Below are 56,005 nucleotides of genomic sequence, written 5' to 3' on the forward strand. Positions count from 1 at the left end.
CCTCGGCGATCTGGCTGTCGTGATGTTTCGGCCTGATCGGTTTACCGCCGCCGCTGTAGTCGCGTGGGGACGGTTGTGGTGGGTCAACCGACATCTCAGCACGCAAGTCCTGGACGCCGCTGCCGACGTCCGAAGCATCGGCTACATGGTCTTCGCCGGAAGCGCTCTCCGGCGGCGCCAGATCGCGCTCTCCTGTCCGCGGCTGCGGGCCGAGGCGACGGGCCGGCCACGCCACATCGGGCGACTGCGCCGTCCGATGCGGGCGCCGCCCGGCGGGGCCAGCCTTCCCGGGGTCTCCGTTATCCTGTTTCTGTGGCATGCTGCCTCCATGATCGGCGCCCACGAAAGGCGCCGATCCGATTCGAGGAGTGGTCAGTGCCGCTCGCTCTGATTGTGCTCACCACCGGGCATGGTCACACCCTTCAGGCCCGTGCCCGCTGCTGCGGGCTGTTCGCGAGCGGCATCCGCCAGCGACACGATGCCGACGAGGCGCTTGTCGCGATTGACGACGGGCAGGCGCCGCACCTGGATATCACCCATGTTGCGCGCCACATCGTCCACTTCCTCGTCCTCGAAACAGTATTTGACGTCGGTCGTCATCACGTCTCGCACTTTCGCTTGCGGATCGAGCCCGTCGGCCACGCCACGGACGACGATGTCGCGGTCCGTAACCATGCCTACCAACCGGTCATGGTCCTCGACCGGCAAGAAGCCGATGTCGTTCTCCGCCATCTGCCGCGCCACATCTCGGATCGTGTCGTTTGGGGTCACCAGATGAACGTCTCTGGTCATAATCTCCGATACATGCATTGTCCTGCTCCTTTTCTTGGAAGGCGTTGCCTGCTCCGACCAAGCCGTTCACGGCTGCGCCGAAGCAGGTATGTGGGAAGCGGCGTCTCAGTGCGCTCGCGCTCCGTTCCTGGCGGATCTTCCGCGGGCAGCAGGCGGCTTCGGGGTCGACACGGCATTGGTCGCTCCCTCGGTTTCAAGGTTCTCACCTCCATCGGGATTCGATGCGCCCTGCCCCTGCATTTCCCGCGCTGCCTGCTCCCAGTGGCGCAGTTCCTGGCCGGCCGGACGGCCTTCCTGCTCCCAGATCGCGTAAGCCCTGCGCCTGATGAGTTCTTCCCTGTCGTTTTCCATGTCCCTTACCTCGCTGTTGGAACGCCTGTCGGCGAAATTCAAACGGGAGGCCCCGCCCATTTGTTCCATGGGTAAAAAGCTATTCTAACTTCAGCCGTCCAGGCTGCCGCCATATTGCGGCGGCTGCGGATTCTCGTCGGGATTTGGTATCGGCGCCTCGTCCGGCAGACGATCGGGCTCAGGCTCACCGATCGGCGGTTCCGGATCGCAGGGCGGCGGTTGTGGCGGGATTGGTTCCGGCTGGCGCGGATTTTGCACTGCTGCCTCCATTCGTCGGATACATCGATGATCCCATGCTTTCCTTTGGACAATGCCGCTCGCTCCCGAATGCTTCGCCCGCGAACGCAGAGCGGACGGCTGCTGCGAGCCTCTCACCCGCCAGCTTCATGGGGGACAAAAACGGCGACGCTCTGCTGAGGGATCATTTCACGATCCTTGGCGCCCCGGGCGACGAACGCATCGTCCTCGGCGGTATTCAGCGCCCATTGCCATGTTTCCGAGCCGTGTACTGGGGGTAGCGCGACTTCACAGTCGCCGCCGGCGTTGAAGACGAGGAATATCTCCCCTGCCGGGGCCTCGGCGGGCGCGAGGTGGCAGAGATAGACGCCGAGGACGCGCAATTCGCCGTCGCCCCATGCGTCCTCGTCCATGCGGCTGCCATCGGGCTTGTACCAGGCGACCTCGATGCGTCCATGCTCGTCGGTAGCTCCCTCCAGAAAGTTCTCCTGGCGCAGCACTGGGTGCTCTCGCCGGAAAGCGATCATCTTGCGGCAGAAGGCGAGGAAGGCGTCGTCCGGCTTGCTCCAATCGATCCAGCCGATCTCGTTGTCCTGGCAATAGGCGTTGTTGTTTCCGCTCTGGCTGTTGCCGAACTCGTCGCCACCGAGGACCATCGGAACGCCCTGGCTCACCATCAGGGTGGCCAGCATGGCAAAGCGTCGCCGCCGGCGCGCCTCGTCGATCCCCGGGTCATCGGTCGGCCCCTCGGCGCCCATATTGTCGGAGTGATTGTCCGAGTGGCCGTCGCGATTGTCCTCGCCATTGGCCTCGTTATGCTTCTCCGCGTAAGAAACGGTATCCATCAGCGTGAAGCCGTCATGCGCGCTCAAGAGATTGACGGAGGTGGTGGCGCCGCGACCCGAATGGTTGAACTGGACCGGCGAGCCGGAGAGCCGTTCGGCCAGCACCGGCACAACGCCACCGTCTCTCTTCCAGAAGCGGCGGACATCGTCGCGGAAGCGATCGTTCCACTCGCGGAAGGGTGGCGGAAAGCCGCCGAGCTGGTAGCCGCCATCCCCGATGTCCCAGGGTTCGGCGATGAGCTTGACGCCGGCCAGGATCGGATCCTGCCTGATCGCGTCGAAGAAGCCGCCCTCGCGGTCGAACTCCATGTCTTCGCGCCCAAGGGCGCTCGCCAGATCGAAGCGGAAACCGTCGATGTGCATGACGCCGACCCAATAACGGAGGCTGTCGAGCACCATGCGCAGCACCATCGGATGCGCAACGTTCAGCGTATTGCCGGTGCCTGTCATGTCGTAGGTATGCCGGAGCTGCTCCGGCGACTGGCGGTAATAGCTGAGATTGTCGAGACCCCGGAAGCTGAGCGTCGGCCCGTGCTCCGAACCCTCGGCGGTATGGTTATAGACGACGTCGATCAGAACCTCGATGCCGGCGGCATGGAAGCGCTTCACCATCGTCTTGAACTCGGTGATCCGGGTGCCCTTCATGTAGCGCGCCTGCGGTGCGAAATAGCCGAGCGGCTGGTAACCCCAATAATTCCTGAGGCTTCGCTCGATGAGGTAGCGGTCGTCGAGGAAATACTGCACCGGCAGAAGCTCGATGGCGGAGACGCCGAGTTTCACCAGATGATCGATGATCGGGTCGCTTGCCATACCGAGGAAGGTGCCGCGCAACTCGTCCGGCACGTCCGGATGCGTCATGGTCATGCCGCGAACATGGGTCTCGTAGATGATCGTCTCGGTCCAGGGGCGGCGGATCGCCTCTTCGCCGTCCCAGTCGAAGTTCGGATCCTGAACGACGCCCTTCACCATGATCGGGGCGCTGTCGCGCTCGTCGAAGGAAAGATCGCCTTCCGGACTGCCGATCGTGTAGCCGAACAGCGCGTCGTCCCAGACGAATTCCCCTGCCACTAGCTTGGCATAGGGATCGAGGAGCAGCTTGTTCGGGTTGAAGCGATGCCCGTTATGCGGGTCGTAGGGTCCGTAGGCTCGATAGCCGTAGAGGGTGCCTGGCCCCACCCCTTCGATATACCCGGACCAGATGTCGCCTTCGCGCTTCGGCAGCGGCAGGCGGGCCGTTTCCCTGCTGCCGTCTTCGGAAAAGAGACAAAGCTCGATCTTTTCGGCATGCGCGGAGAAGACCGCGAAATGGGTGCCGTCGCCGGTGTATTCGGCGCCGAGTTCCGGCTTCAGGAAATCGAGTTCGGAGAAAGCCACATTCATTCGTGTCGTCGTGCCCCCCTGCAGCGTCCTAGAACTGAGGGGGCAACGCCGACCGCGGTATTTTGTTCCTGACGGGACCTCGCAGGCACCCGGTCGCGGCGGAACTTTCGCCCATCCCGGCAGTTTTCGTCTCTTGCCGATCTCGCTAGCAGCAAGGGGAATGCGAATGCTCGACCGTGTCCGGAAGACCTGGGGCGCCCACCTCGCCGCAGGCGGCATCGCGCAGTTTCGCTTGTGGGCACCCGACGAGCCTGTCGTTCGTCTTGTTGTCGACGGCACTTCGCACGCGATGCGCTCGCTCGATGGCGGCTGGTTCGAAGTCTCCGCCCGGGCGGGAGCGGGAGACCGCTACTGGTTCGAGCTTTCCGACGGGTCCTGCGTTGCCGATCCCGCCGCCTGCGCCCAGGCGGAGGGCGCTTTTGGCCCATCAGTACTCGTCGATCACTCGGCCTATGGGTGGAAATCCGCTTCGTGGCGCGGCCGGCCGTGGGAGGAAGCGATCATCTCGGAACTGCATGTCGGCTGCTTTACACCGGAGGGCACCTTTCAGGCGGCTGCCAAGCGGCTGCCGCACCTCGCGGAGGCGGGGATCACCGCCATCGAGATCATGCCGGTCGCCGAGTTTCAAGGCGAACGCGGCTGGGGTTACGACGGCGTGCTGCCCTATGCGCCGCACCATGCCTATGGGACGCCCGACGATCTCAAGGCGCTGATCGATGCGGCGCACGGGCTCGACATGATGGTCCTGCTCGACGTCGTCTATAACCACTTCGGACCCGAGGGCAACGATCTGACCCGCTACGCCAGCCGCTTCTTCAACAGCGACCGGCCGACCCCGTGGGGCGCCTCGATCGCCTTCGAGGAGCCCGCAGTGCGGCGCTACTTCATCGAGAACGCCCTCTATTGGCTGGGGGACTTCCGCTTCGACGGGCTGCGCCTCGATGCGACGGACCAGATACGAGATACGAGCGAGCCGCATTTTCTTGCCGCGCTGGCGCGCGAGGCAAGCGAAACGTTTGCCGATCGCAACGTCCATCTGCTCGTCGAGGACGCGACCCGTCGCCGCAATCTGGTGCGGCGCAACGACGACGGGACGGTCGCGCTCTACACTGCCGGGTGGAACGACGATTTTCACCACGCGTTTCATGTCGTCGCGACTGGCGAAGACAGGGGCTTCTACCAACCGTTCGCCAAGCATCCGTGGCAGGCGATGCGCGAAGCCATGAGCGACGGCTTCGTCTCGCCGAAAACGGCGAAGGGGATTGCGCTTGATCCGACGGATGGGCTCCACCGGACGGATGGTCGTGTGCCGCCCCAGGCGAGGGTGAGCTTCCTGCAGAACCACGATCAGATCGGAAATCGGGCTTTTGGCGAGCGCCTCGCTTCGCTAGGCGATAGTGTTCAACTGCGCGTGATGACGGCGTTGCTGATGCTGTCCCCACAGATTCCGCTGCTCTTCATGGGCGAGGAATATGGGGAAAGCCAGCCGTTTTTCTTCTTCGCCGATTATCAGGACGAACTCGGCGCGGCCGTTCGTCGGGGGCGGCTGGAAGAAGCCCGGAGCTTCGGCGGCATGCCGCACGGCAAGACGGCCGATGATCTTCCCGATCCCCTCGATCCTCGGACCTTTGCCGCTTCCAAGCTTCACTGGGAACGCGCAGAGAGCGCGGCCGGCAGGACACATCTCGCCTTCATGGGCCAACTCGCCGACGTCCGGCGGCGGCACATTGTACCTCTGCTGTCGGATTGCAGTCTGCCGAGTTTTGAGGTCCATGCCGCCCGGGACGGCATTGTCGCCATCGACTGGTCGTTCGGCGGCCCGGTGCTCGAGTTGCGCGCCAATCTGTTGGCGGAAACTAGGCCCGTTCCGCCGATCCATGGCGATCCAATCTTCGGCGGAGAGACCCTGGAAGGCGCGGACCTGTCGGGGCCGGGCGTCGTTGTTGCCGTCAGGCGTGATTAGACCGGCGAATGGAACATGCCCACAGCCTCGCGGTTTGATCCTGCGTTTGAATGGTCCTGGATCGAGGCTCCGCCTTGAAGCGCATGTCGACTGAACCTGTCAAAATGGGACCGGCGCTCTCCGGCGAGCATGCCGAGGCACGCTCCATGGCGGCACTGCGCAAGCAGGCCGAGGGTTGCGAGCGCTGCGATCTCTACAAGAATGCGACGCAACTCGTGTTCGGCGAGGGACCGGCGAAAGCTCGCGTCGTGCTGATCGGCGAACAGCCCGGCGATCGCGAGGATTTGGCGGGCCGGCCATTCGTCGGGCCGGCCGGGCGGATCCTCGACGAGTGCCTGCATGAGGCGGGCATCGATCGATCCAGCTGCTATCTCACCAACGCCGTCAAGCACTTCAAGTTCGAGCAGCGAGGCAAGCGCCGGCTGCATTCGCGGCCCAATGCGGGCGAGATCGAGCGCTGTTCCTGGTGGCTCGGCGCAGAACTCGAGACGCTTCACCCGAAGGTCGTCGTCGCGCTCGGCGCAACGGCGCTTTCATCGCTGCTCGGGCGTAGAGCCGGGGTCATGAAAATCCGCGGCGACCTGATCGCCACGCCCGCCGGCTACCCGGTTCTCGTAACGATCCACCCGTCCTATCTTTTGCGGATCCGGAACAAGGAAGATGCCGCGGCGGAACGCGGCCGCTTCGTCAAGGACCTCGCCAAGATCGCGGCGCACGCCGGTTAGCGGCTCAGGATGGACGCTCGAGTTCCGGATAGTGGCGGAAAATGCAGGATTCGTTGAAGGACAATCGCCGGTCAGAGCTTAGATACCTTCGAATGCGTGGCCGCGCCGCGACGGCGTCATGCAGCGCGATCAGCGCCGGCGCATTCTCTTCATTGGCACGCATCGCATGCGGGAACGCGTAGCGGAGCCCCTCAACCAGCTGGAACAGCGAAAGATCGACATAGCTCAACTGCCCGCCGACACTCTGCGCCGGGCCCTTGGGATTTTGCTTCAGAACACGTTCGAAATAGCCGAGGTATTTCGGCAGTCGCTCCGACAGAAAATTCGTGGTGCGCTTCGATGCTTCGGGCTTCTGCTCTTCGTAATAGAGCGACACGCCAATCGGGTGGTGCGTGTCGTGAACTTCTGCAACGCAGTCGGTGATCGTCAGTTGCAGGCCGTTGGCGACGTAGCGAAGCCCCTCTTCTTCGGGCGCCAATTCCAGCCTCGGGCCGAGGTAGAACAGGATATTGGCGACGTGCGAGACGACTCGTTCACCGTCGATCAGAAAGGGTGGCGCGAAGGGGGCGGTAGCGTCTCCAGCGTCCTTCATGAGCTTCAGCATCGCACCTGTTCCGCCCGGTTGGCGCGCCACATCGACATAGTCGGCGCCAGCCTCCTCCAGTGCGAGGCGGACGAATTCACCGCGGCCGGGAATTCCGTCCCAGTAATAGAGCTTGAATGTCATGGAGGCCCCTCGCTAGCAGTTCAGCCTTTGGGCTCCCGCCCAAAATCCTTTCGGAGTTCGTCCTTCGCCCTTTCGAGGACGCGCCGCTGTTCGTCGCCCAACCCCCGATCCGGCCCTGTTGATATAGAAGGTCAACATGGACATGGCGGATCGGAATGCACTCGTTTTTCGTCGGTCGCTCGCTTCAGCCGACCGTTTCAGCGAATGCGCAATCTTCCGCAGATCGTCCGAGGCAAAAACACCAGGCTCGATGTCCAGCGCGTTGCTATGCGCCGTCACCTCTTGCGACCATTTCGTCGTCTTTTTACTACGCATGCCCATCGAGCCCAACGGGCTGCTCAGCGCAGCCACACCGGCAACTCGGAAGCCTGCCGAAATTCACGCGCCCGGTCCTTCCAGCCGAGCTTTTCCCAGGCGAATTGCTGCGCGGCGATCCTTGCCGTTTCCTTCGTGGGATAAAAATCAGGCAACACATAATCCTTGTCGCCGCAGCAGAGCAGCGCTCTGCCGCTCTTCAGATCGAAATGAAGCTCAAGGCATTCCTCTGCATGCATCGCATCCCTCCCAAACATGATTCATGGTAACGGCCCTTGCGAGAGGAAGTTCCAATCCGTCGTGAAAAGAAGTGCAACCAAATCCGCATCGCCCGCCCTTTCGCAGCACACCATGGGAACAACGGAGGGTGCTCGGAGTTTAGGGCGCTTATGGGAGACCAGCCATGAGCAAGCAGGGAAAAGTGCGATCATCGACCGTGGCACCGCCTGATGTCGACGAGCCGACCGATGCATTGGGACGCCACACGCGGAAGACTGAAAGCCCTGTGCGGCAGCAGATCAACGCCATGCGAGAACGCATCGCCGAGCTCGAGGCCGAGATCGATGCCATTGCGACCGAGGCGCATACCGCGATCGGCACACTGCCCGGCGCCGACCGCATCGAAACGGCAAAGGATGTGGTGGCCGAGAAGCGGGAGAAAATTCAAAGGCTGAGGACGCACTTGGAGGAGATCGAAAAGCTGGCTTCGACCGGCTAGCCCCAATCGCGCCGAGGGCGTTAGAAGACGATCATCCAGACTCCACGCCAGAAGAGCGAATTCGGATCGTCGAGGTCTTCGCGCTCATCAGCCCTATTGGGCGATTGGTCTCTTGCGCGCCGCGGCCGAGCCTCTGACTGCAGCATGCGCCGTTCTTCGACTTCCTCCTCAGTGACCGGCTTTCTGATGATCAGCATCATGAAAACCTTCCTGTAGGCCAAGGGGGACCGTGGCCGAAAAAGGTTCCATCGAGGGGTCGCGGGATCAGTCGCGGTCGATCAACTTGAAAAAGCGGCTGACTTTTCCCTCGGCCGTTTTGTCCTGGTAGAGGAAGGCCAGCTTGCTGTCATCGAATATCTTGAAGAAATCCCCCCAGGAGATTTCCTCCAGCCTTTGCTCTGGCTTGCCGAAATCGATGCGCAGCAAACCTCCGTCGGCGGCGCCCTTGACGCGCGCCGGGTGGCCATCGCGGGCCTCAGCCCATTTGCGGATCGTGTCGTGATCGGTCGTGGTCTTCGAAGCGCTCACCGGGACCTCCTTCAGCTTTTGTCGTCTTCGCCCGCGAAGGCTGGAACAAAACACGTCTTCGCCCGGCGCTTGCCGACTCTAATCAGCCGCTTGAAGGATTGTTCCGCTGTATCAGTATCCGGTGCGGACGTTCGCGGCCCTCTGGTCTTCCTGGTGCTCCGCCTCCCAGCCGAACACGCTGCGCCCGCCAAGGCGGGCCGAATCCCTGAATTCGTCTGCAACGATTTCCTTGAGGTCCGGACCGGTGACGTAGCGCTCCAGACGACGCGACTGCTCGTCGAGCCGCCTCAAGGCAGCCAGTTCTTCCTCTCGCCCGAGCCGCCCTTTCTGCACCGCCGATTTCATCACATTGATCGTCTCGTCATAGACCTTGAGCGGCACCGGAAAGGGGTGGCGGTCCTTGCCGCCATGGGCCAGCGAAAAGCGCGCCGGATCGGAAAAGCGGCAAGGGGTGCCGTGCACCACCTCGGCGACCATGGCGAGCGCCTTGACGGTGCGCGCCCCGACGCCCGGGACGAGCAGCAGTTCCTCGAAATCCTTCGGCCCCCGATCGGCGGCGGCGGCAAAATTGCCGTGCAGCCGCCGCATGTTCACGTCGCTTTCGCGCACATCGTGATGGGCCGGCATGACGAGGTGCGGCAGCATCGGTTGGACCGGAGCCGCCGGGGCGCCCCCAGTTTCGATCACCGCCAACTCGCGCACCAGCCCATCGGGACCCAATGCGCTCAGAAGATCGAGCTGGCTTGCCCGCGAGCGAGCCGCGCGCCGGTCGGCAAGATTGATGATCTCGCCCTGACCCCGCCCCTCGATCGCCGCATGCGGCGAATTGACGAAGCTTTCCAGACCCTCGGAAAGCCAATGATAACGTCTCGCCTGCCGCCGGTCGCCGTTCATGCCCTGCTGGACGACGACCCACTTCGCATCGCCGGAGACGATGAAGCCGTGGAGATAAAGGTCGAAGCCGTCCTGAACGGCGGCACTGTCGACTTTGGCGACGAGGCGGCTCGCTTCGGCAAGCCTCGCGCCGTCGAAACCGATGCGGTCGCCGATCGACACAAGTTCGCCCGGCGTCTTGCGGGAGTGCTGGCCACGGCCGCCGCAGACGTGAATGCCGAGTTCGCCCGAAAGCGGCGTGAGGCCGCGCTTCAAGGCGCCGATCACGCTGGTGGTGATCCCCGACGAATGCCAGTCCATGCCCATGACCGCGCCGAAGGACTGGAACCAGAACGGGTGGGCAAGCCGCCTCAGGAATTCGTCGCGTCCGTAATGGTGGACGATAGCCTCGGTGATCAGCGTGCCGAGGCGTGTCATGCGGTCGCCGAGCCATCTCGGAACCCGTCCGCCATGCAGCGGTAGATCCGCATTGCCTGCTCGTTGCGCCATTGTCTTCGGTCCTTCTTCTACAGTCTCGACGGCAGACTACATGCTTCAGATGTTCGCGGAAAGTTCTCAGTGGCTGCGCAAGGAATCCCGGGTACAACACTGGCGAGCGTAAGGTATGAGCCTATATCACCGACCGAGGAGTTCCGCCGATTGAATTGGGATGACAGCTTCTTTGCTCGTGACGCCGTCGCGGTCGCGGCGGACCTGATCGGTGCCGAATTCGCCGTTTCCGGCGTCGGCGGCATCATCATTGAGACGGAAGCCTATCTTCCCGACGATGCGGCCTCCCACAGTTTCGCCGGTGCGACCAACCGCAATCGCTCGATGTTCGGCCCGCCGGGCCATGCCTATGTCTATCTGTCCTACGGCCTTCACTGGTGCCTGAATTTCGTCTGCCTGCCCGGCAGCGCCGTGCTCATCCGCGCGATCGAGCCGAGATGGGGGCTGGAGACGATGCAGGAGCGGCGCGGCGTTTCGCAGGACCGACTGCTTTGTTCCGGCCCGGGCCGGGTCGGTCAGGCCTTGGCGATCGGCAAAGCAGAAGACGGCCTGCCCCTCGGTCGTGAACCCTTTCGACTGAGCCCGCCGGCCAAACGGCTGCCGCTTTCCTCCGGCTTCCGCGTCGGGATTTCCAAGGCTGTCGAGCACCCATGGCGCTTCGGGCTGAAGAATTCGCCCTTCCTCAGCCGCAAGTTCTAGCGTCAGGATCAACTGCTTCGCCGCGGCTCGATCTGCTCATAGGTACATTGGCGTGGATCCTTGTCCGGACGCCAGCGCATCAGTTTCGTGCCATGGCGAAAGCGACGGCTGCTGACCTGATCAAACCTCACCTCGACCACCAGCTCCGGACGGACCGGTTCCCATTTGGCGCTGCGCTCCGTGCTCCAGCGGCTCGGACCGCCGGGTGCCTTGCCGGTGAAGCCGGGCGGCTCCCGCAATGCCTCAAGCCGACGCGTCAACGTGGGCCGTTCCTTGTCGGAAATTGTGGCGGTGAAGCCCACATGATTGAGCGTCCCGTCCGTGCCGTAAAGGCCAAGCAGGAGGGAGCCGACCTCGACGCTGCCGCTCTCGTAACGGAAGCCACCTACGACACAATCAGCCGTCTTCAGACGTTTGACCTTCACCATCGCGCGCTCGCCGCATTCGTAGGGCCTATCGCGCCGCTTGGCGACAACCCCATCGGTGGCGCCCGCTTCCCAAGAGGTGAGCCAGTGCTCGGCCTCCTGCCGGTCGAGCGTGAAGGACGAAAGCTCGAGCCTAAACTCAATGGCATTCTCGGCGGCAAAGGCTTCGAGTGACGCTCGCCGGATAGGAAGAGGCTTATCGGTCAGGATAACTCCCTTTGCGTCGACCAGCATGTCGAACAGGATGAGACGAGCCGGCGCTTGTTGCGAAAGCTTCTGAACGCGGCTTGCCGCCGGATGCAGGCGCATCTGCAGGGCGTCGAAGGAAAGACGCCCGTCGACTTCGATCACCAGCTCGCCATCGACGACGAATTGTGAGGCGCCTAGTTGCCGCAGCAGCGCGATAACCTCCGGGAAGAAGCGCCCGAGCGGCTTGCCGGATTTGGCCCTGAGATCGACCTCCTTCCCGGATTTGAAGGCAAGGCAGCGGAAGCCGTCCCATTTCGGTTCATACTGCCATGCGCCGTCGCTCGGGATTTCGGTAGCGGAGCGTGCCTCCATCGGCGCCGTGCTGACCGGCAAGGCGAAGCTACCGGCGGTTCCCCCTCCGTTGGTCGCCTTCGCCTTTGCGGTCAGGCGCGACGTCCCGGCCCCCTTGGTCGGTTTTCGGTGCGCGGGTGACGGCATCGTCCACTCCCTTACGGCCTTGACCTACTTCAGCTTCACAGCAGGTTCTCTGGCCCAGACACGCAGCTTGCCGAGTTCCTTGAGGAAGGCGGCGACACTCGCGGCATTGGTGAGTTCGATCGTTCCCTCGTCGAGGGACTCGGCAATGCCTGCTCTCTGCATGAGAGGCAGCGCCGCTCCGGCGTAGCCGATGAATTTGCAGTGGGCGAAGGCGTCGGCCACGAAATCGCGGGCGGTCGCGACGTCCACCAGATCGGCAACGGCCTCTGCAGACGGGAGAAGAACCACTGCGTCGTAGAGCACGGATGGGCCGCCATCGAGCATCTGGTGGGCTGCGACCCACTTGCCGTCCGAGGCGGTGAAGCCGCCGACCTTCGGGGCGATCAGCTCGAACACGGCCTTCTCGTTAGTGACTGCCGCCGTGACTGCGTCAAGCAGCGTGGCATCGGCGCCCTCCGTTGCCAAGATGCCAAGTTTGCGGCCTTCGAAGCGCTTCGGACCGCGCTCGACAATACTGAGCGCCGGCGACGGATCGAGATCCTGTCGGGTCGCAACGGCGGCTTCAGCCGGCTTCGGCATTGTTTTCAAGCCGAGTGCATGACCAACCTTCTTACCGAGAGTCTCGTCGATGTTGAGGAGATGGGCAACCATGCGTTCGCGGATCACCGGCGTCTGCACCTTGCTCAACTCGAAGGTCAGGGCGTCGGCGATATGTCGCTGTTCGGGCGGCGTCTGGCTGATGAAGAACTGTCGGGCCTGGCTGTAGTGATCGGCGAAGCTCTCGGCTCGGATGCGAAGCTTCGGTCCTTGCTCTTCCGACGCGAAATGGCGGAAGCCCTTTGCAGGCGACTCGCGCGGCCCCTCGCCCCAGGAATTCGGCTGGTAGTTCACTCGTCCGACCGGATTGCGCATGGCCATATGGCCGTCCTGCTGGAAGTGCTGGAAGGGACATTTGGGCGCATTGATCGGCAGATGCGAGAAATTCGTACTGCCGAGCCGCTTCAACTGCGTGTCGAGATAGGAGAAGTTGCGTCCCTGCAGCAAAGGGTCGTCGCTGAAATCGATGCCCGGTGGCACGTTCTGCGTCATGAAGGCGACCTGTTCGGTTTCGGCGAAAAAATTGTCCGGCATCCGATCGAGAACCAGCCGGCCGACCGGCTTCGGCGGCAGGACCTCCTCCGGAATGATCTTGGTCGGATCGAGAATGTCGAAGTCGAACTTGTCGGCGAACTTCTGGTCGAAGAGCTGTACCTGGAGCTCCCATTCCGGAAAGCTGCCCGACTGGATGGCTTCCCAAAGATCGCGGCGGTGGAAGTCGGGATCCGCACCGTTGATCTTGACGGCCTCGTTCCAGGCGACGGACTGGAGCCCGAGCTTCGGTTTCCAATGGAACTTGACGAAGGTCGACTCGTCCTTGGCATTGACGAAGCGGAAGGTGTGAACGCCGAAGCCCTCCATGAAACGGAAGGAACGGGGGATAGCCCGGTCCGACATGACCCACATGACCATATGCATGCTTTCAGGCGTCAGGCTGATGAAGTCCCAGAAATTGTCATGCGCCGATTGCGCCTGGGGGAACTCCCGATCGGGCTCCGGCTTCACCGAATGAATGACATCGGGAAACTTGATCGCGTCCTGGATGAAGAAGACCGGGATGTTGTTGCCGACGAGGTCCCAATTGCCCTCCTGGGTGTAGATCTTCACCGCGAAACCGCGCACGTCGCGCGCAAGATCGGCGGAGCCCTTGCTGCCGGCGACCGTCGAGAAGCGCACGAAGGCAGGGGTCTTTTCGCCTGGCCGCTGGAACACGTCCGCCCGCGTATACGCGGCAAGCGATTCATAGGTCTCGAAGAAGCCGTGCGCGCCATAGCCGCGTGCGTGCACGACGCGCTCCGGGATACGCTCGTGGTCGAAGTGGAAGAGCTTTTCACGGAAATGGAAATCCTCGATCAGTGTTGGGCCGCGCGCGCCGGCGCGCAGACTGTTCTGGTCGTCGGCCACCGGTCCGCCCTGCGCCGTCGTCAAGATGGGGGTGTCGCCTTCGGCAATCTGATGAAGTTCCCCACCGTTGCCGCGTGTTGCCTTCTGGTCATGGATGGTGGCCGGCTTTGAATTGTTCGGCACTGAGGGTTTCTTGGCCATCGGGACGCTCCTTGATCGAGGAAGGGAATGCCACGAAACCTTGGTCGCCGAGGTTGGTTCCCCGGCGAGCCGAATTTTAGGGCGCTTGAGGGGTCGACTGCCTTCCCGCGCATCAACCTTGATAGGTCCCGATCAGAGCTGCCTCTGCGATCCGGTGCTTGCGCGCCTCGGTCCAGGCCTGAACTGCCCCGACATCGTCCGAGATCGAGATATTGCGGGTGTTCAGTGCGGCAAGCTTGAAGTGATAGTGATGAACGCCCGTTCCCGCCGGCGGTTGCGGCCCGTCATAGCGGGCGTTGCCAAAGTCGTTCCTGATGAACTTGATGGCATGTTCCGGACCGGTATCGACGGCTTCAGGAAGCTCCGTCCAGTTGCCGGGAATGTTGACGATGGCGCAGTGCCGAAACACCCCCCGCACGGCGTCCGGATCCTCGACGATCAACGCAAAGCTCTGCGTTCCCTCGGGTGTACCCGTCCATTTCAGGGGCGGGAAGATGTTATCGCCGAAGCGCGTGTATTTCTTCGGGATCGGCTGGCCTTCCGCGAAGGCGGGGCTCATCAAGCTGAATGTCATCACCTGTCTCCTTCATGTTGGGCACATTGAACGAGCACGCGACCGGCTTGGATTGTACTCTCAAAGCGGATCGGTGTTGAGGTCGTTGGCAACGTCAGGTCCCAGAAAATGTCCCCGCAGCGTCCGTCATAAAAATTTCGTTTCCGGGACGGAACTTTGCGCGCGGGGTTTGTGTTGAAGGAAGTGCAAAGTGGGGCGGCGCTTGACCGGTATCGGTCAGCATGAAATTTCCGGAAACGATCGATGAACGTTCTCTCCGTAACGGCTGAGATATTCCCCTTGGTGAAAACCGGCGGGCTCGCGGATGTGGCCGGCTCGCTTCCCAAGGCATTGAAATCGCATGGAATTCGTATGCGCACGCTGGTGCCTGGCTATCGGTCCGTCATCGAATCCCTGGACGACGCTCAACCCGTTGCGCGCTATGATAGTCTCTTTGGAGAAACCGCCACTCTCCTTGCCGGACGAGCCGCGGGGCTCGAGCTTTTCGTGCTCGATGCGCCGGGGTTCTTCTACAGGTCGGGCGGCCCCTACACCGATGAGCATGGGGTGGACTATCCGGACAACTGGAAGCGCTTCGCCTCTTTTTCCTTCGTTGCCTCGCAAATAGCAGGCGGCCTCGTTCAGCACTGGCGACCGGATATCATTCACGCCCACGACTGGCATGCGGCCTTGAGCCTCGTCTATGTCAAATACGCATGCGAGGTGCAGGTCCCGCGCGTCCTGACCGTCCACAACATGGCTTTCCAGGGACAGTTCCCGGCCCATCTCTTCTCCGAACTCGGCTTGCCGAATGAGGCCTATTCCATCGAAGGGCTCGAATATTATGGCGATCTTGGATACCTCAAGGGCGGCCTGCAGGCCGCGGATGCCATCACCGTGGTCAGCCCTACCTATGCACGCGAGACCATGTCGCCGACCTTCGGGATGGGTCTCGAGGGCGTCATGAATGCACGTCATGACGACGTGTTGGGCATCGTCAACGGAATAGACGTCGACGTTTGGGATCCTTCGGCGGATCCCTATATCGAGCATCGCTATTCAGCGAAAACACCTCTCCGGCGGCTGCCGAATCGCGAGGCGGTGCTCGATCTCTTCGGGTTGCCGCCGACGCCCGGCCCGGTCTTCGCCAGCATCAACAGGCTGACTTGGCAGAAGGGCATGGATCTTCTGGCAGCCGTCGTCGACGAGATCGTCGCCATGGAGGGCCGGCTGATCCTGCATGGAAACGGTGATGCCGAAATCGAACACGCCTTCCTGGACGCCGCCCGGCGCTTCCCACGGCACATAGCCGTGAGGCTCGGCTATGAAGAACCGGTAGCCCATAAAATCCATGCCGGGGCAGACGCCATGCTGGTGCCCTCGCGCTTCGAACCCTGCGGGCTGACGCAGCTCTATGCGCTCAGATACGGCTGCGTGCCGATCGTGGCGCGGACGGGCGGCCTCTCCGAAACGATCATCGACGCCAATGTCGCCGCCCTGCAGGCGCAGGCCGCCACGGGAATCCAATTCTCGCCGGTCGACGCGGCCGGATTGCGCCTGGCGCTGCGCCGCGCCCTGAAGCTCTACCGGCACCGGCGCATCTGGGAGGGGCTGCAGCGGCAGGGGATGAAGACGGACAGCTCCTGGCACCGCAGTGCGGCGAAGTATGCGGAGCTCTACGGCGATCTGACCGCGACCGACATGCGCTTGGCCGGTTAGCACGGGCTGGGATTCTCCAACCGCTCGACTGACGCGATCCGCGCGATCTGACGCCTCATTCGCACGCTGATGAATTGATCAAGAGAGAGGCATGGATTGCGGCGCCGGAATGTGCCAATGGCAGCGCACTCCACGAGGACTCCGCCATGGCCGTCGAGATAGCACCCGCCGTATCCACCGCATCAAACGCCGCCCGCACGGGCGTACTGGTCATGCTCTTGGGCATGCTCATGTTTTCGCTCAACGACGTCATGGGCAAGTGGCTGGTGGCGACCTACTCGGTCGGCCAGGTGGTGCTGATCCGCAGCCTTGCCGCGGCGATCCTGCTTGTCCCCTTTCTCTGGGTCAACGGCCCGAAGAAGCTTCTCGCCCTGGAGCGGCCCGGGCTCCAGCTTGTCCGCGTCGTCGCTTCTACGGCGGAGGTTTTCGCCTTCTATTTCGCGGTCGTCTACCTGCCGCTTGCCGATGTCATGACCTATTGGCTGGCAGCTCCGATCTATGTGGCGGCCGCTTCTCCGCTCCTGTTGAAAGAGCATGTCGGCTGGCGGCGCTGGACGGCGATCGCCATCGGTTTCGTCGGCGTCATCGTCGCGCTCGAACCTTCGTCTGAGGCCTTTACCCTGCCGGCGCTGATTTCGATCCTCGGCAGCTTCTGCTTCGCCGTCATGATGGTGTCGGGGCGCTCGCTGCGCGGCACGCCGGATACGACGCTCGCCTTCTGGCAGCTCGTCGGGGCGGCACTTGTCGGGCTCCTCTGGGCACCGTTTGACTGGACGCCGCCGAAGCCTCTCGATACGGCGCTTCTCTGCCTGCTCGGCGTCGTCGCCATGATCGCCCATGTTCTCGTCAACCGGGCACTAAAGCTTGCCGATGCCGCGACGGTCGCGCCGCTTCAATACACCCTACTCTTTTGGGCGATCATCTTCGGCTGGCTGATCTTCGGCGACACGCCGCGCCTGTCGATGGTGCTCGGCGCCGGGCTTATCGTCGCCTCCGGCCTCTTCATCTTTTTCCGCGAGCAGCAGCTCAAGCGGCAGGGGCGACTGAAGGCCTAGCAGGAGCCTCACGTCCCCTCGATCGGCTACCGCGACCTCTCCCCGTTGTGGCGGGGAGAAGGGGGCATGCTGGGGCCGCAATCCCCGGTCCGCCAGATCAGTCGTCGGCAAGCACGGTCTGTTTCTGCGTGCCGAGTCCCTCGATGCCGAGTTCGATGACGTCGCCGGGCTTCAAATATTGCGGCGGCTTGAAGCCCATGCCGACGCCGGGCGGCGTACCGGTCGAAATGATGTCGCCCGGATGCAGCGTCATGAACTGCGAAAGATAGCTGACCAGATAGGCGACGCCATAGACCATCGTCTCGGTCGAGCCATTCTGCCTGGTGTCACCATTGACCTTCAGCCACATCGCGAGGTTTTGCGGATCGGCGATCTCGTCGCGGGTGACGAGCCACGGACCGGTCGGACCGAAGGAGTCGCAGGACTTGCCCTTGGTCCACTGGCCCGAACGCTTCGTCTGGAAGTCGCGCTCCGAGACGTCGTTGATGACGCAATAGCCGGCGACATGGTCCATCGCTTCGGCTTGCGACACGTATTTGGCTTTCTTACCGATCACCACGCCGAGTTCGACTTCCCAGTCGGTTGCGACCGAGCCGCGCGGGATGATGACATTGTCGTTCGGACCGACGATTGCCGAAGTCGCCTTCATGAAGACGACCGGCTCCGGCGGTACCTCGAGGCCGGATTCCGCCGCATGGTCCGCGTAGTTAAGGCCGATGCAGATAAACTTGCCACTACCGGCGACGCAGGCGCCGAGCCGAAGCGCGCCCTCGACTATCGGGAGGCTCTCGATGTCGAGGCTGCGCGCCCAGCCGAAATCGGCGATCGTCGGACCGGCAATGTCGGCGATCACCGCCGAGAGATCGCGAATTCGGCCGGCACTATCCAGAACACCCGGCTTTTCTGCCCCTTCAGGCCCGTAACGCAACAACTTCATTCTGCTCCTCCAAGCGGTCGAGACGAAAGACTGTGCCTGACAAACCAAAGGATGCGGTGGATGTAAAGTTGTTTCGCAAGTTGGCGGAAGAAAAGCGGTCGCAGGTCTAATCCGCAAATCAGGGATCACTTACAGCCCTGGTGCCGATACTGCCGGCCAGTTGGGCGGTACGCCCACATGCGCGCCGCGGCTACTGTCGTGCCGGCTGCCCGTCGCGCTCGCCATCATGTGTGTGAGTGCCAAAAAGAATACGCCAGCGCCTTGCACGACGGCGCATCGCCCCATCGACGAGACATCACGCCCAGTAAGGCGGAATTCCATAGTAGTCGTAGACGCGACGGCCGCTCTCAGGACTCCAGTCGACCTCCCGTCCGCCGGATATCTGGGAGCTCCTTCAACTTGTTCCTTTGTGATGTTCACCTGAAAGCCGCCAAAGCCGGTGTTGTAGTCCAGCATCTGTCAGGGAAGCGGGTAATGATCGTGTCCTATTCCCAAGAACACGCCGAAGCTCATCACCGCATAGGCAACGCGGCCACCTCGTTTTTCGAGAATGATTCTCTCGATTGATCCGATGTGATGCCGTTCATGTCGTAGACGTTGGTCGCACCACCAGGTCGCTGGCAATAAGGTCATGAGACTGATGCAGATCAGGATTGGCCATCATCCCTTTCGGTCGGCCAACGCTCCTCCTTGCAATTGTTCCCTGAGAGCAATCTGAAACGGAAACCCGGCGGCGACGGATATTGCCGCCCATTCCTGATACCGGCGTTCCTCGGCTTCAGGGATAAAGTCGGTCACTGCAAGGTCAAGCATGGGGCGCGCGCGCCTCCCCGCTCCGGAGGCGAGCAAGAAGCCAGGTACCTCCCCAGACCACGAAAAAGTAGCCACCCGGCCATGGCCGAACTAAACAGTGATATACCAATCGGGCCAGTCCATATTGTTCGGAGATAGCCCGGCGACATCGGAATCATGATATTCGCTCCCGGCATCCCCGCCACCCTTTCCCTCCTCATTGGCAACGTTGTTACCATTGGCGACGGAGACGATCGCCGTTATCGTTGCTGCCTTCTTCTACTCAATTAGCGACACCGTCTTGCCGACGATGATCTCGTCCGTGGGCGAGGCGCAGGTTTCCATCTTGGAATTGCCAGTGAAGGTGATCTCATTCGCGACGATCTGGGTGCAGCCGCCCGAGACCGTAGAGTTGCCCGTAAACTCGATGCGGCCTGTTGGGATGTACAAATTCCCTTCTAGCGTGGATTCCAGGTTGCCCGTCACCTGATGAACCACACCCGCATCGTGGCGGCTTCCGAACAAGAGCAGGCCGGCATGGGGCCCACTTGTCGGCGCAGTTAGATCGATCTCGCCATTGCCGAGCAGCTTTGCTGCCGCTCCATTCGTGAAGTAGAAGGTCACGCCCTCACCCGACAGTTTCGCATTCGCGGACACGGTGAAATCGCCGCCGTCGATGATGTAGAGGCCAGGCTTGAGAGTGATTGTACCCTTAATGTCCAGCCCGCCGCAGAACCGGATCGCGGGAAGACCACTCACGAGGCGGTCGAGCATGTAGGTCATGGAGGAGACATAGTCCAGCGTCCGACAGGGAAGCAACTGGACCTGCAGGCTGTCCGGCTCAGCGACGCTCGTGAAAGGGTCCGGGGTCGGCGGTACGCGTTCGACGGGCTCGCTGCAGCCGGTCATTGTCAGGCCTGTCGTCGTCACCGCTTCACCGACCGTGTAGACGCAATCCGTCGACATGACCGCGCTGCCGTTCTTCATCAGAAAGGCGTCGGCGGCGCTCGAATTGGAGACCACGCTGCAGCCTGACAATTGCACCTGCGTGGAGCCCGTTACGGTCACCGCGCCCGACGCCGAGCCCGACAGAGCCAGCACGCAAGCCTTCGAGCCGCCCTTGACTTCCGCAACCGCACGAGCCGAGATCGTGACAGGCTCGCCGACGAAGACAGAGGAAAACAGGCGGGGACGCGTCTCCGTCAGTTCGACCGTTATCTTGTTCGATCCTGCGCTCAGTCCGGGCTTCGTGCTGACGGTCAGGGTGCCAGGCGCATAGCCAGACGCGCTCGCGATCCTCAGCGCCGTGCTCTCGAGCGCCGGTTGCTGGTCGCCCGCCCGATGGCGGATGGCTGCGGCATGGGCCGACACGTCGGCCGCATGCTGCAGTTGACGCTGCTCCATATACCAATAACCAGTTTCCGCCCCGAGCCCCATCGCGCCGACGAGCACGGGGAAGACGATCGCCGCGATAACGGCGACCGCGCCGACATCATTCTTCACGAACGCGCGCGAGAGGCGCCGTAGGCGCGGCGACGATCTTTCGGCTTCGATGACGTTGTTTCCTTTGCGCATCCGAATGTCCTGGCGTGCTTATGTTCCGGCCGGAGGATATATCCCGGCCCAGGGCCAGTTGCGATTCAGCCGGTTGGCCTAGACCTGTCCATGTGTTTTGCAGCGCCCGCTTAGACCATCAGGCCGAATGGTGATCAGGTGCTGCAGCCGGCATATTTCGCGGCACTTGAAACGGCCTTCCAGGCCTTGGTGAAAGGCGCCCGTGAGATGATCGCCACATTCGCCGCTTGGCTCGCATTGCTTCTCTTTGCCGGAACGATGACCTACGCCGGCATCAAGGACGTGGCGACGATGACGATATCGAACCGCCTCGTCGGCTTTCTGTTGGTCGCCTTCGCGGTGCTTGCGCCACTTGCCGGCGTCGATTTTTCGACGATCTGGTTGAGCATCCTCGTTGCCTCCGCCGTGCTCGCCTGCACCTTCACGTTTTTCGCGTTCGGCTGGATCGGCGGCGGCGACGCAAAGCTGCTTCCGGTCGCGGTGCTTTGGCTCGGTGCCAACCTCGCCCTTCACTTTGCCGTCTACGCTTCGGTGCTTGGCGCGGTTCTGACGCTTTCGCTGCTGCAGTTCCGCAAGGTGCCGCTGCCGGTCGTCCTACAGAAACGAGCTTGGTCGAGCCGCTTGCACGCCCCGCAATCGGGCATTCCGTACGGTGCAGCGATGGCGCCCGCAGCACTTCTGCTGCTGCCGGAAAGCCACTGGTTCTCCGTCCTTCTCTGAAGACATCAAAGTCCCGTTACAAACAGGTGCTGCCATGATCCGCTTGGTCATTCTCCTCTTTGCACTCGCCTCCGGCGGTGTCGCCTCCTGGTTGGCGCTCGGATTCACCGATCCGCCCACCGTCGAGGCGGCCGAAGTTCAACAGGCCCCCACCCAGGAGGTGCTCGTCGCCGCTGCAGAGCTGGCACGCGGCACGACGCTTCAGGAATCACACCTGCGCTGGCAGGCGTGGGAGGGCGAGATTCCGCCGGTGTTCATCAGCCGCAGTGCGCGGCCGGACGCGGCGGCGACGCTCAAGGGGCTACTCGCCCAGAGCAGTTTTGTCGCCGGAGAGCCTATCCGCGAGGACAAGCTTGCCCAGCGCGGCGCCGGTTTCCTGTCCAGCATGCTGCCTTCAGGGAAACGGGCGATTGCCGTTCGCGTGACGGCGGAGAGCACGGCCGGCGGCTTCATCCTGCCCAACGACCATGTCGACGTGATCCACACCGTCGCACGTCCGGATTCCTCGGGAAAGGACGGCAAGGTCGTCAGCCGCGCGATCCTCTCCAACATACGGGTGCTCGCGGTCGATCAGACCATTTCCGAGGGCGCCGATGGTACCTCCGTCGTCGGCAAGACCGCGACGCTTGAAGCAGACCCCGGGCAGATCGGCATCATTGCCGCGGCGGAAGCCTCCGGCACCGTGTCGCTTGCGCTGCGGGCTGTCGCCGACAACCTCGAAGCGCCAGTTGTCGAGACGGAAGGAAACCGACCAGGGGTCGTGCGCATTGTTAGTGGTGGACGACTTTCGATGATCGAGGTCCCGTCCCGCTCCGGTGGCAGCTGATTGATTTTCACGGATTGTGGGAAAGATGAAACAACTCGGCAGCAATATCCAAGAGACCCCGCGGGCACCGGTTGCGCCGCTCTTGTCCATTCCGAAGGTAGACGTCGCCGTCTTCTGCCGCTCCGAGGCGTTGATGGAGACGGTCCGCGCGGCGGCCAACGACCGCCGGATGGCGCGCGCCACCGTGACGATCAAGGGAGGCGGGATAAAGGAGGCGACGGCGCTTTACGGCGGCGTCACTTCGCCGAGCCTCGTCGTCGTCGAGGACTCCGACGAGGAGGATCGTCTTATGACGGCGCTCGAAGCTCTCGCCATGGAGTGCGTCACCGGCACTAAGGTCATCGTCGTCGGCGGCTCTAACGATGTCGGCCTCTACAAGAGGCTCCTGGATGCAGGTGTCAGCGACTACCTGGTGATGCCGCTCGACCCGATTGACTTCGTCGCCGCGGTGCATCGCAGTTTTCGCGGTTCCGTCGAAGAGAAGCTCGGGCGCATCGTCGCCTTTATCGGCGCCAAGGGCGGAACCGGTTCCTCGACGCTCGCCCACAACGTCGCCTTTGCGATGTCGAAGCGCGTCGATGCCGATGTGCTGGTGGCCGACCTCGACCTTCAATTCGGCACGCTCGGCCTCGATTTCGATGTCGAGGCAGTTCAAGGCATGACGGAGGTCCTGAGCAGTCCCGACCGTCTGGACGATGTGCTGCTGCGACGTTTGGCGGTGCCCTACACGGAGCACCTGCACCTGCTTCCTGCTACAACGGACCTCGACAGGTTCCTCTATCTCAAGGAGGAGCATGTCGACCATCTTCTCGATGTCGCCCGGTCCAGCTCCTGGCAAATCGTGATCGATCTGCCGCACATCTGGATGCAGTGGACGCGAAAGATTCTGCTTGAGGCCGACGAGATCGTTATCACCGCAGCGCCCGATCTGGCCTCGATGCGCAATGTGAAGAATCTGGTCGACTTACTGAAGAAGGCGCGCCCCAACGATCCGCCGCCGAGACTCGTGCTGAACAGGACGGACACGCCGAAGCTTGCAGAGATCAAGCCCAAGGACTTCATTGCCGCAGTCGGACTGCAGGAAAGCGTGTGCGTTCCCTTCGATCCGCAGCTGTTCGGCAAGGCGGCCAATAATGGCCAATTGGTCATCGAGTCGGCGCCCGAGTCAAAGGCGGGGCAGGCCATCGTCTCGCTTGCGTGGCGGGTCGGCGGCACGAGGGAGAGGCGGACGCGGAAGAAAGGACTCCCGGGACTGGTGCAGAGATACATGCAGCGTCGAAAGCAGAAGGCAGCAGCCGGGCTCCGCAAGAAGGCACAGGAACTGAAGAAGTCCGAGAGTGGAGTCTCGGCTGTAGAGTTTGCGCTGTTTGCGCCCGTATTGGCGCTCGGTCTTGTCGCCATGGCCGATGTTGCACTGGCGCTGCACGAGCGGATGACGATCGATCACGTGCTTCGCGCCGGGGCACAAGCGGCCATGGCCGATCCCGGGGCGACTCAGGTCGACAAGGTGCTGCAGTCGACGCTGGCGCAAAGCGCCGTGCCGGCCAATGTCACCCTGGCGCCGGTGAAGCGTTACTGCGCCTGCCCGGAAAACGCTGATGTCAAGCCAGAGGCCGCGCCGCAATGCGGGACGACACCCTGCGCGAACGCGGCGCAGCAGCTCGTATTCTATCGTCTCGAAGCGGCGAAGAATTACCGGCCTATGTCCCTGCCGGAGGCGCTTCCGCCCTTCCAGCTCAATTCCTTGATGCAGGTACAGGTCCGATGACCTTGTCGTTCCGCATCTTTCGTCGCGCCTGGCGCAACCAATCCGGCGCGACGGCGGTCGAGTTCGCAATAGTCTGTTTGCCCCTGCTTCTGCTGATCCTTGGCGTCATCGATTTCGGCCGCGCTTTTTACGTGCGCAACGAACTGTCCTATGCAGCCGACTTTGCCGCCCGGCAGGTGCTCATAGGTCAGATCGCGCGCGACGCGCCCGACAGCGAGGCGCAGACGAAGCTGGCGAGCGCCATACGGGACAATTTCGGCAGCGGCGATCCCGATCTGCTGCAAATTGCCGTCAGCAAGCATACGGTCGACGGGATCGATTTTCGTGTCTTGTCGATCCGCTATCCGTTCAGGTTTTTCCTCCCCGGGCTGGCGGAGGCTCCTTTAAGCCTCGCACTTTCGCGGCGTATTCCGATCGGCTGAACGATCGGAAGAGTCCGGTCATGGTCCTTCGTCGATCGGCGGAGCGGGGCTGTTCGGCGGCGGAGGAGGCGCCGCCGTTTCGCCGCTCGGCTGAACCGGGTCGCAGCGCTCTGTGCAGCTGTAGGTCGACCGGCCGCTGCCACCGTCAACCGTAATCAGGCGACCTCCCGCTGCAACCACGTCGAGGATGATGTTGGCTACTTCGGTCCCATCTGCATCCATGACGATGAGGTTCGTCGATCCTGGCGTCTTGCCGGTCAGAATGACGGTCTTGTCGTCGCTGAGTGTCGCCTGGGCGATGGCAGGATTGCCGATAATGAGCGTGCTTGCCTGCCGGGCGAGTAACAGGGGCCTTGCAAAATCGACAATGACCCTGACGACGCCCTCGGTCTGGCGGGTCGGCTCCAGCGCCGTGGTCGGCGGACGATCTTCCGCCGCCTGCGCCGCGCCAATGGCGGTACAGGCAATCGAAGCGAGAACAAGCCATCCGGCCCTCTTATGCCTCGGAACCACGCGCATTTTTCGCTCCCGGTCTCTGTGAACGGACGACGAGCCATCCGGTCGAAATAAGGCTGGTAAAAGCAAGAGGATAGGGCGGCGGGACGATTGGACTAGGCCAACAGGCCGATCCCTACCCCGGATGAGGTATCGGCCATCAGGCTGAATGGATCAAAAGGGTTAATAAAGTCTATATCAAGGCCACACAGAAAGCGGGAAACGAACGAAACCCCGGCCCGGCCTGTGATGCCGAACTTGGCGTCGGCGCAACCCCAACCCAGTGAAGGATCGTCTCATGAAAAATCTTCTCGTCCGCTTCGTCCGCAACGAATCCGGTGCCACGGCCATCGAGTATGGCCTTATCGCTGGTCTCATCGCCGTCGCCATCATCAGCGCGGTGCAGCTCGTCGGCACCGACATCGGCGCCAAATTCACCGCCATCTCGACGGCGCTCTGACTCCTTCCAGGATCAGCGCCGATCGCCAAGCGAAGCGGAAGGAATGATCGCCTTCCGCTGTCGCGTGAAGAACAGAACACCTCTAGCGAAGCGACAACGATGTTCGGCAGAAAATCCATCCCGGAACATAAGGTTACCGAAGCGGAAGTCCATCAGGCGGCGCGTGAAGCGCCCGTCGCCATGCCGCGGGAAGTGCCGAAGCCTGCCGAAGTTCCGGCCGCTGCGAAGGCGGAAAATACCGACCAATATTACAGCCTCAAAAAGGGAATTTTCAGCGCGCTCATCGCCACCATCGACGTGGCGGCGCTGTCGGGCATGGACGGCGATCAGGCGCGCGAGGAAATCGGCGCGATCGTCAACGACATCGTCGCGGCAAAGAAGGCCGGCATCTCCATGGCCGAGCAGAATGAGCTGCTCCGCGACATCTGCAACGATATTCTAGGCTATGGCCCTCTCGAACCGCTGCTCGCACGCGATGACATCGCCGACATCATGGTGAATGGCGCCGACCAGGTGTTCATCGAGGTTGGTGGCAGGGTGCAGCAGACGGGTGTCCGTTTCCGCGACAACGAACAGCTTCTCAACATCTGCCAGCGCATCGTCAGCCAGGTTGGTCGGCGCGTCGATGAATCAAGCCCTATCTGCGACGCACGTCTCGCCGATGGGTCGCGCGTCAACGTCATCGCGCCGCCGCTCGCGATCGATGGACCAAGCCTTACGATTCGTAAGTTCAAGAAAGAGAAGCTGAACCTCGACCAGCTGGTGCGGTTCGGGTCGATCTCGCCCGAGGGCGCCGAGATCCTCAAGATCGTCGGCCGCGTCCGCTGCAACGTGCTGATTTCGGGAGGGACGGGCTCCGGCAAGACGACGCTCCTGAATTGCCTGACCGGTTATATCGACGACGGCGAGCGCATCATCACCTGCGAGGATGCGGCCGAGCTGCAATTGCAGCAGCCGCATGTCGTGCGGCTCGAAACCCGCCCGCCGAACATCGAAGGACAGGGTGAGATCACCATGCGCAGCCTCGTCAAGAACTGCCTGCGCATGCGGCCGGAGCGGATCATCGTCGGGGAGGTGCGCGGCCCCGAGGCCTTCGACCTCCTGCAGGCCATGAACACCGGCCACGACGGTTCGATGGGGACGCTCCACGCCAACTCTCCGCGCGAGGCGATCTCGCGCGTCGAGGCGATGATCACCATGGGTGGGCATTCGCTGCCGGGCAAGGCAATCCGGGAAATGCTGGTTTCATCGGTGGACGTGATCGTCCAGGCGGCGCGCCTGCGCGACGGTTCCCGCCGCATCACCCATATCACCGAAGTGCTCGGCATGGAGGGTGACGTGGTCACGACGCAAGATCTCTTCGTCTACGACATTCTCGGCGAGGATGGAAAGGGTAACATCATCGGTCGGCACCGTTCCACCGGCATCGGCCGGCCGGCCTTCTGGGATCGTGCCCGCTACTATGGCGAAGAAGCGCGTCTGGCCGCCGCGCTCGACGCCGCCGAGACCAAGGCGGCCGCCTGACGGCCGTTTTACCGCGACGCCCCGAGCATCTCAAAAAGGCTGAATGGACATGCTGAGTGCTTCGCTGTTTCCCGTGCTCATCTTCTTTCTGGCGTCGACCTCCGTCGGCGGCCTGATGCTCGCCGCGTTTTATCCGCGGGCCGCTAAGGCCAGCGCCTATCGACAAAGATTCGAGCGCGTCGCCGGCCGCACGGAAATCAAAGCGACAGAAATGGCCGACGAGGAGCGCCGCGACCGTCGCCGCTCGGTGGAAAAGACGCTGCGCGACATAGACGAGCAGCAGAAGGCGCGTGCGCGCAAGGGCGGCAAGCCGAAGCTTGACGTCAGGCTCCGCCAGGCCGGTCTAGGCTGGTCGACGAGAACCTATTGGCTCGTTTGCGCGGCCGCTAGCCTCGCCACCTATGTATTGATAGCGCTCCTTGGACTGGGCGCCCTTACCACACTGGGCTTTGCCGTCGCGGCCGGCCTGTTCCTGCCGCACGGCTATGTGAACACGAAGCGCAACATGCGGCTCAAGCGGTTCACTGCCGAGTTTCCGAACGCGGTCGATGTGATCGTGCGCGGCCTCAAGGCAGGGCTGCCTATGACCGATTGCCTGAGGGTGATTGCCGCGGAAGCGCAGGAGCCGGTCAAGGGCGAATTTCTTACCATCGCACAGGACCAGACGCTGGGGCTGCCGGTCGACGAAGCCGTCGAGCGCCTGTGCGATCGCATACCCCTGCCCGAGGCCAAATTCTTCGCGATCGTCATCACAATTCAAAGCCGCACCGGTGGCAGCCTCTCCGAGGCGCTTGGAAACCTTTCCAAGGTGCTGCGCGAGCGCAAGAAGATGAAGGCCAAGATCAAGGCTATGAGCGCGGAGGCGAAATCCTCCGCCGGTATCATCGGCGCGTTGCCGTTCCTCGTCGCCGGCGCCGTGTACATGTCCAGCCCCGACTACATGTCGCTCCTGTTCACGACGCTCGTCGGAAAGATGGTGCTTGTCGGCTCCGCCCTCTGGATGAGCATAGGCACTTTCCTCATGCGCAAAATGATCAACTTCGATTTCTGAGACACCACATGAACCTGTTCGCCCACATCCCCGACCCCGACCAGCTTTCCGCGATGTTGGCTGGCCTTGCCGCCTTTTCTGCCGTCGTGGCAGTTTCATGGCCCTATGTTTTCCGCGATACGCTCGCAGAGCGGATGCGCAAGGTGGAGAGCGAGCGAGAAAGCATCAGGCAGCGAGAGCGCACGCGGCTGAATGTCGAAAAGAGCAAGGTGTCCCTGCGCGCAGAGCCCAAGCGATTCTTCCAGGCGATTGTCGATCGCTTCAACCTTGCCAAGCAGGCGGAGGATGGCGAAATCTTCCGCAAGCTGAGCATGGCCGGCTATCGCGGCCGCGCTCCGGTTACGACCTTTCTTGCCTTCAGGCTGATAGCGCCACTCGTGCTCTTTGCCGCTTGCCTCACATACATGCTGCTCATCCTTCGACCGGAGGCGCCGCTGATTGCGGTCATTGCGATGGCCAGCGCCATCGGCTCGCTCGGATATTTCGCTCCGGCGATATTCATCCAAAATAGGATCACGAAGCGCCAGCAGGTAATCCGCCGATCGTGGCCGGAGGCGCTGGACCTCCTGTTGATCACCGTCGAATCCGGCATGGGCATCGAAAGCGCCTTCCGCAAAGTGGGCGAGGAAATCGGCGCACAATCGCCCGAGGTGGCCGAGGAGATCCTGCTCACAACGGCGGAGCTTTCCTATCTGCAGGACCGACGGCAGGCCTTCGAGAACCTTGGGCGGAGGACCGGCGTAGAGGGCGTCCGCGCCGTCGTGACCAGCCTGATCCAGGCGGAGAAATATGGGACGCCGCTTGGCCAGGCGCTGCGGGTGATGGCGCAGGAGAACCGCGACATGCGGATGAGCGAGGCGGAGAAGAAAGCGGCCGGGCTTCCCCCGAAACTGACCGTGCCGATGATCGTGTTCTTCCTGCCGGTTCTCTTTGCGGTCATCATCACCCCCGCGGCCATTCAAATCACCGGTCTGTAGGGCGGGATCGGGAGCGGTCTGTTCACGACGGAGCTCGGGCGCCCGAGAGTTGGCATGGGGCAAGGGCGGCGCTACGCGTCAATTTCGACGAGGCGCCGCACCTTCTCTTTCAGGGTTGGCGTCTTCGGCTCGCCAGCGCGGTGATCTTCCCGGCTATATCGTCCAGCGGCAGAACGAAATCGACGAGACCGGCAGAGATTGCCGATTTCGGCATTCCGAAGACGACGGAGCTTTCTTCATCCTGCGCGATCACCTTCCCGCCCGCCACGTGCAGCGCCCGAAGGCCCTCGGTGCCGTCATCGCCCATCCCAGTCAGGATGACCGCAAGAGACTCCTCCTTGAAAGCGCGAGCGATCGAGCCGAACAGATAGGATCCGGACGGCTTGAAGCCCTGTATGGGATCGTCGTCCACGACACGCAGGCGCGACTTGCCCGAGACGCCGAGCTGGTGGCCGTCAGGGGCGAGGTAAACAGTGCCAGGCCTCAGGCGTTCGCCATTCGCACCGACTTTAACCTTGAGGGCAATTGTGGCGTCGAGAGATGCGGCAACGCCTTCGATGAAGCCGTTCGACATGTGCTGCACGATGAGGATGGGCGCAGGAAAATTTGCGGAGAGGTCCTTCAATATCGAACGGATCGCGGACGGTCCTCCTGTGGAGGCGGCAATGCCCACGATCGCGATCTGGGTGTCGTCCGCCGACTGCGGTGCCTCTTTGACCTGGTGATCGCCGCGTGTCTTCTTGCGCCACTGGCGAACGACCTTGACCTGTGCCATGGCCTTGATCGTCGACAGGAACTTTTCGATAGCCGCTTTTTCGAGAGACGTGCCGGATGCGGTCGGCGCCGGGATGACCGCGAGCGCGCCCGAGTCGAGCGCCCGCGCGGAGATGGCCCCCAGTTGCGAACCATCCTGGTAGGCCACCATGACCACAGGCGTCGGTGCGATGATCATGATCTCTCTGACGGTTTCGGCGGTGTCGTTGTCGCGGAGTTCCACTGCGACTATGTCCGGCAAAAGTTTACCGGTCATCCTAACCGCGTCCTTGCCGCTTCTTGCGACGCCCACGAGCTCTATGGCGGCGTCGGCGCCTGCCGCCCTTCTGACGCGTTCTTCAAGATCTCGCGTCGATGTCGCAAGGAGAATACGTGTCATCCTCGTCCTCACACGACCCGGCGCATCGTCTCCAGGAAGTGCTGCGCATCGAACTGGTCCTTCCTCAGATAGGCATTGGCGCCAGCACGCAGCCCCCGCACCTTGTCTTCAAGCGTTTCCCGGCCGGTGACAAGGACGACGGGCGTGTCGGTGAAACGCTCCGACCGACGAATGGCCTCGGTGAGTTCGAAGCCGTTCATGGACGGCATGTCGACGTCCGCGACGACCATATCGGCACCGTCTTCAAGAAGCTCCTCCAAGGCCTCCATGCCATTGCTTGCTATCGCGACATCGTACCCTGCGCCCTCGAGGATGAGCTTCACCAACGTTCGTACGTATTTGGAATCGTCCACGACGAGCACCTTGCGACGCACGGCCAGAACTGGCTCGGGCACGGCTGCGCCGTCCGGTGGTCGCGCCTCGGCGGCAGCCTCGGCGAGCGCTGCAATGTTCAGGAGGAGGGCAATGCGCCCGTTGGCCAGTACCATGCCAGCGCTATAGCGACGAACTTTCGCAAACCGCGGACCGAGCGGGCGTGCGAGGAGTTCCTGCTCACCGGCAACAGCGTCGACGAGCACCGCCACCGGCCCGCCCGGAGCGTCAACCACGACCGCCGGCACGGCCAGCCCGGTATCGCCGCGGCCCGGCGGCAGCCCGAGCCAACTGGCAAGATCCAGGAAGGGTATCGGGCCGGTAGGGGTGGTGACGATGCCCCTGTCCTCAGAGATTGCGAAGTCCTGCGGATGAATGCGTGTCACCCGCTGGATCGACGCCGTATCGATCGTGAACACATGCTCCCCTGCGATGACCTCCAGTGCACGCACTGTCGCCAGCGTCAGGGGGAGCGTGAGGGTGAAGGCGGCGCCTCCCGTCGGAACTTGCGAAACTTCTGCCGTGCCACGCAGCGTTTCGATATTGCGTTTGACGATGTCGAGGCCTATCCCACGCCCCGACAGGCTGGTGACCGTCGCCGCCGTCGATACACCAGGCTCGAAAACACGCCGCAGGAGCTCCGCTTCGTCTTTCACCTCTTTCACATGTTCGGCCCCTGCCTTGCTGAGTCGGGCTACATCCAGGCCGCGGCCGTCATCCTCGACACGCACCTGCATCCGGTCCCCAGAGATGGCGGCTGCAATGAGAACTCTCCCTCTCTCCGGTTTCGCCGCCTTTCGGCGTTCTGCGGGCGACTGGATGCCATGCGCGACTGCATTGCGCACGAGATGGCGAAGCGAATCCTGCAGACTCGAAAGAATGGAGCGATCGATCTCGATCTCTCCGCCCTTGATCTCCAGTTCTGCCAATTTCCCCGATGCTGCCGCCATGTCCCGCACGACGCGGTCGAGCCCCTTACATGCCTCCGCAAAAGATTGCGTGCGTGCGTGCCGTACCTCGTGATCAAGTGCGGTCGCGGCACTGTGCATCAGCCTCATGTCCCCGCGCAGCGATGTCGCGAGCTGGCGCAGTCCGCTTTCGATACTTGCCGCCTGTGCGGCGAACTCGGGGCCTGTCCCCCGCAGTCTCCTGGTCTGCTCCCGGAGCAAGGCCGCCTCCTTGGCACGACGCCGCATGATCGCATTAAAGGACAGCAATTCGCCACTCCTGTAGAGAAGCGTATCCAGACGATCGGCGGACACGCGCATGGAGCCGTCGGTATCACCGGTTCGAACGTGTACCTGTTCCGCCTGAGATGGACCCAGCTTCGGCTTGCCGCTGCCGTGGTCCGCCCCTGTCGCCATGGCAGCCTTCAGGGCATCGACCACGCTCTCACCGTGCGCCGGCGAAGGCATCTCCCCTATTTCCAAGAGGCGAGACACATCCTGGATGGCGTCTGCGGCCGACAGAAGAAGATCGAGCTTGGGTTTTTCGAGCACACGCTGTTCTTTCACGGTGAGGGAAAGTATCTCTTCCATCCAGTGACAAATCGCTTCCACTCCCCGCACTTGAAGCAGACCGGCGGCGCCTTTGAGGCTATGCGCCGTCCTTAGAAGCTGCTCCTGCAGACGGAGTTTCTCGACGGCCCCGCCGGTGTCCTCGATGGCGAGCAATGCCTGCTCCATGTCGGATGCACGTTCCCCCACTTCCTGGGTGAACATCTGCAGCAATTCACGGTCGAATTCCTCGGGTTTTGTCATCTCAGTTGCCATGGTCAGCGAGCATTTCCTTCAACCTGGAGCCCAGTTCGTTGAGATCTTTCGCGGCCTCCTCAGCTTGCCGGATCGCCGAGAGATTCTGGCTGCTCGCTTGCTCGATGTAATGCATCGCGTCGTGGATCTGCTTCATGCCCGCTCTTTGCTGGCCCGCCGAAGCGGCGATCTGGGTGACCGACCGCGCGGAATCGGCAACGATCGCCTCGAGCTGCCGGATCGTTTCGCCCGCTTCGTTCACCGTCTCGAGGGCACGGCTGACACTCTTCGTGCCATCCTCGGCTCCGATGACCGCCGCATTAGTCGCTTTCTGGATCTCCATCAGAATTCGACGAACTCGGGTGGTCGCGGACTTCGACTGATCAGCAAGTGTCCTGATCTCGCTGGCAACGACACTGAAACCCCTACCGTGCTCGCCGGCACGCGACGCCTCGATTGCCGCATTCAGCGCCAAGAGATTCGTTTGGTCCGCGATCTCGCCAACGACCGTGACGATCTCACCGATTTCCAGGCTATTTTCCGCCAATGAAAGTATGTCTCCGGCAATCCCTTCGGTGCGGGCGCTCACGGCGTTCATCACGTGGACGGTATCGTCTAGCGCTCTGCGGCCGTCATTGCTGATCTTGACGGCCTGATCGTACGACGCAGCAACCTGCTGCGCGCGCTGCGCCGCCTGTTCCGACGTCTGCAGCACCTCATCGACGCTCGTCACCGTCTGGGCGACCGCCGACGATTGCTCACGCATGCCTTCGACTTGTTGCGTGGTACCGGCGAGGATTTCGGCGGCGGACGACGAAAGATGGTGAGCCGTTTCCGAGATCGTGGCGAGCAGCTCTTCGAGCCTCTCCCTGCTGCTGCGTTCATTGTCGATCATGCTGGCAAGCCTTGCCGTCATTGCATTGAAGGAAAGGCCGAGGACCGCGAGTTCGTCGCTGCCGTCCACTGAGGCTTTCTGCGTCAGGTCACCGGCGCTGACCATTTCCGCCACGCCGGCGAGCTTGCGCGTGCGGACGACGAGGCGGCGCGCGACCCGCAACACGTGGAGCAGCATCAGAACGGCGAGAACCGTAAAGCCCAGTTGCAGTAATTGAGAGCGCTGGAGCCGGGCTACTCCTGCCTGCTCGATTCGGTTGATCAATTCGTCCATGCGCGCTGCAAAGTCTCTGATCCTTGGGTCGAGTTCATCCAGCGCCTCGGGTCCGAGCGGCGCGCTGGCAATAGCGCTTTCCAGAGCGGGTCTCACCTGTTCCCGCCATTGTTGACGGGCTTGTTCGAGCTGCGTAAGGGCAGCAGGATCCGTCGTTGCCTCCAGCCCGAACCTTTCGTCGCCATTAACCAGACTCGCAAGCAGCCGCTCGTTGCGGTCCATCAGGCCGCGCAGCTCATCGGCAGCAGCAATCCGGGCGGGGCCCTCCGCTCTTTCCAAGCGCCCGGCTACGTAGATCAGCTGGTAGGCAAGGCGTTGCGTCCCAAGCGACGATGTCGCCGCAAGATCGGCTCGCACCTGCTGCAGGGCAATAAAGCTGGAGCCGACGAGCAGCGCCGAAGCGGCCACGAACAGCAGCATGGCCAAGCCCAACGCGCCATAGAGGCTATTCGTTAGTCGGGGACTCATGGATTTTGGTCCTTTCCGTCTCGCCGCTGGCGACGATCTGCTCGTCCTCAAGAAAGAATTGGCGATCGTTCAAGAGAAGGTGGCCGTCCAGAATGACCGTGCCGGTTTCCGTCGTTGCGCAATGCCAGGCTTTGTCGCCTGTACCGGGCTCCGCCGCACCGATTTCCTCCAGGGGGAGCATCACTATTTCTGGGGCGGCCATAGACAGGATCAAGAATTCGGGATGCGCTTGCCCGCATACAATCGCCCAGTCGCTGGCGTTTGCGGCCGGTCGCGGGAGATCGAAGAGTTCGCACAAGTCGAAAACGGGCAGCAACTGGCCGCGCAGATCATAGACGCCACAGGCGTGGGAGGGCATTCCCGGAAGCGGACTGACGCGTGCCTTCGAAACGATTTCGCAAACATAGTGGATCTCCAAGGCAAACTGGCGATCCGATAGCATGAAGGTCACAAGGCCGATCGCCTGCTCTCCTCCTGCGAACGCATCACCGGCCGATCGCGGTGATTGCTCGTATCGCATGGCGGCATCTGGCTGTGCCGCTTCCAAAAGCACTTCGGTCTGCTCTATCGCTGCCTCCATCCGTCTTCTGACTGCGGTCCAGTCGACCGGTCGGGAGGCGGGGCGGGAAGGTGTCGTCATAGGCGTTTGCTCCCCCGCCCTCGCTGAATTTTGCCGATCTCGCGCCGTGCGCGCTCCGCCAGATCTCCAGCCGTCGCCTCTGACATCAGGGCGACGCGTTCGCGCGGTGGGCGAGAGAGACAGAACTGCAGCACGTTTTCGAAGGCCCGCTGGGACGCTTGCGGGTCGCTGTGCGTAAGACAGACACCGAGGAAGAACTGCGCGGCTGCCAGTCTGGCGTCCAGATAGACCACCCGTCGCAGCGCCGCCGCAGCCGCGTCGGTCTGCCCATCGGCCATCTGGGAGAGTCCCTGGAGGAAATGCAGTTCTGCTGAGAGCGGATGACTTTGAACTGCTTGCGCAGCGAGGCGCTGAGCTTCCCGGGTCTCACCCAGTTCGTAACGCCAGCGGATTTGCCGGGCAATGGCTTTGAAGGCTTTGTCGTCGGGCGTTTTTCGCTCATCCATCCCGCAAGCTCGGGGGGGCGACACGTGCGCGACAGGTTTTTTGTGGCCTAGAATGGAGGCGACGCCTGCGGTAGAGCCCCTGGGAGCGTCTCCATGAGCTATCATGCGCCGGTAGACAACGCCCGCCGACGTGATGGAAGTTTCGAACGGGGCGTACTTCCACAAGGGCGGATCGGTCGGCGCCGTCAACAGCCAGCCACCATCGGCAAGGCAGGCGAATAGCTGACGCGCAATCCGCCGCACCGTACTCGCGTCAAGATAGACGAGCACGTTGCGGCAAAGGATCAAGTCGAAGTCAGCCAATCCCCTTTCCGGCGCCGGTAGTTCGACTGCGCCAAGGTTCAGGTGAGCGAAACCGACCTGCCGGCGCAATCGTTCGTTCAGTCGAAACCGTCCCTCACCTGAGGTGAAGTATCGGTCCTTCAGCTTGCGATCCGTATTCCTCAACGACCATTCGCCATACTCTGCGGCTTTGGCCGTGGCGAGCGCCCTTCTGGAGACGTCGGCTGCACTTATACGAACATCTTGGAGGAGACCTTCCTCGTCGCAGAGAATGGCAAGGGAGTAGGGTTCCTCACCCGTTGCACAGCCGACGCTCCAGATCCGGACGAGAGATCCGTCGGGCCGCCGCAGCCTTAGTTCCGGAAGGATCGCTTGCGATATCAGCTGGAATTGATCGGGATCGCGAAAGAAATGCGTTTCTCCGACCGTGATCGCTGCAATAACATCGTCGGTCAGGTCCTGGTCCAGCCCCAGCCGGTGAAGAAATAGGCTGCTGTCGTCGATGCCGCGCCGCGCCATGACCCGGCCTATCGCCGAGGCAACGACGTCTTTTCGCGATGCCGGAAGGCCGATGCCGACCCTGCAGGCGACCTCGTCAGCGAGCTTGGACGGAAGCGCGTGACCTGTCACCGAACACCTCCTGCCTCATTCGCCGCGCAGGCGCGAAGAGGGCGTCCGGGTAAGCTGGCTGTCGAAACAGGCTGGCGCATGTTCTTCCTAAATTCGTGGCTCTGCCGTCGTCAGTACGTCCTCGGATGCCTGTCGGCTATTCGGCCGGATGGCTTAGAAGGCGGCCTATCCGACCGGCCTACTGCTGGCTCTCGGTCATGGGTAACAGACGCGCTCCTGCGGCAGCGGCCTCCTGGCGGTTCCTTACCCGCAGACTGCGGAAGAGTGCTGCCATGTGGATCTTCACCGTACCCTCGCCGAGTTTCAGCTTGCGGGCGATTTCCTTGTTCGAGAACCCCTGTACAAGGAGCAGGAGAACCTCGCGCTGCCTCGGCGTGAGGAATTCGATTGTGCGATGGCCCCGTTCGTCCTGGGCTCCCCGGATGACCTGAGAGACCCCTGCTTCCTCGGAAGAAGAAGGCCGACCTGCTATGGACGGGGGTACGTAAATAGTGCCGTTGAGAATCGCGCCAAGTGCTTCGGCCAGTTCGCTCGCACCGAGGCCCTTTGGCACATAGCCATTTATGCCCGCAGTGAGGGCAGACAGAATGTCCGACCGGCGCGACGATGCCGAGACGACGACGACCTTTAGATCCGGGTGGATGTCGCGCACGGCGGCAAGGCTGGCAGCACTTTGCATGCCCGGCATTGCCAAATCGAACAAAGCCAGCGATATGTCCTCGCGCTCGCTGAGCCTTTCAATAGCTTCATCGAGCGACCCACTTTCGAGAATCTCCGTGAAACGCAATTTGCTCTTCAGGATGAAGCCAAGCGCGATCCGGAAGAATTCATCATCATCGGCTATCAGTGCGATGCGTGAGGTATTCATTACGCTTTCCTCGCCGGTTGTCTGGCGCTTGCGGGCCATCAATTCGGCCCGCTGGCGGGTCTGCAACTAACGATCGTCTCAGCGAATGCGTTCCCGTCATTACCAATCAATGCGCGGTAGTATCAAGATTGTGCCACACACGCTTGGAGACGTGTAGGGCTAAATGCAGCAGCTAGCTCTGGGGGCGGTTCGCAAGGTAAACGCATGGTGCACCGCCGGTTTCCAGAGGGCCGTCGATCAATTTGGAGATTTCTGACGGAGGGAGGGGACGCGAGAAGATGTAACCCTGAACCTCGTGAAATCCCTCCGCGTTCACGGCGGCCAACTGATCCTCCGTCTCAACCCCCTCGATTGTCGTCGTCATGCCCAGGCTATGACCGAGACCCGCGACGGCTTTTACGATCGCGAGCGACTCTTTGCCGTGCGGAAGATCGCGAACGAAGGCTTGATCCACCTTGATTTTGTCGAAAGGGAAACTTCTCAGGTAGCCGAGCGACGAATAGCCCGTCCCGAAGTCGTCCATCGCTATTTTCACACCGAGGCCGCGCAGCTCCTGGAGCAGTTGAATATTGTGTTCGCTCTCGTCCAGCAGGACCGATTCCGTGATCTCCAATTGCAGGCGCGCGGGAGTAAGGCGAGAAACCGAGAGGGCATCGGCCACTGTCTTGACGAGGTTGCGGTGCTTGAACTGGACCGGTGAGAGGTTGATGGCAATGCTGACATGCTCCGGCCATTGTGCCGCCTGGCGACAGGCCTGATCGAGAATCCACTCGCCGATCGGTACGATCAGGCCGGTTTCTTCAGCAATGGGGATGAACTCCGAGGGCGCAACCATCCCTCTTTCGGGATTGCGCCACCGCAAGAGCGCTTCGCATCCTGTTACGCGGCGCGATCTCAAGCTTATCAGCGGCTGATAATGCAGCTCAAATTCGTTCCTTTCCAGCGCGCCTCTGAGCGCAATCTTTACCTGCTGGTGGGCCTGCAGCTGCGCATACATGGCTACATCGAAGCGCTTGTAAGTGCCGCGCCCGCTGGACTTGGCATTGTAGAGGGCGATGTCCGCGGCCTTGATTAATTCATCCGCGGAAGTCCCGTCGTCCGGCGCAAAAGCAATGCCGACGCTCGCTCCGATTGTGGCACTGACGCCCTCTACTGTGAACGGCCCGCAAAGCGTGTCAATAATCCGCTGAGCGAGACGAATGGCGTCGTCGTAAGTTCCCGCCAAGGGATGTATGATGGCAAATTCATCACCCCCGAGGCGCGCGACGACGTCGGTGGGACTTGCGGACTGGACGAGCCGCGCAGAAACCTGGCGCAACAAAGCGTCGCCGGCGGGATGTCCAAGCGTATCGTTAATCGCCTTGAAGCCGTCTAGATCCAGGCATAGCACAGCCATGCTGCTGGCGGCATCCTTCTCACTCAGGGCCCGATCGAAGCATTCGCGGAAGAACATCCGATTTGCTAAGCCGGTTAGCATATCGTGCCTTGCCAAATGGGCCATCTGCTTCTGGGCGAGTAACTTGTCCTCCTCTGCCCGGCGATGCTCCGTTATGTCTCTGCAGAAAATGGAAATACCGTCCTGCGTGGGAGAAGCATTTGCTTCAATCCAACGATCAAGGGAGGACAAGTAATCCTCGAAGAAGGAACGAACACGGCGGTTCATGACCTCTTGGCAATGCTTGACAAAGTTCCCGTTTCTTTCTTTTGGAAACAGTTTCCAGAAGACCTTCCCCAGCGCCTCGTCCCCGATCCGCAAGAGCCTCTTGGCGTTCTCGTTCAAATAGCGGATACGCCACCGGGGATCGAGGAGCATGACGCTATCCATGGTGCTCTCGAGAACGGAGGAAAGCTGATTAGCCGCCGCTTCGGCCGTCCTTTGCGAGCGGCTGATTTCCTCGCTGGCGCGCTTTGCAGCAGTAATGTCGCGCCAGATCGAAAGCATTCTGACCGGCTTTCCTTCGCGCCCGATGATGGGAGCCGCGATCACGTCCATGCATCTTTCTTCGTCCTTGGCGTCCCGTACAGTAATCTCGAATCGAGCAGTCTCGCCGGCCCTGACTTTTGCCCAGCCCTCTAGAACCTTTTGTGCATCGGCGTCCTTGCCGATAACGTCCCATGTGGTTTTTGTGAGCGGCGCCCCTTCCGCCAGGCCGAAGATTCGCCGGCCAGCCTTGTTCATGAGCAACGGTCGCCCTTCGAGATCGAGCACGCGTACACAGTCGGGACTGCTGTCGAAGATGCTTCTGATAAAGGCTTGCGATTCCTGTTGGGCGAGCTCGGCGGCACGGCGTTCCGTGATGTCGAGCACCGAGCCGACATATCCCAGGAACGCTCCGTCGGAAAAGCGGGGCTGACCGACATCTATCACCCACGCCCAGCTTCCATCGGCCCGCCGCAATCGGTATTCGCTTCGCACGGGTGCCTTGCCCGCCGTCGCGTTGAAAAACGCTTCCTGCACTTTCTCTCGGTCATCGGGGTGGATTACATCCACCCAACCGAAACCGAGTGCCTCGGCTTCCGATTGTCCCGTAGTCTCCAGCCACAAACGGCTGAAAAAGCTCGTGTCGCCCGATGGATCGGCTACCCAGATCATCACCGGTGCGTCATCGGCTATTGCCCGGAAGCGCGCTTCGCTTTCACGCAACGCTTCGGTAGCGCGGCGCCTTTCATCGACATCCTCCAAGACACCGTACCAACGCACGATTTCTCCAGCGGCATCACGCTTGGCAATTGCCCGAGCACGGAACCAGAGGTAATGACCGGTTGCGGTCAAGAGGCGATACTCGATGTTAAGCGGATCGCCACCCAAAAGAGAGCGTTGCCATTGCTGGTGGACCATAGCGGCGTCTTGCGGGTGCACGGCTTTTGCCCACCCACTTCCGAGTGTTTCTTCTTCGCTCAATCCGGTGAACTCGGACCATCGCGGTCCGACGTCCAATACCGCTCCCATCGGGTCTGCGGTCCAGGGAACTTGCGGATGAAGGTCGATGAGCGAGCGGTAATGGTCTTCCCTGGCCCGAAGCGTTTCTTCGGCCCTACGCAGTTCCGTGATGTCTTCAATCACCGAGAGCAGGAACTTACCCTCGCTCCGGCCGGCCGGTATGCACACGCAGCGCTTCTTGATCAGGAGCGTCCGCGTGGCGCCGTCCGCGGTGGTGGTCTCCTCTTCGACACGGTGCTCCTCGCCTGTCGAAAGCACGGCGCCGTCAATTGAGACGATCCTGTCGGCCTCCGCCGTGGGCAGAAAGTCGTGATCGGTACGCCCGAGAAGCTCATCGCAGCGTCGGCCGAGGAGCTCGCACCCTGCGCTGTTCACGAAAACAAACCGCAGACGATCGTCCTTGACGATCACCGGTTCGGTGATGCCGTCCATCAGACACTGGAAGAAGTCATGAGACCTCTCGGATGAACGTTCTGGAAGCGGAGCGTTCATGTCACCGACTCTTCGACTGATTGCGACAGGCCATCCCGCTGTAGTGGAGTCCCCGCCTGGTTGTGCAACCTTCGTTAACTATTGTCGACCGCAAGTGGTTCCCAGAAGGCTGTCGTTATAGTTAACGAATTATGTATTTCGGTCTGGGCGTTCGCGACGACCCCGGGGCGTTCGACGGGCGGGCCGGAAGAAGTGCGATTATCTCACGCGGCTATTTTTCTCCCGGCAACTATAAGTCGATCCAGTCCTCATTGCATCGGGTCGACTCAATGGTTCCCTCAATTGGTGCGGTATACTTGCCTGTCGGGCATGCTCCGCTACATGGGTAGGCATGGACATTGAGGAGAGCGCAGTCTCAGCGAATGGGGTTGGCCCATTCACACCGATGCAGCTTCAGGCACAGGATCCCTCTATCATGGCTGAAGTTGCGCGCCTTCTCGCGGGTCGCACGCGTGACATCCGGCTCAAAGGTGAGCTTCGCCGCCTATTCCAAGAGCGCTCCTGGCCGCGAACGGCCAAGGTCATTCGTGCCTGGATGACATGGGTGGCCTTGTTGGATGTGCTCACGTTGGGCCTCAATGCTATCCTGCTTCCAAAGGTGATCGTCCTGTCGATGCTTGCACCCGCCTGCATCCTCCCCCCCGCCGCTCTCGCCACCGCCTTCGTCTGGCGAAAGCCGCGAGCGATCGGGCTCCAGAGGGCCTCGATCATCGCGGGCCTGTTTTTCATCCTCTTGTCGGTTGCTCTGGTAGGCGTGAGCGCGGGTGGCGAGTTCCACGAAAGGCACTTGAACATCATGCTGTTCGTGGCCATTACGGCCATCATCATCTTCAGCATTCCGCTGACCTGGACCGTAACGGTCGCCGCCATGGCGCTCGGTCTCTACCTTTTCTTTCAGTTGCTGAACCCAAGCTTGGAGACGGGAAGCGCCGTAGCTGCGGCGTTATTTTTTGCCAGCGGCATCATCGCTACTGTCGTTGCGCGACGCACCATGACGATTTTAGCGCAAAAGGGTTTTCTTCTTGAGCTGCGAGACCGCAGCCGTGTCGCAGAACTTGCCGACGCCAATGCTCGGCTGGAGCGCCTCGCGAGAACCGATCCCCTCACTGGAATCGCCAACCGACGCTGGATGATGGAAACGCTCAATCATCTCTGGAGCGCCGGTATGGATAGTCGCGGCTGCGCCATGCTGATGTGTGATATCGACGAGTTCAAGAAGCTGAATGATCACCTCGGGCATGCGGAGGGCGACCGCTGCCTCGTGAAGGTTGCCGGCATAATTCAAAGCAGCGTGAAACGAGATCGCGATCATGTGGCCCGTTACGGCGGTGAGGAGTTCCTCATCGTGCTTCCGGGTGTCGACGAGGGAGAGGCCATCTGTATGGCCGAACGGATTCGCAGGAGCGTCGAAGCCGCCTCTCTTCCGAACCCGGCGTCCCGCATCTCGCCCTACGTCACCCTCAGCATCGGTGTGGCGACTCAGTCGTCAGAGGAGAAGATCATTTCGCCAGAGCAGCTTCAGAACCAGGCTGATGCGGCACTTTATCTTGCCAAGCAAGCCGGTCGAAATCGCGTGGTCCTACACCATCCAGATCGGATTCGTCAGTGACCCAACGTGGAAGGCTCGACCGATCGGACTCCCGCGTCAGTGACGAATCCGCGACTTTGTACCGGGCTTGGCCTGCTCGATGAGGGAATCGGTCAGGCGCTGATAGATGCCCTTGAGCTTGATAGCCGTATCCCCGTTGCTTGACGGCTAGAGACAATAGACGCTGGAGCTGATGCACGCGAAGGGCCGGAAAGGCGATGAAGTAGCGGAGAGGCTCTGCTTCGACGCGCGCAAACGCCTAGACCGCCGAAGGGACGGCCAACCGCGCCCTACTTGCCACCGGAAAGGGCAAAAACTTCGATCGGCTCGTCCAGTCCCCTCAAGGCATAGGAACCGAGATCCTCCAACTGTGCCGCGCATCCTGCCCTTTCGACGAAGGCTCTCGAAAGAAGAACCGGGCGCTTGAGTTCCTTGGTCAGACTTTCGAGGCGTGAGGCGATGTTGACGGCGGGGCCGATGACGGTGAAATCGAGGCGCTTGCGCGAGCCGATATTGCCGTACATCACGTCGCCGACATGGACGCCGATGCCGTAGCCGAGCGGATCGTGACCTTTGAGCAGATTAGCCTCGTTGAGCCTGGAAAGGGCGGCCTGCGCTTCGTCGATGGCTGCGAGAAGTTGACCGCAGGCGCAGGGATCGGTGAGCGGGAAGATCGCCAGCAATCCGTCGCCCATGAATTTCAGGATCTCCCCGCCATGCCGCTCGATCGGCTCGGACATCGCGTCGAAATAATCGTTTAAGAGCTCGATGACGTCGTCGCGCGGCCAGAGGTCCGACAATTTCGTGAAGTCGCGCAAATCGCAGATCAGGATCGCCGCGCCCACCGTTACGCCGCTGCCGCGGGTCGTCGCCCCCGCCAGAATCTGTTCGCTCGCATGCGGTCCGACATAGGTTTCGAGGAGGGTGCGCGCGAGACGGTTCTTCAGCCTGATCTCGCTGACGAGCGCCAGTGCCGGCAGAATATCCGAAAAGAAAGCGATGTCGTCGGCGTCGAAGCCGCCCGGCCTGTCGCTTGCAAAGGTAATCGCGTGGCGTTTGCCCAGCGTATGGTGGAGCGGCCAGATGATGTAGTCGGTGAGACCTTCAGCCCGCAGTTCGTCGTAGAGCGGGTAATCCGGACCGTCTGCTGCCGGGTCGTCCAGGTGCCGGCGCACCTCGTCCGCTCCGTTGTTGAATTCGTGCAACGGGCTGTTCAAGTATTGCGAGCTGTCTTCGACGCCATATTCATAGGTGTCAATCTCCGCCTCCGACAGTCCCTTCCGCCACAAGATCCGCGCGCCGATCCATTGCGGGTGATGAATTCTGAAATGGAGGGTCGCGCGGGCAACGGGCACACCCGCATCTGACAATCTCCGGCACAGATCCACGAAGATGTTGTCGATGAAGCGTTCCTCTCGCGTTTCCCTGACCAGCCAGTCGAGGACTTTCCGCCGTTCGGCAGGCCATAGCCCGCTGTCGGGAGGAGCCAGCCGCGCCTCAGATAGGGTCTGCATTGCTACCTCCTCCGACCGGGGTTTCATGACGGCCATGTTCAAAATCCCAGGGATTGTTGCGCCTGCTCCGGCGGTCCGACGTGAACGCCTTCCAGTTCGAGCATGCGCAGCTTCGTCGAGGCGCCGCCCGGTGCGGAAAAACCGCCGACCTTGCCGCCGGCCGCCAACACGCGGTGGCACGGGATAATCAGCGCCACCGGGTTCTTCGCCATCGCCTGGCCGACGTCGCGCGCGACCTCTGGTCCGGCACCAAGCGCCTTGGCCAGTGCGCCATAGGTCGTCGTTTGTCCCCAGGCGATCTTTCGCGTCGCCGCATAGATCTCTTTGAAGAAAGCGTCCTGTTCCTCGAGATCGAGCTCGAAACCGGAAAAATCCGTTTCGTTGCCCTCGAAATAGCGCTTTACCTCGCGCACAGCTTCCGCAACCGCCGGCGGCGGCTGCGTTGGTTCCGCACCGGGCTGACGCCTGAGGAGAAGGCGCTCGGTCGCGTCCGCGCTTTTCGTCGGCAATTGGAAGCGTGTGATACCGCGCTCGCTCCAGGCGATACCGCAGAAGCCGGCCGCAGTTTCGAAGATCAGATATTGGTGCGCTGTCTGGCCCATCGCCACAGCCTCCCGAGTTTCACGTTTCCATGAAAATCGTGCGGCCGGGCTGCGAATTCAACCCGTTTCTTGGGCGCGCCGCATGTGTTGTCGATGTCTATCCCAGCGCCTGCGTGGCCAGGCCATAGATAATAGGCGTTTCGCTGCCCGTTTTCTCAACCAACCAAGGTCGCCTTAGCGACATGCTGGTGACCGTGTCAAAGACGGGAAGACCCGACTGCGCGAGGAATTCCGCGAATGCGCCGCTCTTCTGGCGAGTATCGAGACGGAGGAACGATCCCGCATGGTCGGCGACGTGGGGTCTCGTCACTGCGATCGCGTCAGCGTCGTTTGCCGCGACGACCGGACCGATCAAATGGCCGCGCCCGAAGCGCCGGCATAGCGAATAGGCCGCCATCCGATCGCCGCGGACAAGCGCCACGCCTTTCGACACACCAAGGAGGCGCGCCAGCACATGAGTGCGGTCGGCGTTATAGGCAGCGAGATCGAGCGCGATGATTTCGTCAAGATCGTCCCGCGTCAGAGTGCGCAGTCTAGTTCCCGGAGGAAGTGAACCCTCCGGCGGTGCGACCGCCTCGCCGTTACACTGGTAAACGGTTCGCTCGGCGACGAAACCGAGCGACCCATAGAGCCGCCGCGCCGAGCGGGTCGCATTGAGGCCGATCGCCCGCGAGCCGGTCCGCGCCAGCACGTGGTTCATCATCCATAGTCCGGCACCGAGCATCTGCAGGCGCGGCGAGGTGATGACCATGCCTATATTGGTAAAATCCGGGGCGTAGTTGAACCACATCGCAGAGGCGAGGACCCGGTCGATCGCGTCGCGCGCGACGATACCTTTGCCAAGCTCGCGGACCATCTGCCAATCCTCCGCCCTATGCGGCCAGCCAACGGACATGGACAAGGCATGGAGCGCGTCGAGATCTGCTTCGGCAATATCGGCAATGGTCAGTTCGAAGGAATCCAACCGTTTCGAATTGGTTCTTTCCATGTTTGTCCTGCCCTTCGGAGGCACCGGCTCGACATCCTGCGTTACGGGCACTCGGGCCGTGAGGCGAGTGACCCGCTTCAGTTGTAGCCGTTTACGCGCAACACAAAACACTTCAGATGTTTCGCAATTCGGAACTTTCCACCGAAGGCTCGGGCCATTCGGCAAGCAGTTCACTGCCCCGGACCTATCCTAATGCGACGAAGCGGCGGCTCATCGCCGTTTTCTCCTGTTCGCTCTAGAGGTATCCGATGTCTCCTCCCGTCCGCCGCGTCGTCAGCAGCCAGGACGTTCCGAAATCGGCGGATGTCGTCATTCTCGGCGGCGGCATGGCCGGCGTGGCGGCCGCCTACGAACTCGCAAAGCGCGGAACCTCGGTCGTGCTCATAGAAAAGGGCGTGATCGCCGGCGAACAGTCGAGCCGTAACTGGGGCTGGTGCCGCCAACAGAACCGCGATCCCCGCGAACTGCCGCTGGCCCAGCTGGCGCTCAGCATCTGGGAAGACCTGAACGCTGAAATCGGCGAGGAAACCGGCTTCCGGCGCACCGGTCTCGTCTATGCCACCACCCGCAAGGCCGATCTCGACACGTGGGAGCGCTGGGGCCGGGTCGCCAAGGATTTCGGCGTCGACACCCGCATGCTCGGCGGCAGCGAGTGCGCGACCATGCTGCCGGGCAACAGCCGCAGCTGGATTGGCGGGGTCCATTCGCCGACCGACGGCCGCGCCGAGCCCGAGCTTGCGGTGCCGGCGCTGGCTCGCGCGGCACAGCGCCGCGGCGCGGTTATCGTCCAGAGCTGCGCCGCACGCGAGCTAGAAACCGAAGCCGGGCGCATCTCAGGCGTCGTCACCGAAAAAGGCCCGATCCGAGCCTCGGCCGTTCTCGTCGCCGGCGGTGCCTGGAGCGGGATGTTCCTGCGCCACCACGGCATTCGCTTCCTGCAGGCCTGCGTCAAGTCGAGCTCCTTCTATACGGTCCCGGCACCGGCGGTGACGGAAGGCGGCGTGGCGATGGAGCATCTGACGATCCGGCGGCGGCTCGACGGCGGCTATACGGTGGGCTTGAGCGGGCTCGGGCAATTGCAGGTGACCCCGTGGGGCATCCTGCAGGCGCGCGCCTTCTGGACGACCTTCCAGGTCCGCCGCAAGGGCCTGACCTACGCGATCGGGCGGCAATTCTTCCAGGGGCCCGAGGCGATCCTGCGCTGGCGGGCCGACGGCATTTCGCCCTTCGAACGGATCCGCACGCTCGACCCGCGGCCAGACCAGCACCTGATCGAGCGCGGCATCGCCCGGCTGGTCGCCACCTATCCTTCACTCGCCGGCATCCGCCCGGCCCAAAGTTGGGGCGGCATGGTGGATTCCACCCCCGACGCCATACCGGTGATCTCCTCCGTCACGTCGCATCCGGGGCTTTTCATCTCCTCCGGCTTCAGCGGCCACGGCTTCGGGATCGGCCCGGCGGCCGGCAGGCTCGCAGCGGATCTCATCCGCGCAGACAGACCCTGCGTCGATCCGGCACCATACCGCTACGAACGGATGATCGACGGAACCGATCTCGGCAAACCCGGCATGCTGTGAGGGGCAAATGAACACACCCGAAGACATCCTTGCCCACCTCGTATCCTTTCCCTCCGTAGTCGGAACGGCAAACCACGAGATCGTCGAGTGGATTCGAGCCTACCTCACGGAACTGGGAGCCAAGGTGAGCGTGCTGCCCGGCCCGGAAGGCGATCGCGCAAATCTCTTCGCCACCATCGGCCCAGCCGAACGGCCGGGCATCATCCTGTCGGGACATATGGACGTGGTGCCGGCCGCCGAGCCCACGTGGTCGAGCGATCCCTTCGTTCTCAGGCGTGAGGGAGAGCGGCTCTATGGCCGCGGCACGAGCGACATGAAAGGCTTCCTGGCTTGCGCTCTCGCAGCCCTGCCGGCCATCGCTGCTTCACCGCTTTCCCGACCTCTTCACCTCGCCTTCTCCTATGACGAGGAAGCCGGCTGCCGCGGCGTTCCGCACCTCATTTCGCGGCTGCCGCATCTCTGTGCGAAGCCGGAGGGCTGCATCGTCGGCGAGCCGAGCGGCCTGCGCGCCATTCGTGCCCATAAGGGTAAAGCCGCTGCCCGCATCGAGCTCATCGGCCGCGCCGGCCACTCCTCGCGGCCCGATCTCGGGCTGAATGCCATCCACGCCATGGCGGAGATCGTTACCGAGGCGGTCCGTTCGGCAGAGGCTTTGACTGAGGGGCCGTTCGACGACAATTTCGAGCCGCCCTACTCCTCGCTGCAGGTCGGCACCATTGACGGTGGACAGGCGGTGAACATCATTCCCGACCGCTGCACGGTCGAACTCGAGGCGCGTGCCGTGGCTGGCGTCGATCCTTCGCGGCTCCTCTCAGGCATCGAGGCCAAACTCGAAGGCCTGACCGAACGTGGCTTCGAGGCACGCTGGGAAGTCTTGAGCGCCTATCCGGCGCTGTCTCTCAAGGACGATGCGCCGCTTGCCGTTCTGCTGGAGATTCTGACCGGGCAGAAACCGCTTCCGGCCGTCAGCTACGGGACGGAAGCGGGTCTCTATCAAGCAGCTGGCATCGACGCGATCATCTGCGGCCCGGGGGACATCGCGCGTGCCCACAAGGCGGACGAGTATATCGAGACCGGCGAACTCGCGGCCTGCCGGAGCATGATCGAGGCGCTCGGGCAAAGACTGCGCGCCTAGCCACCGCTTATCCGGCAAAGCGCAGGCCGCCGATAAATCAGTACCATATGCCGTGGCGCAGGCATGCTTCGGAGCATTCTACCGGCGCTTCGGGGCAACGATGGCCTCGAAACCAATGGGGAAGATTATGGCCTTTCTGTTCAAATCCGATGCCGAACGGGCAAAGATCTTTTCGGCAGAATTCGCCCGCGAACTTCCCTCCCTTCCTTTCGTGGTGGACGCCGGCAGTGTCGATCCCGCCGCCGTCCGCTATCTGCTGACATGGACCGCACCACCGGACCTCGAGCGCTACGTCAATCTCGAGGTTTTGTTTTCGATCGGCGCCGGCGTCGACCAGTTTGCCATCGACCGCCTGCCGAAGAACGTCAAGCTTGTCCGGATGATCGAGGACGGCATCACCCGCATGATGCAGGAATATGTGACGCTCGCCGTCCTCGCACTGCATCGCGACCTTCCCGGCTATCTCGGCCAGCAGAGCGCCGGCGAATGGCGCATGCGGCCGGTCCGGCAGGCATCGGAGCGGCGGGTCGGCGTGCTCGGGCTCGGAAATCTTGGTCAGGCGGTATTGGACTGCCTCCGTCCCTTCGGCTTTCCGCTCTCCGGCTGGAGCCGGTCGCCGCGCGACATCCCGGGGGTCGCCTGCCACCATGGCGATGCCGCTCTCGCCGACTTTCTTGCCACCCAGGACATCCTGATCTGCCTCTTGCCGCTCACCGCAGAGACGCGCGGCATTCTCAATGCTTGGCTCTTCTCGAAACTTCCGAGAGGCGCCGGCCTCGTGCATGTCGGGCGCGGACCGCAACTTGATACGGACGCGCTTGTCGCTGCACTGGACAACAGCCAACTCGCCGGGGCCGTACTCGACGTCACCGATCCCGAACCGCTGCCGGCGGACCATCCTTTGTGGCGTCACCCGAAAGTGATCATCACCCCGCATATCGCCAGCGTCACCCAGCCGGAGACCGCGGCAAGAACCGTCATCGCCAATATTAGGCGCCATGAAGCCGGCCTCGGCCTCATCGGCCTCGTCGACCGCGACCGAGGTTATTGAACCCATCACAACCCGAAAGGAAAACCATGTCACTTCTGAAGACCATCGACACTGACCCGCAGTTCGAGCCGAAGCGGTCGAACCCGACGCCCGAGCGGCTGATTTCCGGCAATCCGTCGTTCAAGACCTGGGCCCAGGACGTCGCGCGCGACGGCATGATCAACACCGGAGTGTGGGAAGCGACACCGGGCGAGACCCGGTCGATCAAGGGCGAGACCTTCGAGTTTTGCCATATCCTCGAAGGTGTGGTCGAACTGACCGAAGAGGGCGGCGTCACACCCGTCACCTATCGCGCCGGCGACAGCTTCGTGATGAAGCCCGGCTTCAAGGGCGTCTGGCGGACGATCGAGACCGTCCGCAAGATCTACCTGACCGTCGGCTGATGGTGATACTTCGGGATCTCCCGGCCTACGAGATCGAGCGGGACGGCTATAGGCTCAGCACCGACCGAACCAAGCTCGACCTCGATCTCGTTCACAGCTATTTGGCGGGAGACTCCTATTGGGCGCGCGGCCTCGATCGCGCCCTGTTCGAGCGTGCGCTCGAAGGCTCGGTCCGGTCGCCATCTACGCCCCTGACGGCAGCCTCGCCACCTTCGCACGGGTGGTGACCGACCTTGCGATCTTCGCCTATCTCAGGGACGTCTTCACTCTGCCCGCCCATCGCGGGCGGGGGCTTGCCGCTTGGCTTGCCGAGGCCATTCGTCAGCACCCCGAACTCGCCTCAGTGAGCACCTGGATGCTGGCGACCCGGGATGCCCATGCCGTCTATGCCAAGGCCGGCTTCCTGCCGGTTCCGCACCCGGAATACTACATGAGCGTTCCGAAGCCCGACGAGACTCCATAACCGGAGGTTATGGAGTGCCTCCATGTTTTTCTTGGTCCTCGGCCCGTTTTTCGCAGAATGCTGATCGCCGGAAGAACAAGGAAGACAGGACATGAGCTATCGCATCGGCGTCGATGTCGGGGGATCCTTCACGGACTTTGCCCTCTTCGACGAAACCAATGGGCGCCTTGACACCCTCAAGGTGTTTTCCCGGCCGGACGAGCCCGGTGCCGAAATAACCGCCGGACTGACGACATTAAAGGCGCGAGACGGCCTCGATCCGGCCGAGGTCGACTATTTCACCCACGGCACCACCGTTGGCGTCAACACGGTGATCCAGCGCAACGGCCACGACCTGGCGCTGTTCACGACCTGCAACTTCGAGGACGTACTGCAGATCGCACGGCTCAAGATTCCTGAAATCCACAACCTCTATTCGGTACGTCCCGAGCCGCTTATTCCCCGCGACCGCGTCTTCGGCATCTCGGAACGGACCCTTGCGACCGGCGAAGTTCTCGTCACGCCGGAACTCGATGACGTGGCGGCCGCTGTCGATGCCGCACGGCTCACCGGCTCCAAGGGGATCGTGCTTGCCTTCCTAAACGCCTATCGCAATCCGGAGAACGAAACAGCCGTGAAGGCGATGATCGGCGAGCTCGCGCCCGAATTGCCGGTCTTTTCTTCGGCCGAGACCTGGCCGATCATTCGCGAATATGAGCGCACCACCACCGCCGTCATCAGCGGCTATGTCCAGCCGCGGGTCTCGCGCTACCTCGATCGCTTCGAGACGGTGCTGCGTCAGGAAGGGCTTGCCTGCCCGCTGCTGATCACCAAGAGCAATGGCGGCGTCATGGGTATCGACCAGGCGCGCAATGATTGTGTGCAGATGATCCTTTCAGGCACCGCTTCCGGCGTCATCGGTGCCGGCTATCTCGCCAGGGCGAGCGGCTTCGACCGGATTCTCAGCCTCGACATCGGCGGCACCAGTGCCGATGTGGCCGTGATCATCGGCGGCGAGCCGCAATATGGCGTCGGCGAGTTGATCGGCGATTTCCAGATCCATATCCCGTCGGTTTCGGTGAGTTCGGTCGGACAGGGCGGCGGCTCGATGGCCTGGGTCGACCCGCTCGGCATGCTCCAGGTCGGTCCCGACAGCGCCGGCTCGACCCCGGGCCCGGCCTGCTACGGACGCGGCGGCACTCGACCAACAGTGACGGACGCAGTCGCCGCGTGCAACCTGGTCGGCCATATGCCGCTCGGCTACGGCGCCGTCGAGGTCGATCACGCGGCGGCGCGCGCAGCGATCGCACCGCTGGCGGAAGCCCTCGGCAGCAGCGTCGAGACCGTCGCCGGCGACATCATCAATATCTCCGTTTCCGGCATGTATGCCGAGGTGAGCGGTCTCATTTCCCGCTTCGGCATCGACCCGCGCGACTTCCACCTTTTCGCCTTCGGCGGCGCGGGTGCAATGCTCGCTTGCTTCCTGGCACGCGAACTCGACATGAACGGCGTGGTGGTGCCGCCGACACCCGGCGTCGTGTCGGCGCTGGGCGGACTGATCGCCGATCTCAAAAACGATTTCATCCGTACGGTCTATTGCGACGTGTCCGCCGAGGGCCTCGCCGCCGTGGCCACTCCCTATGACGCGCTCGGCGCGCAAGCCGAAGACTGGCTGCGCAACAAGCAGGGCTTCGAGGGAGAAGCGGTGGTCAAGGTCCTCGCGGATATGCGCTATCAGGGACAATCCTACGAAATCGAGGTGCCCCTTGAAGGCGCGTGGCTTGAAGCTCGCAATGCGGCCGCAGTGGCGGACGCCTTCCATGCCGAGCATGCCCGGCTGTTCGGGCATTCGTCGCCCGCGGCGCCGGTGCAGATGGTCAATTTGCGCCTGACGATTTCGGGCGCAACGCCGAAGCCGGCCCTCCTCCCGCTCGCCCCAGCCGTGGCCCCGATTGCGCCGCGGCTGGCGGTCGATGCCTGGTTCGATGGCAAGGCCGTTCAGACCTCCGTCTACCACCGCACCGATCTTAGGGCCGGCCATCGCTTCGAGGGTCCCGCCATCATTGCGCAGGACGATACCACGACTGTCGTTCCGCCGGACTTCGTCGTCGATGTCGATGAGTTCGGCAACCTCGTCATCACCCGCAGGGAGGCCTGACATGACGATCGACCGTAGAAACCTGAAAGTGCTTGCCAATTTCTGCGCCGCAGCCGCCGACGCCATGGCCTTCACGCTGATGCGCACCGCCCATTCGGCCTTCGTCAAGGAAACGGAGGATTTCTCCTGCCAGGTGGTGACCCGCGAGGGGCTCGCTTTCGCAAGCCCTCGCCAGTTCGGCGCGCCCTGGTATAGCGGCATCGACTATGCGCCGCTCATTGAGATGTTCGACGACTATGCCGAGGGCGACATCTGCATCACCAACGACCCCTATAGCGGCTTCGTCGCGACCCATTCTCCGGACATCCATATCTGGAAGCCGGTCTTTCATGAGGGGAAGCTTGCCTGCTTCGTCGTCGGCCATATCCACAACACCGACGTCGGCGGCGCCGTGCCCGCCTCGCTTTCCCGGTCGTTGACGGAGATCGAGCAGGAGGGCTTGCGCATCCCGCCGGTCAAGCTCGTCCAACAGGGTAAGTTGAACCAGTTCGTGCTCAGCACGATGGCGGCCAATGTGCGGCTACCGGAGCAGAATATCGGCGATCTCCACGCCCAGATCGCCTCCGTCAATATCGGCGAGCGCAAGTTGAAGGAGATCATCGCCCGCTTCGGCTACGACGATTTCATCGACGGCGTCGGGCAGATTCTCGACTATGCCGAACAACAGACCCGGGCGATCCTCGCCGGGGTGCCGGATGGGGACTATTTCTTCGCCGACTATGCCGACGAGGACTCGGTCGGCGGCAAGCCCTGTCGGGTGGCGCTCACCCTGCGCGTAAAAGGCGACGAGGTCGAGCTCGACTATACCGGCAGCGACCCGCAGCTCGGCTCCTCGCTCAACATGCCGACCGGCGGCCGCGAGCGCCATCCGCTCGTCATGGTCGGCCTCACCTACGTACTCTATACGCTCGACAACAGCCTGCTCCTCAACGCCGGCACTTTGCGCCCGGCCCGCGCCGTGCTGCCCAAGGGCACGATCGTCAACTGCGATCCGCCGGCGGCGGTCGGCATGCGATCGCTCACCTGCGCGATGACCCAGATCGTCACCGTCGGGGCCTTTGCCCAGGCGCTGCCGGAGCTCATGCCCGCCGCCTCCCCGGGCGGCAACGCGATCATGAACGTCAAGACGAGCGCCAGAAACGGCCGTCCGGTCATGGCGTCGATCGGTCCGGTCGGCGGCGGCGGTGGCGGAACGCCGATCCGCGACGGCAGCGATGGCGCCGGCGGCGCCACCGGCTTCCTGCGCAACACGCCGATCGAGATCAGCGAGGCGGAGGTGCCGATCCGCTTCCTGCGTTACGGGCTTCAGCCGGATACCGGCGCACCGGGACGTTATCGCGGCGGCCTCTCGGCGATCATGGAATTCGAGGTATCGGCGCCGGAGACTGTCGTGACCGCCCGCAACCGCAATCGCTCGATCATGCCCTCCTGGGGGCTGAACGGTGGCCATGCGGGTGTCATCTCCCGTTTCATCCGCAATCCCGGCAGGAGCGACGAAACCGATCTCGGCAATACCGACGTGGTGCGCTTAAATCCCGGCGACGTGATCCGCGTGATCGGACCGGGTGCCGGTGGCTACGGCGAACCCTTCGAGCGCCCGGCAAACGCCGTGCTCCGCGACGTCCGCCGAGGCGCCGTCTCGCTCGACAGCGCCCGCCGCGACTATGGCGTGGCGATCGTCGCCGACGAGGTCGATGCGGACGCGACGGCCGCATTGCGTACCAAGGCACGGCCGATTCCCGGCACCTTCGCCTATGGCGCCGAGCGCATCGCCTTCGAGACGGTGTGGACCCCTGAACGCTACGAGCTGCTTACCCGGTTCCTCGCGGACGTTCCGGTCGGCTGGCGCTTCTTCCTGAAGCATCGCATCTTCGAGGCCGCCGCCTCTCTTCCCGCGGAAGACGAAATCCCCATCGACCGGCAGATGGGCGCGATCTTCGGCGAGGTGCGCGAGAGATATGGGCTTTGATGGGTTCCCCACGTCGGCTAAGACATCGGCGTGCGAGGACGGGGAACGATGAACGCGCGCCAACTTGAAATCTTCCGGGCGATCATGCGCGACGGTTCGATCACCGCCGCTGCCAACTCGCTCGGAATTTCACAGCCGGCCGTGAGCAAGCTCCTGCACCATATGGAAAGCCAGCTCGGCTATGCGCTCTTCGACCGGATCGGCGGGCGGCTGGTGCCGACGATGGAAGCGAACCTTCTCTTCGCCGACGCCGATCGCGTCTTCCGTGAGATGGAGGCCTTGAAGTCGCTGGCGCGGGACATCGGCGCGCAAAAGATCGGTCTCCTGCGCCTCGGCGCGAGCCTGCCGGTGACCTATTCCGTGCTTCCCAAGGCGCTGTCGGCCTTCCGCGAACGGCAACCGGAAGTGAAGGTCCATTTGCATGCGCTGCCGAAACGGGAGATCGCCGAGGCGTTGCTCCTCGGCGACATCGATCTCGCCGTCACCCTCTCGCTCATCCAGGCGCCGACCGTGCGAAGTGAAGTGCTTTGCGAGGTGCCGATCGTCGCGGTGATGCGTACCGACGAACCGCTCGCCGAGCGTGCCGAAATTACGCCCGCCGATCTCGACGGCAAAACGCTGATCTCCTATGGCGCGCACGCAGAGATCGGCGCGTCGATGGACGGCGCGTTCGCTGCGGCCGGACGGCAGCGCGACGTCGCCATTCAAATCGCTTCCTCCGTGGGAGCGGTTCCGCTGGTCCGCGAGGGCCTCGGAATCGCGCTCGTCGATGGGCTCGTCGCCTGGGAGGATTTCGAGGGGCTGGTCGCTCGCCGTTTCCTGCCGCGCATCTCGATGCAAGCGGTCGCGGCCACCAACGAAGCGCGCCCGGCCTCGCGCTTCGTCCAGCCCTTCCTGACCTGCCTCAAGACCGTGCTGAACGGCCAAAGATTGCGCTGAAACGCTCCCCTCAAACAGCTTATTCCATCATCACCCTCAGCGCAGTCGAGCGAAACTGCCGGAGATCCGCCGCTATTCTTGCCCAAACGGCAAGGAGCAGCAATGACCCTCAGTTTCAATCCCGATACGGTCGAACTCCCCAACGGTCATTTCATCGGCGGCCGCTACGTGCCCGCCGCCGGCCGGCTCGCCATGCACCGTCCTTCCGATGGCGCCGGCTTCGCCGAGTGCCCCGTCGCGGGCGAAGATCTTGTCGACCAGGCGGTCGCGAGCGCTCGCAAGGCGCTCAAGGAGAGCGGCTGGTCGGGCCTGCGCCCGCGCGAACGGACGCGGGCGCTCTCGCGTTGGGCCGACCTCATCGAAGCCGAAGCGGTGACGCTTGCGCGCCTCGAAGCGGTCGCCTCCACCCGCCCCATCGGTCACCTCATTGAGGGCGATATCGCCATCACCGCCGAGCAGATCCGCTTCTTTGCCGAGTTCGCCGACAAGGAAGGCGGCGATCTGGTGCCGACCGACGACGACAATCTCGGCATGATCATGACCGAGCCCTATGGCGTCATCGGCGCGATCACGCCCTGGAATTTTCCGGTCTCGATGGCCGGCTGGAAGCTCGGGCCGGCGCTTGCCGCCGGAAATGCGGTGGTGCTGAAGCCGTCCGAGATGACGCCTTTCTCGACACTCTATCTCGCCGAGCTTTCGGTGCGTGCCGGCCTGCCGGCCGGGCTCATCAATGTCGTGCTCGGCGATGGGCCGACCACGGGGAATGCCATTACGGGCCATCCGGGCATCGGCAAGGTGAGCTTCACCGGTTCGACGGCCGCCGGGGCAGCAATCATGCAAAACGTCGCCCGCACCGGCATCAAGCCGATGACGCTCGAACTCGGCGGAAAAAGCCCGCAGATCGTCTTCGCGGATGCGGATCTCAATCGCGCCGCAGAAGCGATTGCCAGCAACATTCTCTCCAATGCCGGCCAAGCCTGCGTCGCCGGCTCCCGCGTGATCGTCGACCGGAGTGTCGCCGATGCGCTGACCGAAGCAATGGTCGCGCACATGTCTGCAATCCAGCCCGGCCCGACCTGGGACGAGACCAGCCAATATTCGCCGATCATTTCCGAGCGCCAGATCGGCCGGATCGATGCGATCGTACAAAAATCGCTCGCCGCTGGCGGCAAATGCCTGCTCGGCGGCAAGCCACTCGACCGGGAAGGCTATTTCTACGCCCCGACGCTGATCGCAGGCGTCGACCAGTCCTCTCCGGCCGTGACCGAGGAAATCTTCGGGCCCGTCCTGACGCTGCAGATCTTCGACGACGAGGCAGAGGCTTTGGCGCTCGCCGACCATCCGACTTACGGGCTTGCCGCCGGTGTTTTCACGCGCGACCTGTCGCGCGCCGTGCGGGTGACGCGTCGGCTCGAAGCAGGAACAGTCTGGATCAACCGCTACGGCCGCTCGCGCGACCACATCCTTCCGACCGGCGGCTACAAGAGCTCCGGCATCGGCAAGGATCTCGGCCGCGAGGCCTATCTCGCCAACCGCCGCAGCAAGAGCGTGCTGATCAATCTCTAAAGCGGGACGAGGACAGATATGAAAACCTATTCGATCGCGCTGATCCCCGGGGACGGCATCGGCAAGGATGTGACGGCCGCCGCCTGGCAGG

General features: G+C 62.5%; 53 protein-coding genes and 2 pseudogenes (2 of these 55 running past the window's edge). 26 read left to right on the forward strand and 29 right to left on the reverse strand.

Annotation, left to right across the window (positions count from 1 at the left end; genetic code table 11):
- From N181_RS22550 to glgX, 5 genes are all read right to left on the reverse strand, one after another.
- On the reverse strand, positions 1 to 319 hold the 5' portion of the coding sequence (locus N181_RS22550) for a hypothetical protein (RefSeq protein ID WP_037432035.1). 164 nt of this gene lie to the left of the window's left edge; the window shows 319 of its 483 coding nt (coding positions 1–319); its start codon is at positions 317 to 319; the stop codon falls past the left edge of the window.
- Between the two features lie 53 nt (positions 320 to 372).
- Positions 373 to 810, reverse strand: a complete 438-nt coding sequence (locus tag N181_RS22555) for a CBS domain-containing protein (RefSeq protein ID WP_037396390.1) — start codon at positions 808 to 810, stop codon at positions 373 to 375.
- An 87-nt stretch (positions 811 to 897) separates the two neighbouring features.
- Positions 898 to 1,143 carry a DUF2934 domain-containing protein gene (locus N181_RS22560; protein WP_037396406.1) on the reverse strand — a complete coding sequence of 82 codons (246 nt, stop codon included), beginning with the start codon at positions 1,141 to 1,143 and terminating at the stop codon, positions 898 to 900.
- Positions 1,144 to 1,233: 90 nt separating this feature from the next.
- A complete protein-coding gene (locus tag N181_RS34115; protein ID WP_037396393.1) occupies positions 1,234 to 1,413 on the reverse strand; it encodes a hypothetical protein in 180 nt (59 codons plus the stop codon).
- Between the two features lie 101 nt (positions 1,414 to 1,514).
- Positions 1,515 to 3,605 carry a glycogen debranching protein GlgX gene (glgX, locus tag N181_RS22570; protein ID WP_037432037.1) on the reverse strand — a complete coding sequence of 697 codons (2,091 nt, stop codon included), beginning with the start codon at positions 3,603 to 3,605 and terminating at the stop codon, positions 1,515 to 1,517.
- 166 nt (positions 3,606 to 3,771) lie between these two features.
- On the opposite strand from glgX, the gene treZ reads away from it, so the two are divergent.
- Both treZ and N181_RS22580 read left to right on the forward strand, forming a co-directional pair.
- Positions 3,772 to 5,568 carry a malto-oligosyltrehalose trehalohydrolase gene (treZ, locus tag N181_RS22575; protein ID WP_037432038.1) on the forward strand — a complete coding sequence of 599 codons (1,797 nt, stop codon included), beginning with the start codon at positions 3,772 to 3,774 and terminating at the stop codon, positions 5,566 to 5,568.
- An 83-nt stretch (positions 5,569 to 5,651) separates the two neighbouring features.
- Positions 5,652 to 6,293 carry a UdgX family uracil-DNA binding protein gene (locus N181_RS22580; RefSeq protein ID WP_037432075.1) on the forward strand — a complete coding sequence of 214 codons (642 nt, stop codon included), beginning with the start codon at positions 5,652 to 5,654 and terminating at the stop codon, positions 6,291 to 6,293.
- Between the two features lie 4 nt (positions 6,294 to 6,297).
- Here the strand turns inward: N181_RS22580 and N181_RS22585 are convergent, their stop codons facing one another.
- The 3 genes and pseudogenes from N181_RS22585 to N181_RS22590 form a co-directional block, all read right to left on the reverse strand.
- A complete protein-coding gene (locus N181_RS22585; protein WP_037396419.1) occupies positions 6,298 to 7,020 on the reverse strand; it encodes a glutathione S-transferase in 723 nt (240 codons plus the stop codon).
- Positions 7,021 to 7,040: 20 nt separating this feature from the next.
- A pseudogene (locus N181_RS32195) lies at positions 7,041 to 7,335 on the reverse strand (DUF3175 domain-containing protein).
- A gap of 23 nt (positions 7,336 to 7,358) precedes the next feature.
- Positions 7,359 to 7,574, reverse strand: a complete 216-nt coding sequence (locus N181_RS22590) for a hypothetical protein (RefSeq protein ID WP_037432041.1) — start codon at positions 7,572 to 7,574, stop codon at positions 7,359 to 7,361.
- Positions 7,575 to 7,738: 164 nt separating this feature from the next.
- Between N181_RS22590 and N181_RS22595 the strand changes: the two genes are divergently transcribed.
- On the forward strand, positions 7,739 to 8,053 hold the full coding sequence (locus N181_RS22595) for a hypothetical protein (RefSeq protein WP_037396425.1): 315 nt from the start codon (positions 7,739 to 7,741) through the stop codon (positions 8,051 to 8,053).
- Between the two features lie 20 nt (positions 8,054 to 8,073).
- On the opposite strand, the gene N181_RS22600 is transcribed toward N181_RS22595, so the two are convergent.
- The 3 genes from N181_RS22600 to N181_RS22610 form a co-directional block, all read right to left on the reverse strand.
- Positions 8,074 to 8,253: a hypothetical protein gene (locus N181_RS22600; RefSeq protein ID WP_037432042.1), complete on the reverse strand. Its 180-nt coding sequence runs from the start codon at positions 8,251 to 8,253 to the stop codon at positions 8,074 to 8,076.
- A 64-nt stretch (positions 8,254 to 8,317) separates the two neighbouring features.
- Positions 8,318 to 8,581: a hypothetical protein gene (locus N181_RS22605; RefSeq protein ID WP_037432044.1), complete on the reverse strand. Its 264-nt coding sequence runs from the start codon at positions 8,579 to 8,581 to the stop codon at positions 8,318 to 8,320.
- Between the two features lie 111 nt (positions 8,582 to 8,692).
- Positions 8,693 to 9,964 (reverse strand): DUF763 domain-containing protein, encoded by a 1,272-nt coding sequence (locus N181_RS22610; RefSeq protein ID WP_037432046.1) that lies wholly within the window; start codon positions 9,962 to 9,964, stop codon positions 8,693 to 8,695.
- A 150-nt stretch (positions 9,965 to 10,114) separates the two neighbouring features.
- On the opposite strand from N181_RS22610, the gene N181_RS22615 reads away from it, so the two are divergent.
- The gene (locus N181_RS22615; RefSeq protein ID WP_037396434.1) at positions 10,115 to 10,663 is read left to right on the forward strand and encodes a DNA-3-methyladenine glycosylase; all 549 of its coding nucleotides are present in this window, start codon (positions 10,115 to 10,117) and stop codon (positions 10,661 to 10,663) included.
- Between the two features lie 8 nt (positions 10,664 to 10,671).
- On the opposite strand, the gene N181_RS22620 is transcribed toward N181_RS22615, so the two are convergent.
- From N181_RS22620 to N181_RS22630, 3 genes are all read right to left on the reverse strand, one after another.
- Entirely contained in the window at positions 10,672 to 11,775 is a 1,104-nt protein-coding gene (locus N181_RS22620; protein WP_037432048.1) for an ATP-dependent DNA ligase, read from the reverse strand.
- A 24-nt stretch (positions 11,776 to 11,799) separates the two neighbouring features.
- Positions 11,800 to 13,917 carry a catalase gene (katE, locus tag N181_RS22625; protein ID WP_037432050.1) on the reverse strand — a complete coding sequence of 706 codons (2,118 nt, stop codon included), beginning with the start codon at positions 13,915 to 13,917 and terminating at the stop codon, positions 11,800 to 11,802.
- A gap of 112 nt (positions 13,918 to 14,029) precedes the next feature.
- Positions 14,030 to 14,491, reverse strand: a complete 462-nt coding sequence (locus tag N181_RS22630; RefSeq protein ID WP_037432051.1) for a YbhB/YbcL family Raf kinase inhibitor-like protein — start codon at positions 14,489 to 14,491, stop codon at positions 14,030 to 14,032.
- 243 nt (positions 14,492 to 14,734) lie between these two features.
- Here N181_RS22630 and glgA point away from each other — a divergent pair, with 243 nt between their 5' ends.
- Positions 14,735 to 16,189, forward strand: a complete 1,455-nt coding sequence (glgA, locus tag N181_RS22635) for a glycogen synthase GlgA (protein WP_037432053.1) — start codon at positions 14,735 to 14,737, stop codon at positions 16,187 to 16,189.
- Positions 16,190 to 16,335: 146 nt separating this feature from the next.
- Positions 16,336 to 17,244 carry a DMT family transporter gene (locus N181_RS22640; protein ID WP_037432054.1) on the forward strand — a complete coding sequence of 303 codons (909 nt, stop codon included), beginning with the start codon at positions 16,336 to 16,338 and terminating at the stop codon, positions 17,242 to 17,244.
- Positions 17,245 to 17,341: 97 nt separating this feature from the next.
- Here the strand turns inward: N181_RS22640 and N181_RS22645 are convergent, their stop codons facing one another.
- The 4 genes and pseudogenes from N181_RS22645 to N181_RS22655 form a co-directional block, all read right to left on the reverse strand.
- Positions 17,342 to 18,181, reverse strand: coding sequence for a fumarylacetoacetate hydrolase family protein (locus N181_RS22645; RefSeq protein ID WP_037432056.1), 840 nt, complete (start codon positions 18,179 to 18,181; stop codon positions 17,342 to 17,344).
- Positions 18,182 to 18,476: 295 nt separating this feature from the next.
- Positions 18,477 to 18,842 (reverse strand): annotated as a pseudogene (locus N181_RS22650) (PRC-barrel domain-containing protein).
- Entirely contained in the window at positions 18,842 to 18,994 is a 153-nt protein-coding gene (locus N181_RS34120) for a hypothetical protein (RefSeq protein WP_174839366.1), read from the reverse strand. Before N181_RS34120 ends, N181_RS22650 begins: the two are co-directional and overlap by 1 nt.
- Positions 18,995 to 19,252: 258 nt before the next feature.
- Complete coding sequence (locus N181_RS22655; protein WP_037395073.1) at positions 19,253 to 20,548, reverse strand: pilus assembly protein TadG-related protein; 1,296 nt, start codon at positions 20,546 to 20,548, stop codon at positions 19,253 to 19,255.
- A 207-nt stretch (positions 20,549 to 20,755) separates the two neighbouring features.
- On the opposite strand from N181_RS22655, the gene N181_RS22660 reads away from it, so the two are divergent.
- Genes N181_RS22660 through N181_RS22675 form a run of 4 tightly spaced genes read left to right on the forward strand, consistent with a single transcriptional unit; the run spans position 20,756 to position 24,284 of the window.
- Positions 20,756 to 21,268, forward strand: coding sequence for an A24 family peptidase (locus N181_RS22660; protein ID WP_037432077.1), 513 nt, complete (start codon positions 20,756 to 20,758; stop codon positions 21,266 to 21,268).
- 34 nt (positions 21,269 to 21,302) lie between these two features.
- Positions 21,303 to 22,094: a Flp pilus assembly protein CpaB gene (gene cpaB / locus N181_RS22665; RefSeq protein ID WP_037432058.1), complete on the forward strand. Its 792-nt coding sequence runs from the start codon at positions 21,303 to 21,305 to the stop codon at positions 22,092 to 22,094.
- 25 nt (positions 22,095 to 22,119) lie between these two features.
- Positions 22,120 to 23,862, forward strand: a complete 1,743-nt coding sequence (locus N181_RS22670) for an AAA family ATPase (protein WP_037432060.1) — start codon at positions 22,120 to 22,122, stop codon at positions 23,860 to 23,862.
- The gene (locus N181_RS22675) at positions 23,859 to 24,284 is read left to right on the forward strand and encodes a TadE/TadG family type IV pilus assembly protein (RefSeq protein WP_037432062.1); all 426 of its coding nucleotides are present in this window, start codon (positions 23,859 to 23,861) and stop codon (positions 24,282 to 24,284) included. The genes N181_RS22670 and N181_RS22675 overlap by 4 nt, the downstream gene beginning before the upstream one ends.
- 18 nt (positions 24,285 to 24,302) lie before the next feature.
- Here the strand turns inward: N181_RS22675 and N181_RS22680 are convergent, their stop codons facing one another.
- Entirely contained in the window at positions 24,303 to 24,803 is a 501-nt protein-coding gene (locus N181_RS22680; RefSeq protein WP_037432063.1) for a pilus assembly protein N-terminal domain-containing protein, read from the reverse strand.
- Between the two features lie 274 nt (positions 24,804 to 25,077).
- Between N181_RS22680 and N181_RS22685 the strand changes: the two genes are divergently transcribed.
- The 4 genes from N181_RS22685 (at position 25,078) to N181_RS22700 (ending at position 28,791) form a co-directional block, all read left to right on the forward strand.
- On the forward strand, positions 25,078 to 25,239 hold the full coding sequence (locus tag N181_RS22685) for a Flp family type IVb pilin (protein WP_037395065.1): 162 nt from the start codon (positions 25,078 to 25,080) through the stop codon (positions 25,237 to 25,239).
- Positions 25,240 to 25,338: 99 nt separating this feature from the next.
- Positions 25,339 to 26,763, forward strand: coding sequence for a TadA family conjugal transfer-associated ATPase (locus N181_RS22690; RefSeq protein ID WP_037432065.1), 1,425 nt, complete (start codon positions 25,339 to 25,341; stop codon positions 26,761 to 26,763).
- Between the two features lie 49 nt (positions 26,764 to 26,812).
- Positions 26,813 to 27,814 (forward strand): type II secretion system F family protein, encoded by a 1,002-nt coding sequence (locus N181_RS22695; RefSeq protein ID WP_037432079.1) that lies wholly within the window; start codon positions 26,813 to 26,815, stop codon positions 27,812 to 27,814.
- A gap of 8 nt (positions 27,815 to 27,822) precedes the next feature.
- Complete coding sequence (locus N181_RS22700) at positions 27,823 to 28,791, forward strand: type II secretion system F family protein (protein WP_037395059.1); 969 nt, start codon at positions 27,823 to 27,825, stop codon at positions 28,789 to 28,791.
- A gap of 109 nt (positions 28,792 to 28,900) precedes the next feature.
- Here N181_RS22700 and N181_RS22705 read toward each other — a convergent pair whose 3' ends face one another.
- From N181_RS22705 to N181_RS22735, 7 genes are all read right to left on the reverse strand, one after another.
- Complete coding sequence (locus N181_RS22705; protein WP_037432066.1) at positions 28,901 to 29,944, reverse strand: chemotaxis protein CheB; 1,044 nt, start codon at positions 29,942 to 29,944, stop codon at positions 28,901 to 28,903.
- Positions 29,945 to 29,952: 8 nt separating this feature from the next.
- On the reverse strand, positions 29,953 to 32,076 hold the full coding sequence (locus N181_RS22710; RefSeq protein ID WP_037432067.1) for a hybrid sensor histidine kinase/response regulator: 2,124 nt from the start codon (positions 32,074 to 32,076) through the stop codon (positions 29,953 to 29,955).
- Between the two features lies 1 nt (position 32,077).
- The gene (locus N181_RS22715; RefSeq protein WP_037432069.1) at positions 32,078 to 33,703 is read right to left on the reverse strand and encodes a methyl-accepting chemotaxis protein; all 1,626 of its coding nucleotides are present in this window, start codon (positions 33,701 to 33,703) and stop codon (positions 32,078 to 32,080) included.
- On the reverse strand, positions 33,681 to 34,343 hold the full coding sequence (locus N181_RS22720; protein WP_037432070.1) for a chemotaxis protein CheW: 663 nt from the start codon (positions 34,341 to 34,343) through the stop codon (positions 33,681 to 33,683). Before N181_RS22720 ends, N181_RS22715 begins: the two co-directional genes overlap by 23 nt.
- On the reverse strand, positions 34,340 to 35,701 hold the full coding sequence (locus N181_RS22725) for a CheR family methyltransferase (protein ID WP_037432072.1): 1,362 nt from the start codon (positions 35,699 to 35,701) through the stop codon (positions 34,340 to 34,342). The genes N181_RS22720 and N181_RS22725 overlap by 4 nt, the downstream gene beginning before the upstream one ends.
- Positions 35,702 to 35,879: 178 nt before the next feature.
- Positions 35,880 to 36,569 (reverse strand): LuxR C-terminal-related transcriptional regulator, encoded by a 690-nt coding sequence (locus tag N181_RS22730; RefSeq protein WP_037395082.1) that lies wholly within the window; start codon positions 36,567 to 36,569, stop codon positions 35,880 to 35,882.
- A gap of 172 nt (positions 36,570 to 36,741) precedes the next feature.
- Positions 36,742 to 40,002 carry a bifunctional diguanylate cyclase/phosphodiesterase gene (locus N181_RS22735; protein ID WP_037435607.1) on the reverse strand — a complete coding sequence of 1,087 codons (3,261 nt, stop codon included), beginning with the start codon at positions 40,000 to 40,002 and terminating at the stop codon, positions 36,742 to 36,744.
- Positions 40,003 to 40,387: 385 nt separating this feature from the next.
- Here N181_RS22735 and N181_RS22740 point away from each other — a divergent pair, with 385 nt between their 5' ends.
- Positions 40,388 to 41,611, forward strand: coding sequence for a GGDEF domain-containing protein (locus N181_RS22740; protein WP_037433160.1), 1,224 nt, complete (start codon positions 40,388 to 40,390; stop codon positions 41,609 to 41,611).
- Between the two features lie 269 nt (positions 41,612 to 41,880).
- On the opposite strand, the gene N181_RS22745 is transcribed toward N181_RS22740, so the two are convergent.
- From N181_RS22745 to N181_RS22755, 3 genes are all read right to left on the reverse strand, one after another.
- Complete coding sequence (locus tag N181_RS22745) at positions 41,881 to 43,140, reverse strand: adenylate/guanylate cyclase domain-containing protein (RefSeq protein WP_037433146.1); 1,260 nt, start codon at positions 43,138 to 43,140, stop codon at positions 41,881 to 41,883.
- A gap of 2 nt (positions 43,141 to 43,142) precedes the next feature.
- Positions 43,143 to 43,706 (reverse strand): methylated-DNA--[protein]-cysteine S-methyltransferase, encoded by a 564-nt coding sequence (locus N181_RS22750; protein WP_037433148.1) that lies wholly within the window; start codon positions 43,704 to 43,706, stop codon positions 43,143 to 43,145.
- Positions 43,707 to 43,803: 97 nt separating this feature from the next.
- Complete coding sequence (locus N181_RS22755; RefSeq protein ID WP_037433149.1) at positions 43,804 to 44,694, reverse strand: GNAT family N-acetyltransferase; 891 nt, start codon at positions 44,692 to 44,694, stop codon at positions 43,804 to 43,806.
- Positions 44,695 to 44,942: 248 nt separating this feature from the next.
- Between N181_RS22755 and N181_RS22760 the strand changes: the two genes are divergently transcribed.
- The 11 genes from N181_RS22760 to N181_RS22805 all read left to right on the forward strand — a co-directional run.
- On the forward strand, positions 44,943 to 46,271 hold the full coding sequence (locus N181_RS22760) for an NAD(P)/FAD-dependent oxidoreductase (protein WP_060563899.1): 1,329 nt from the start codon (positions 44,943 to 44,945) through the stop codon (positions 46,269 to 46,271).
- Between the two features lie 7 nt (positions 46,272 to 46,278).
- Entirely contained in the window at positions 46,279 to 47,406 is a 1,128-nt protein-coding gene (gene argE / locus N181_RS22765) for an acetylornithine deacetylase (RefSeq protein ID WP_037433153.1), read from the forward strand.
- A gap of 127 nt (positions 47,407 to 47,533) precedes the next feature.
- Positions 47,534 to 48,457, forward strand: coding sequence for a 2-hydroxyacid dehydrogenase (locus N181_RS22770; protein WP_037433155.1), 924 nt, complete (start codon positions 47,534 to 47,536; stop codon positions 48,455 to 48,457).
- Positions 48,458 to 48,483: 26 nt separating this feature from the next.
- Entirely contained in the window at positions 48,484 to 48,840 is a 357-nt protein-coding gene (locus N181_RS22775) for a cupin domain-containing protein (protein WP_037433157.1), read from the forward strand.
- Entirely contained in the window at positions 48,840 to 49,067 is a 228-nt protein-coding gene (locus N181_RS34960) for a hypothetical protein (protein ID WP_245290986.1), read from the forward strand. Before N181_RS22775 ends, N181_RS34960 begins: the two co-directional genes overlap by 1 nt.
- Positions 49,064 to 49,303, forward strand: a complete 240-nt coding sequence (locus N181_RS34965) for a GNAT family N-acetyltransferase (protein WP_245290987.1) — start codon at positions 49,064 to 49,066, stop codon at positions 49,301 to 49,303. The genes N181_RS34960 and N181_RS34965 overlap by 4 nt, the downstream gene beginning before the upstream one ends.
- Before the next feature lie 91 nt (positions 49,304 to 49,394).
- Positions 49,395 to 51,440: a hydantoinase/oxoprolinase family protein gene (locus N181_RS22785; RefSeq protein WP_060563901.1), complete on the forward strand. Its 2,046-nt coding sequence runs from the start codon at positions 49,395 to 49,397 to the stop codon at positions 51,438 to 51,440.
- Position 51,441: 1 nt separating this feature from the next.
- Positions 51,442 to 53,409 (forward strand): hydantoinase B/oxoprolinase family protein, encoded by a 1,968-nt coding sequence (locus tag N181_RS22790; protein ID WP_037433172.1) that lies wholly within the window; start codon positions 51,442 to 51,444, stop codon positions 53,407 to 53,409.
- 48 nt (positions 53,410 to 53,457) lie between these two features.
- Entirely contained in the window at positions 53,458 to 54,348 is an 891-nt protein-coding gene (locus N181_RS22795; protein ID WP_037433174.1) for a LysR family transcriptional regulator, read from the forward strand.
- Between the two features lie 102 nt (positions 54,349 to 54,450).
- Positions 54,451 to 55,914, forward strand: a complete 1,464-nt coding sequence (locus N181_RS22800) for an aldehyde dehydrogenase family protein (protein ID WP_037433177.1) — start codon at positions 54,451 to 54,453, stop codon at positions 55,912 to 55,914.
- Between the two features lie 18 nt (positions 55,915 to 55,932).
- On the forward strand, positions 55,933 to 56,005 hold the 5' portion of the coding sequence (locus N181_RS22805) for a tartrate dehydrogenase (protein ID WP_037433179.1). It continues 971 nt past the right edge of the window; the window shows 73 of its 1,044 coding nt (coding positions 1–73); its start codon is at positions 55,933 to 55,935; its stop codon lies off the right edge, out of view.

Origin of the sequence: Sinorhizobium fredii USDA 205 (assembly GCF_001461695.1) — a bacterium.
GTDB lineage: Bacteria > Pseudomonadota > Alphaproteobacteria > Rhizobiales > Rhizobiaceae > Sinorhizobium > Sinorhizobium fredii.

What these genes read in the sequence shown, in the direction of transcription:
- N181_RS22785 (WP_060563901.1), top strand. Translation starts at nt 49,395, where the DNA reads ATGAGCTATCGCATCGGCGTCGATGTCGGGGGATCCTTCACGGACTTT.
- N181_RS22655 (WP_037395073.1), bottom strand. Translation starts at nt 20,548, where the DNA reads ATGCGCAAAGGAAACAACGTCATCGAAGCCGAAAGATCGTCGCCGCGC.
- N181_RS22705 (WP_037432066.1), bottom strand. Translation starts at nt 29,944, where the DNA reads ATGACACGTATTCTCCTTGCGACATCGACGCGAGATCTTGAAGAACGC.
- N181_RS22790 (WP_037433172.1), top strand. Translation starts at nt 51,442, where the DNA reads ATGACGATCGACCGTAGAAACCTGAAAGTGCTTGCCAATTTCTGCGCC.
- N181_RS34120 (WP_174839366.1), bottom strand. Translation starts at nt 18,994, where the DNA reads ATGCTTGACCTTGCAGTGACCGACTTTATCCCTGAAGCCGAGGAACGC.
- N181_RS22670 (WP_037432060.1), top strand. Translation starts at nt 22,120, where the DNA reads ATGAAACAACTCGGCAGCAATATCCAAGAGACCCCGCGGGCACCGGTT.
- glgX (WP_037432037.1), bottom strand. Translation starts at nt 3,605, where the DNA reads ATGAATGTGGCTTTCTCCGAACTCGATTTCCTGAAGCCGGAACTCGGC.
- N181_RS34115 (WP_037396393.1), bottom strand. Translation starts at nt 1,413, where the DNA reads ATGGAGGCAGCAGTGCAAAATCCGCGCCAGCCGGAACCAATCCCGCCA.
- N181_RS22700 (WP_037395059.1), top strand. Translation starts at nt 27,823, where the DNA reads ATGAACCTGTTCGCCCACATCCCCGACCCCGACCAGCTTTCCGCGATG.
- N181_RS22610 (WP_037432046.1), bottom strand. Translation starts at nt 9,964, where the DNA reads ATGGCGCAACGAGCAGGCAATGCGGATCTACCGCTGCATGGCGGACGG.
- N181_RS22620 (WP_037432048.1), bottom strand. Translation starts at nt 11,775, where the DNA reads ATGCCGTCACCCGCGCACCGAAAACCGACCAAGGGGGCCGGGACGTCG.
- glgA (WP_037432053.1), top strand. Translation starts at nt 14,735, where the DNA reads ATGAACGTTCTCTCCGTAACGGCTGAGATATTCCCCTTGGTGAAAACC.
- N181_RS22715 (WP_037432069.1), bottom strand. Translation starts at nt 33,703, where the DNA reads ATGAGTCCCCGACTAACGAATAGCCTCTATGGCGCGTTGGGCTTGGCC.
- N181_RS22600 (WP_037432042.1), bottom strand. Translation starts at nt 8,253, where the DNA reads ATGATGCTGATCATCAGAAAGCCGGTCACTGAGGAGGAAGTCGAAGAA.
- N181_RS22675 (WP_037432062.1), top strand. Translation starts at nt 23,859, where the DNA reads ATGACCTTGTCGTTCCGCATCTTTCGTCGCGCCTGGCGCAACCAATCC.
- N181_RS22720 (WP_037432070.1), bottom strand. Translation starts at nt 34,343, where the DNA reads ATGACGACACCTTCCCGCCCCGCCTCCCGACCGGTCGACTGGACCGCA.
- treZ (WP_037432038.1), top strand. Translation starts at nt 3,772, where the DNA reads ATGCTCGACCGTGTCCGGAAGACCTGGGGCGCCCACCTCGCCGCAGGC.
- N181_RS22760 (WP_060563899.1), top strand. Translation starts at nt 44,943, where the DNA reads ATGTCTCCTCCCGTCCGCCGCGTCGTCAGCAGCCAGGACGTTCCGAAA.
- N181_RS22555 (WP_037396390.1), bottom strand. Translation starts at nt 810, where the DNA reads ATGCATGTATCGGAGATTATGACCAGAGACGTTCATCTGGTGACCCCA.
- N181_RS22585 (WP_037396419.1), bottom strand. Translation starts at nt 7,020, where the DNA reads ATGACATTCAAGCTCTATTACTGGGACGGAATTCCCGGCCGCGGTGAA.
- N181_RS22680 (WP_037432063.1), bottom strand. Translation starts at nt 24,803, where the DNA reads ATGCGCGTGGTTCCGAGGCATAAGAGGGCCGGATGGCTTGTTCTCGCT.
- N181_RS22745 (WP_037433146.1), bottom strand. Translation starts at nt 43,140, where the DNA reads ATGGCCGTCATGAAACCCCGGTCGGAGGAGGTAGCAATGCAGACCCTA.
- N181_RS34960 (WP_245290986.1), top strand. Translation starts at nt 48,840, where the DNA reads ATGGTGATACTTCGGGATCTCCCGGCCTACGAGATCGAGCGGGACGGC.
- N181_RS22755 (WP_037433149.1), bottom strand. Translation starts at nt 44,694, where the DNA reads ATGGAAAGAACCAATTCGAAACGGTTGGATTCCTTCGAACTGACCATT.
- argE (WP_037433153.1), top strand. Translation starts at nt 46,279, where the DNA reads ATGAACACACCCGAAGACATCCTTGCCCACCTCGTATCCTTTCCCTCC.
- N181_RS22750 (WP_037433148.1), bottom strand. Translation starts at nt 43,706, where the DNA reads ATGGGCCAGACAGCGCACCAATATCTGATCTTCGAAACTGCGGCCGGC.
- N181_RS22735 (WP_037435607.1), bottom strand. Translation starts at nt 40,002, where the DNA reads ATGAACGCTCCGCTTCCAGAACGTTCATCCGAGAGGTCTCATGACTTC.
- N181_RS22590 (WP_037432041.1), bottom strand. Translation starts at nt 7,574, where the DNA reads ATGCATGCAGAGGAATGCCTTGAGCTTCATTTCGATCTGAAGAGCGGC.
- cpaB (WP_037432058.1), top strand. Translation starts at nt 21,303, where the DNA reads ATGATCCGCTTGGTCATTCTCCTCTTTGCACTCGCCTCCGGCGGTGTC.
- N181_RS22645 (WP_037432056.1), bottom strand. Translation starts at nt 18,181, where the DNA reads ATGAAGTTGTTGCGTTACGGGCCTGAAGGGGCAGAAAAGCCGGGTGTT.
- N181_RS22795 (WP_037433174.1), top strand. Translation starts at nt 53,458, where the DNA reads ATGAACGCGCGCCAACTTGAAATCTTCCGGGCGATCATGCGCGACGGT.
- N181_RS22695 (WP_037432079.1), top strand. Translation starts at nt 26,813, where the DNA reads ATGCTGAGTGCTTCGCTGTTTCCCGTGCTCATCTTCTTTCTGGCGTCG.
- N181_RS22775 (WP_037433157.1), top strand. Translation starts at nt 48,484, where the DNA reads ATGTCACTTCTGAAGACCATCGACACTGACCCGCAGTTCGAGCCGAAG.
- N181_RS22740 (WP_037433160.1), top strand. Translation starts at nt 40,388, where the DNA reads ATGCAGCTTCAGGCACAGGATCCCTCTATCATGGCTGAAGTTGCGCGC.
- N181_RS22770 (WP_037433155.1), top strand. Translation starts at nt 47,534, where the DNA reads ATGGCCTTTCTGTTCAAATCCGATGCCGAACGGGCAAAGATCTTTTCG.
- N181_RS22800 (WP_037433177.1), top strand. Translation starts at nt 54,451, where the DNA reads ATGACCCTCAGTTTCAATCCCGATACGGTCGAACTCCCCAACGGTCAT.
- N181_RS22685 (WP_037395065.1), top strand. Translation starts at nt 25,078, where the DNA reads ATGAAAAATCTTCTCGTCCGCTTCGTCCGCAACGAATCCGGTGCCACG.
- N181_RS22730 (WP_037395082.1), bottom strand. Translation starts at nt 36,569, where the DNA reads ATGAATACCTCACGCATCGCACTGATAGCCGATGATGATGAATTCTTC.
- N181_RS22595 (WP_037396425.1), top strand. Translation starts at nt 7,739, where the DNA reads ATGAGCAAGCAGGGAAAAGTGCGATCATCGACCGTGGCACCGCCTGAT.
- N181_RS22660 (WP_037432077.1), top strand. Translation starts at nt 20,756, where the DNA reads ATGATCGCCACATTCGCCGCTTGGCTCGCATTGCTTCTCTTTGCCGGA.
- N181_RS22560 (WP_037396406.1), bottom strand. Translation starts at nt 1,143, where the DNA reads ATGGAAAACGACAGGGAAGAACTCATCAGGCGCAGGGCTTACGCGATC.
- N181_RS22580 (WP_037432075.1), top strand. Translation starts at nt 5,652, where the DNA reads ATGTCGACTGAACCTGTCAAAATGGGACCGGCGCTCTCCGGCGAGCAT.
- N181_RS22640 (WP_037432054.1), top strand. Translation starts at nt 16,336, where the DNA reads ATGGCCGTCGAGATAGCACCCGCCGTATCCACCGCATCAAACGCCGCC.
- N181_RS22690 (WP_037432065.1), top strand. Translation starts at nt 25,339, where the DNA reads ATGTTCGGCAGAAAATCCATCCCGGAACATAAGGTTACCGAAGCGGAA.
- katE (WP_037432050.1), bottom strand. Translation starts at nt 13,917, where the DNA reads ATGGCCAAGAAACCCTCAGTGCCGAACAATTCAAAGCCGGCCACCATC.
- N181_RS22710 (WP_037432067.1), bottom strand. Translation starts at nt 32,076, where the DNA reads ATGACAAAACCCGAGGAATTCGACCGTGAATTGCTGCAGATGTTCACC.
- N181_RS22630 (WP_037432051.1), bottom strand. Translation starts at nt 14,491, where the DNA reads ATGACATTCAGCTTGATGAGCCCCGCCTTCGCGGAAGGCCAGCCGATC.